The following is a 56,840-nucleotide window of genomic DNA, read 5'->3' as shown; positions in this document are numbered from 1 at the left end:
GCGCCTGGTTCAACGCCGGAATCAGGTTAGGCGCGGCCGTGCACCAGCCCTTGGCCCCGGCCACGAACGCTTCCAGCGCCAGCGGGTTGCAACCGTTGTAGAACGGCACCTGGCCCTCGCCAAGCAGTTGCAGCTTGTGCATGCGCTGGATGTCGCCGGTGCTCTCCTTGACCATGGTCACGTTGGCCACTTCGCGGACGATGCGCAGGATCAGCTCTACCGACATGTCGGTGCCACTGGTGGCCGGGTTGTTGTAGAGCATGATCGGGATATCGATGGCGTTACCGATGGCGCGGTAGTGCTGGAGGATCTCGGCTTCGCTGAGTTTCCAGTAGGCGGCCGGCAGTACCATCACCGCGTCGGCGCCATGGGCCTGGGCAAAGCGGGCGCGGCGCACGGCGCCGGCGGTGGTCAGGTCGGAGACACTGACGATGCTGGGCACGCGTTTGCCGATCTGGGCAAGGCTGTACTCGGCCACCTGTTGCCATTCGCTGTCGCTGAGATAGGCACCTTCGCCGGTGCTGCCCAATGGGGCGATGGCCTGCACGCCGCCGCCGATCAGGCGTTCGATGGACTGACCCAGCGCGGGCAGGTCGAGCTGTTCGCCGCCAGCGCTGAAGGGGGTGATGGTGTAGCCGATGATGCCGTGGAATTGTGTGGTCATGGTGATAGGCTCCGCAAGCAAGGCATTCAGGGGTCAGTTCAGGCAATCGGCGTGGGCACGCAGGCTCTGCCGGGCAAAATAGTTGAAGGCAGCGGCATGGCGCTTGGGCCGGTCGATCCAGTCGTGGGCTTCGCGGCCCAGTGCCGGTGCGATGGGTTTGATGGTGCCGGCCGACATCGCCAGCAGTTGCAGGCGTGCGGCGCGCTCGATCAGTTGGGCATACACGCAGGCCTGCTCGATGCTGGAGCCGGTGGACAGCTGGCCATGGTGCGAGAGCAGGATGGCGCGCTTGTCACCCAGCGCGGCACTGATGATCTCGCCTTCCTCGTTGCCCACTGGCACGCCTGGCCAGGCTTCGAGGAATGCACAATCGTCGTACAGCGGGCACAGGTCCATGTGCGAAACCTGCAATGGGACTTCCAGCATCGACAGGGCAGCGACGTGGGTCGGGTGGGTGTGGATGATGCAGTTCACGTCCGCACGGGCGCGGTACACCCAGCTGTGGAAGCGATTGGCCGGGTTGGGCATGCCCTGGCCTTCGAGCACCTCGAGGTCCTCGTTGACCAGCAGCAGATTGCTGGCACTGATTTCGTCGAAACCCAGCCCCAGTTGCTGGGTGTAGAAGGTGCCGGGTTGCGGGCCGCGGGCGCTGATTTGCCCGGCCAGACCGGAGTCATGGCCGTGATCGAAAAGAATTCGGCAGGTCAGGGCCAGCTTTTCCCGCACAGTCCACGTATTATCGGCAAGCGAGCCTTGCATCTGCGTCAGCGCCTGCTGGACCAGTTGGTCCTTGCTGTGTGTCAGGGTCTTGGCCATGGGGGGTTCCTCTGTGGCGTGATGAGCGATGTCAGCGCTGGCCCGTTCCGAAGCTTTGGTCGGTTGAGGAACGGGTCAGCTCGTGACACAAATAATCCTATATGACACAAAGTGTCATAAGCAAGCCTGTGGATCGGGGAAAGTCGCGTCGCATGTCTAACCGATTGAAAGTGTTGAGAAAAAAACTGGGTGTCACGCTGGAGGTGCTGGCCGATAAGTCCGGCATGACCAAGAGCTACCTGTCCAAGGTGGAGCGTGGCCTGAACACACCGTCGATCGCAGCTGCCCTCAAGCTGGCGCGGGCGCTGAACGTCAATGTCGAGGAGTTGTTCGCCGAGGAGCAGGCTGGGCAAGGTCGTTACAGCCTGGTGCGCCAGGGCGAGCGCCAGGCGCTGGTGGGCGATGGTCACGGGCCGGGCTATGCGGCGCTGACCAGCCAGATCGGGCAGCGCAGCCTTTTGCCGTTTCTGATCCAGCCGCCGACCGAATTCAGCGACCCGACGTTCAAGGAGCATGAGGGTGAGGAGTTTCTGTTCGTCCACGCCGGCAAGGTGGAGGTCGACTTCATGAACGAGCGGGTATTGCTGGAGCAGGGCGATGCGCTGCACTTCAACGCCCAGACGCCGCACCGCCTGCGCTCTGTCGGCGAACAGCCGGCGCAGTTGCTGGTGGTGGTGCACCACAGCGGCGAATGAGGGCAGGGCGATGATCGAGGTGTCGCGGTTCTGGCGGGATCCGGCATTGCCCTTTGTCGAAGCCCGATGCGTGGGAGATGGGCGCAAGGTCTGCTATGCCGCCCATTCCCATGAGAGCTTTTCCATCGGCGTGATCACCGGCGGGCGCAGCACCTACCTGAGCGGTGCCAGCCAGGTCGAGGTGATGGCCGGTACCACGGTGCTGATGAACCCAGGAGTGGTACACACCTGCAACCCGATTGCCGGCCAGCCGTGGTCGTACCTGATGCTGTTCGTCGACATGCCGTGGCTGCAAGACCGTCGCTTCGTCCTGCCAACGCAGACCTTTAGCGCCTCTGCGGGGTTGTACCGCCGGCTGCTGCAACTGTTCGCCGACTTGTTCGACGCGTGTCTGAGTGATCGAGAAGCTCGGTTGGCCACTTTTTTCACGGATCTGCCCGGCTACCTCCACGCCAGTGTGTACCAGGTGCATAGTGAGCATCCACAATTGGACGCGGCGGCGGCGTTCATACGTGCGCACCGATGCGACCCGTTGAGCCTGGCTGATATCTGTGCGGCTTGTGGCCTGTCCCGTTCCTACCTGATTCGCGCTTTCCGCCAGCGCTTCGGCCTGACGCCCCATGGCTACCTGCTCGACCAGCGGGTGCAGCTGGCGCGGTCGCAACTGCGACGTGGCCGGGCGATTGCCGAGGTGGCACTGGAGGCAGGGTTTGCCGACCAGGCGCATCTGCAGCGCGCCTTCAAGCAGCACCTGGCAGCAACGCCTGGGCATTACCGCGCAGCCGACATCAAGTGAGCAGATACACCGCGCTTCCCACCAGCAATACTGCCAGCCCTCGGTTCAGCCACTTGAGGTAACGCGGCTCCCGAAGAAATGGCCGAATCACACTTCCGGCCCAGGCCCAGCAGGCGACCGAAACAAAGCAGATAGGCCCGTAGATCCAGGTGAACAACCACAGCAATTGTTGTTCGCCACCGGTATAGGCGCCAACGCCTGCCACTGCCGCCAGCCAGGCCTTGGGGTTCAGCCATTGCATCGCCGCACCCTGCCAGGCCGAAGGTGCGCGCTGCTGTTGTGACCCGCTCAGTTGGCCATCATCGCGGGCCAGCTTCCACGCCATGTACAGCAGAAACGCCACGCCGCCCCAGTGCAGCGCCACGCTCAGCAGCGGCCAGCGCGACAGCAGCTCGTGTACTCCAAGCCCAACCAGTACCAGCAACAGGCAGAAGCCCAGCGTTGCGCCCGTCACATGCCACAGGCTAGCCCGCAGACCATGCCGGGCACCGCTGCCGAGGGCGACGACATTGACCGGCCCGGGAGAAATCGAGGCGGCGAGGGCGAAAGCGGCCATGGAAAGGGACAGGCTCATTTACCGAAACTCCGTAGGTTGGGCGATGCCGCCATCCTGCGGCGTCACGCGGGGCGGGTATTGAAGAAAAGTCCCCCAAAATGGTGTTACAGGTTTTGTAATATTTTCGCGCTATCAGAAAAAGCTGCTGTGCTTGTAGCATCCACTTCCCTATTTTGTATCAAGGTCTATATGAGCACCTTCGCGGAGCCCCCCAGTCCCCGGCCTTCACGGCCATCCTCCCATCGTCCTCGTGACGCTTCCTTCGTGAGTACCTGCTAATGGAATGGCTAGCCGACCCCACGGCCTGGCTGGGCCTGCTGACGCTTATCGTCCTCGAGCTGGTGCTTGGTATCGACAACCTGGTGTTCATCGCCATCCTCGCCGACAAGCTGCCACCGCATCAGCGCGACCGCGCACGGGTCATCGGCCTGAGCCTGGCGCTGATCATGCGCCTGGGCCTGTTGGCCAGTATCTCGTGGATGGTTACGCTGACTGCGCCGCTGTTCGAGGTGTTCGGCAAGAGCTTCTCCGGCCGTGACCTGATCATGTTGTTCGGTGGTGTGTTCCTGCTGTTCAAGGCCACCATGGAACTGCACGAACGCCTGGAAGGGCACGTCACCCAAGCCAGTGGTGCGGTGCGCCATGCCGCGTTCTGGCCGATCGTGGCGCAGATCGTCGTGCTTGACGCGGTGTTCTCGCTGGACGCGGTGATCACGGCCGTAGGCATGGTCGAAGAGTTGTCGGTGATGATGATCGCGGTGGTCTTCTCGATCGGCATCATGATCGTCGCCAGCAAGCCGCTGACTCGCTTCGTCAACGCCCACCCGACGGTGATCATGTTGTGCCTGGGCTTCTTGATGATGATCGGTTTCAGCCTGACCGCCGAAGGCCTGGGCTTCCATATCCCGAAAGGCTACCTGTACGCGGCCATCGGCTTCTCGATCCTCATCGAGCTGTTCAACCAGCTGGCCCGTGCCCGCCGCAAGCGCAGCCTGCAGCAGCATCGGCCGCTGCGTGAGCGCACTGCGCATGCCGTGCTGCGCCTGCTGGGTGGCCGTCGGGTCGAGGCTGACGAGGTGGGCGAAGAAATTGCCGACCTGGTCGAAGGGGGCGAGGAGCAGGTGCTGTTCGACCGTCGCGAGCGGGTGATGATCAGTGGCGTGCTGAACCTGGCCGAGCGGCCGATCCGCACGGTGATGACCGCGCGGGCCGAGGTAGACGTGATCGACCTGGCGCAACCGGCGCAAGCCATTACCGAGGCGCTGGCCAACTCACCGTATTCGCGCCTGCCGCTGATTCGCGATGGCCATATCGAGGAACCCCTGGGCTTCGTGCACAAGAAAGAGCTGCTCAAGGAGTTGCTGTCCGGCAGCCAGCCAGACCTTGAGCGCATGGCCCGGGCGCCGTTGAACCTGCTGGAGAGCTTCAGCATCCTCAACGCGCTTGAGCAGATGCGTGGGCAATCGACGCACATTGCTTTCGTGATCAACGAGTTCGGTGATTTCACTGGTCTGTTGACCATGACCGACATCCTTGAGTCGATTGCCGGCGAATTACCGGATGCCAGCGAGGTAGAGGGCCCGGCGATCGTCGAGGAGGGTGGCGGTTTTGTCGTCAGTGGCGCCCTGAACCTGAGCCAGGTCCAGGCCCGTACAGGCTTCAGCGCCCGTGCCACCGAGGACTACCAGACCCTGGCGGGCCTGGTGATGAGCTTGCTGGACCGCCTGCCGGTAGTCGGTGACCAGCTGGCCTGGAACGGCTGGCGCATGACCGTGGTGGCGGTGGAGGAGCGCCGGGTGCGCCAGGTGCGCCTTACACCGAACGCCGACGCTGACGCAGCAGGTGCTTGAAGCCTTCGAGCACCAGCACCAGCACCGCGGCCCATATCGGCAGGTAGGTCAGCCATTGATCCGGGCCGATGGTTTCGCCCAGCAGCAGGGCGACGCCCACCAGCAAGACTGGCTCGACGTAGCTGAGCAGGCCGAACAGGCTGAACGGCAACAGGCGGCTGGCCAGCACGTAGGCGATCAGTGCACAAGCGCTGATTGCCCCCAGCAGCGGGATCAACCCGTAGAGCCCTGGGTGCTGGTGCAGATCGGCCGTCGACAACGGCCCTTGGGTAACGAAATACACAGCCCAGGGCAGCAAGAGGCACATGTCGCACCACAGGCCACCGAGGTGGTCGGTGCGGCAGCGTCGCCGTAAAACGAAGTAGATCGGGTAGCCGATCGTTACCAGCAAGGTTTCCCAGGCGAAGCTGCCATGTTGGTACAGCTCGTGCCCTACGCCCAGTGCGGCGCAGCTGACTGCCACTTTCTGCAGGCGCGACAGGCGCTCGCCGTAGACCAGCCGCCCGGTCAGTACCATCGCCAGCGGAAGCAGGAAGTAGCCCATCGACACTTCCAGGCTGCGCCCGTGCAGCGGCGCCCAGAGGAACAGCCACAGCTGCACGCCCATCAACCACGAAGTACCGACCATGCCCAGCAACAGGATCGGCGTCTGGCGCACGCGTGCCAGCAATTCGCCGACGCGCTTCCAGTCTTTGCTGACCAGCATGAACAGGGTGAGGCAAGGCAGCGTCAGCAACGTGCGCCAGCCAAAGATCTCTTCGCCATCGAGCGGCGAAAGCAGGGAGGTATAGAAATACATCACGGCGAACAGACAGGACGCCATGACCGACGAAATAATGCCTTTTGACACGAATGCCTCGGATAGGGGAGTGAGCGGGTGGATCAGCCGCGCATGATCTCAGGGGGCGCGGCCTGCGGCAACTGCGCAGCACTCGGGCGGGCAGCGAGTGCGCTGAGGAACGCGTCCGCCGGCATTGGCCGGGCAAACAGGTAGCCCTGCTGGAAGTCCACCCCGAAACGCGCCAGGTAGTCACGCTGGACATCGGTTTCCACGCCTTCGGCAACAATGCCCAGGCCCAGCTTGCCGGACAGCTCGATGATGCTGTCGAGAATGTGCTGTGACAACGCGTCGCCACCGATCATGGCCACGAAGCTCTGGTCGATCTTCAGGTAATCGACCTTGAACTGGCGCAGGTAGTTGAGGCTCGACTGGCCGGTGCCGAAGTCATCCAGAGCGATCATCACTCCCATCTCGTGCAGTTTGGCGAACAGGTCGAGGGCTACGGGTGTGGCTTCGATGAGCTTGCGTTCGGTCAGCTCCAGAGTCAGCCGCACCCGTCCAGGGGGGAAGTGCTGAAGGAACGTGCGGCAGTCGTCGAGCAGGCTCAGGTCGCGGCAGTGGTCGGCGGTAATGTTGATGCCGACATGGAAGCCGTCTTCCAGCAGCGCAGCGTAAGGCGCCAGGCTTTGCGCAGTGTGCAGCATCAGAGCCCGGGTCATTGCGACGATCTGGCCGCTGTGTTCGGCGTAGGGGATGAACAAGTCCGGGGGTACCAGGCCTTCTCGGGGATGGTTCCAGCGCATCAGCACTTCAGCCCCGGCCCAGCGGTAGTCCCCTTTGCGCACCACGGGTTGGAAATACGGCAGAAACTCGTCTGCCTCCAGGGCCCGCCGCAGCTCGGCCCGGGGCGAACTGGCCCGACGAATCTGCCAGCGACAGACACTGCCGGCCACTACGCCGATCACCAACAGCAGGCTGAGCAAGGCAGGATAATGGCTGCGCAGCAGCTCACCTTGCTTGCTGGCCTCGAAGCCACCCTGCACGCTGAACGGATAGCGCGTCGAGCCCAGGGTCACATCGGCGGCAGCAGCAACCGGTGGCGCACCGCCATGCACCACGCCGTCCTTGCTCATCCAGGCATTGCCGACACGAATCTGCAATGCTTGCTCCGGGCCTATCAGGCGCAAGGCGGTGAGCAAGTGGTCGCCATCCACGGTACTGATCACACCGCGGTCGCCATCACTGGCCCGGTACACCAGCAAGGGATGGCCGGGCGTGACCGAGTTGCCGCTCATCAGCCATAGCCGGCCATCGGTGTAGTCATTGGCCTCGACGGGCTCGTCGAAGTCGCCGAACAGCGAACTGCAATAAAGGTTATGCCGCTGGAACAGGTTGGTCGAACGCACGAAGGCATTGCGCGTGACCTGGCTGCGCATGGCCAGTTGGGCGTCTGCGCAGGGGGTTCCTGCCAGCGGCAGCAGCGCCTGCGAGGCGGTGGCGAGGTTGTCTAGAATATGATCGACATGCTCGACCACCTGGCGCGTGGTCGCCTGGCTGGTGGCGCGCAGTTCGCGCTCGATCTGCCAGTTCATCACCGCCAGGCCACAGGCAAGCGGCATCACGCCGACGATCCAGGGCAGGAGCGTGCGCCAGCTCCAGCGAGCGGGCCGTTTGACCGTGAGGGGCATGTTGGGGAGATTTTCCTGATGACTGACGTGCAGAGGATAGCCGTTTGTCGGCGGCGATGGCGAACTAATGCGCGACAAAGCTATTTACGCAATGTAGAATCCGGTTACGAATACAACAATAAGGTCCTTCGCCATTGGAGGATCAAGCCCGCCGAGAATGGGTCCATATGACATACCATGGGTTCAAGCTGATCATTGGTGACTTCCTCGCCCGCAGCGTGCGCGGTATCCCGTGCTCTCCACCATTGCCGTTCCACATCCTACGCATTCATTAATTTTCGCTGCAGATGAGGGTACGAACATGGCTGATATCTTTGACAATCCAATGGGCCTGATGGGCTTCGAATTCATCGAGCTGGCTTCGCCAACGCCTGGCGTCCTCGAGCCGGTGTTCCAGATCCTCGGCTTCACCAAGGTGGCCACTCACCGCTCCAAGGACGTGCACCTGTATCGCCAGGGCGGCATCAACCTGATTCTCAACAACGAACCCAAAAGCATCGCCTCCTACTTTGCTGCCGAGCATGGCCCGTCGGTGTGCGGCATGGCGTTCCGCGTGCGCAATGCCCATGAAGCCTATGCCCGGGCCCTGGAGCTGGGTGCTCAACCGGTCGAGATCGAAACCGGCCCGATGGAATTGCGCCTGCCGGCCATCAAAGGTATCGGTGGGGCACCGCTCTACCTGATCGACCGGTTTGAAGAAGGCAGCTCGATCTACGATATCGACTTCAATTTCATCGAAGGCGTCGACCGCAACCCGCAGGGGGCAGGGCTGAAGATCATCGATCACCTGACCCACAACGTCTATCGCGGGCGCATGGCTTACTGGGCCGGTTTCTACGAGAAACTGTTCAACTTCCGCGAGATTCGCTACTTCGATATCAAAGGCGAATACACCGGCCTGACTTCCAAGGCCATGACTGCGCCTGACGGCATGATCCGCATTCCGCTCAATGAGGAGTCATCCAAGGGTGCCGGGCAGATCGAAGAGTTCCTGATGCAGTTCAATGGCGAGGGCATCCAGCATGTGGCCTTCCTCACCGATGACCTGCTCAAGACTTGGGATGCACTCAAAGGTTTCGGCATGCGCTTCATGACTGCGCCGCCGCAAACGTATTACGAAATGCTCGAAGAACGCCTGCCTGGGCACGGCGAGCCGGTCGACCAGCTGCAGGCGCGCGGCATCCTGCTGGACGGCGCTTCCGAGGCCGGCGACAAACGCCTGCTGCTGCAGATATTCTCGGAAACGTTGCTCGGCCCGGTATTTTTCGAGTTCATCCAGCGCAAAGGGGATGACGGTTTCGGTGAAGGCAACTTCAAGGCGCTGTTCGAGTCCATCGAGCGTGACCAGGTCCGTCGTGGCGTGCTCAATGCCGAGTAAGTGAGCGCAGAGTGGCGCCGTCAGGCTGTGCTGGCGGCGCTACGAACACGTTTACGCTGCCTGTAGAAGCCCAAGTAAGTGATCGAGCCTGTAATGATGCCGACCAGCGCCAGGGAAGGAAGGATTGGTATCAGCGTTTTACGCGCCTCACGTGCCGAATATCCCTGTGCATAGCCTGCCTTGACGGTATAACCATACTTGTTTGATACACCCTCGTTGAAAAATTCGACTTGTGATGGGCGCGTCTTGTCGCGACTGTCGCCGTCGGTCCAGATGTATGAGTCACCGAATTCGAGCAATAAAGTCAGCCCAGTTTGAAACGCGCGCAGCTCATTGCGCAGCAAGATGCCATAGGACGTGGCGATGACCCCCAGCGTATTCTCACTGAGCTGATAGGTAAGCAGCACTGCATCGGGAGTTGCGGGTGGGTCCAGCAGCAAATGAAACGGCGATTGCGCATCTGGGATCATGAGATCCGGTGAGTAGGGTGTTCCCAAGGTGCTGCAATAGGTGCGGCCCTCGACGGTCAATGCCAGTGAGCGCAGGTGCGGTACTTTTGAGACCTGATCGAGCAAGTGCGGTTTGGCGTTCTCACAGCCAGTCCCGGCCAATGCCAACGCAGCAGATGCCGAATCGTGTATTCGGTCCAATGCCAGGTCCACTGAATAGATGGCCTCGTTGACGGAGATCCGCGAGGTTTCTTCAAATTTCTTGTCCTGTTGGTAAAACAGGATTATCAGTCCGGTGCAGACCGGCAGCAAGCTGATGACCAATGTCAGCAAAAGTTCGACCAAGCTCTGCCCTGCAGTTTTGAATCTTGACATGAGTGTCCAGCCCCCATTTTCGAGCTGCCCGAGATGGACAGCCCAGTGGAGAGCCTATGAATCAATTACTGCGCCTGCTGTCAGCCAAAGCCATGGATGTTTTGCGAACTACGCCGCTAAGGTGTAGGACTCATTGCGCCTTGAGCGCAGCAATGACCTTTTCTGCCAATAGGCTTGTGGAGGCGGGATTCTGCCCGGTAATCAGTCGACCGTCCGGGATCACGAAGGGTTTCCATGGGTCGTCGTCTTTGCTGTAGTTGCCGCCTCGCGCAACCAGTTCGTTTTCGGTGAGAAACGGCACCACCTTGTCCAGTTCTGCGAGCTTTTCTTCGGTATTGGAGAAGCCAGTTACCTGCCGGCCCTTGAGCAACAGGGTGTTGTCGCTGAGCTTGATGTTCAACAGGCCCACTACACCATGACAGACGGCAGCAACGATGCCGTCGCTTTCGTAGACTTTGCGCGCCAGTTCCTGCAACGGCTGGTTGTCTGGGAAGTCGAACATCACCCCGTGGCCACCTGTGTAGTAGATGGCGCAGTAATCACTTGCCTTGACCTTGCCAGGGCTGAACGATGTGCCCAGACGGTTCATGAACGATTTGTCGTCGTACCATTGCCAGTCCAGATCCGGGGCCAATTGCAGGCTATGCGGGTCGATGGGCACATAACCGCCCAAAGGGCTCACATAATCGACTTCATATCCGGCTTTCTGCACCACGTCGGCAAAATGCACCGCTTCACCCAGCCACAAACCGGTGGCCCGCTTCAGGGTCGGGTATTTGGCCGTATTGGTCAGCACTACCAGAATCTTCTTGCTCATCGCCACGCTCCCTGGTCTGTGGTTGAAGGGTAATGCGTTCCTTGGCGCGGGAAAACGTATTGAGCATAGCTGCCGTTTGACAAGGCGCCATTTAGATAGTGGCTCTATGCTATTGCTCTATGCTTGCGTTGCGTCCAGTGAGAGCTGCTAACAGTGCAGCTATTGCGGTGGCAAATCCTCGGGCAGATGATGCGCAAACGGATTTCTACTCTCGAGCAATGGTGGAATCACGACAGTGATCGTAAACGACGTACCGCGTAAGCCTTCGGCCCAAGTCGGCATGGCTGAGCAGATCGCGCAGTTCGATTGGCGATACAGTTCGCTTGGGCCGCTGCCCCACTGGCAGGCACCCTTGCGCATCGCCGTCGACATGATGTTGCTGTCGCCATTCCCCTGCGCGGTGGTCTGGGGTGCCCAGATGACCGTGATACACAACGATCCTTACGCGGCATTGCTCGATAGCGACGGCCATACGTTGGGGCAGGGGTTCGACAAGCTCTGGGCAAAAGCCTGGGAGAGCATCGGGCCTTGGGTGTTCAAAGCACTCGAAGGTAGCTCGAACCTTGTCGAAAATCAGCCGCTTTGGCTACCGTGCAGGCGAACGGGCAGCCAAGCCTGCTACGCCTTCAGCTATACACCGCTACGCGATGAGCAGCATGAAGTAGTGGGGTTTCTGCACACGGTGATCAATACCAGCGCCACTATCGCTTCCCATGACAGATGGCGCGAGCAGGCGTTGGCGTTCGAGCGCGAGATCGAGCGCGTCATGCTCGACCGCGATCAGATCTGGCAGCTTTCTCGTGATGCCATGATCTTGGTTACCCGCGACATGCGGCTGCAAGCGGTCAATCCCTGCTGGCAGCGCGCGCTGGGCTGGGCTGAAGATCAGGTGCTAGGTAAGTCCATCCTGGAGCTGGTCCACCCTGCCGACAGAGCCGAGGTGGTGGTTGCGGTGATGGAATTCTTGCTCGACCGCGGAGGCGGTCAGCTCGAGACACGCTTGCGCCATATGGACGGGCACTACCGCTGCTTCCGCTGGACGGCGAGTTTCGACGGTACGTTGCTGACAGCCGTAGGGCGCGACATTTCTCAGGACGATGAAGATGCCTTGCGCCTATCCGATACCCTGTTACGGGCATCGCAGCGCCTGGACGCGGCCAGCCACCTGGCAGGTGGCATGGCCCACGAAATGAACAACCTGCTGTCGGGCATCGGCGGCAGCCTGGAGCTCTTGCAGCGACGCCTGGACCAAGGTCGCCTCGAGCACATCGATCGTTATGTGGCGCTGGCCAGCGATTCGGTGCAACGCGCCATGACGCTCACTCATCGTCTGTTGGCATTCTCCCGCCTTCAGCCGCTGTCACCCAAACCACTGGACATCAATCGCCAGCTGACCGCCATGGAGCTGCTGTTGCGCCAGGTGCTGGGGGCTGAAATGCGATTGAGCTGGGAACTGGATGTAACGCCCTGGGCAATCTGCGTGGATATCGCGCAGCTGGAAAATGCCCTGGTGAACCTGTTCGTCAACGCACGTGAGGCATGCCTTGGGCGTGGCGTGGTGACATTGCGCACGATCAACACGCGCTTGGAGGCGCAGGTCCCCGATGAGCGCGGCATATCCCCGGGTGATTATGTCGCCGTGTATGTCACGGACGATGGGCCTGGCATACCCGAGGTGGATCTGGCCCGGGCGTTCGAGCCGTTCTTCACCACCAAACCCATGGGCCATGGCGCCGGGTTGGGGCTGGCGATGGTCTATGGCTTTGTCGGCCAGTCGGGTGGCCACGTCTGGCTCGAGTCAGCGCCTGATCATGGCCTGAAGGTTTGTATGTTGTTCCCGCGTTGCTTTGAACACATACCGCAAGAACTCCCGCAGCCAATACCCGCTGTAGCGCGCGCCAGTGGCCAACGCGTGCTGTTGGTCGATGACGAGGACAACCTGCGTTTGGTGATGAAGGAGTACCTTGAGGAGCGTGGCTTCGATGTGTGCGATGTGCGGGATGCGAATTCGGCGCTCGATCGCTTCCGCCACTACGGGCCGTTCGACCTGGTGATCACTGATATCGGCTTGCCGGGCGGTTTCAGCGGGCGGCAGGTCGCCAGGGCGATGCGCATGGTCGAGCCGGATCAGAAGATTCTGCTCATTACCGGGTTCAACGATCAGCCTCTGGACCCCCAGCTATCCGAGACGCCAGGCACGGCGCTGATGCTCAAGCCTTTCGCGTTGGCCAGCTTGATGAACCAGGCCCTGCTGATGCTGAGCGAATGATCGGGCTCAGCGATTCACCAGCATCTGGGCTACCTGCGCCTGTAACTGCTTGAGTTCGAATGGCTTGCAGATCAGCTGCATGCCCGGGGCGAGAAAACCCTCGCGTGCCATTGCTGTCTCGGCGTAGCCGGTAATGAACAGCACCGGAAGGTAAGGACGCAGCGTCCGGGCGATCTCGGCCAGTTGGCGACCATTCATGCCTGGTAGCCCGATGTCGCTGAGCAGCAGGTCGATCACCTGTTCTGAACGCAGCAACTGCAAGGCTTCGCTGGCATTGCTGACGCTGCGGCAGGGATAACCCTCATCCTGCAACGACTGGCAAAGCAGTTCGCGGACATGGGGATCATCCTCGACCACCAGCACATTACGGCTTTTACCGGCAGGCGATGAGCGCGGTTCGGGTGCCAGAGGTGGTTGCGGGCCAAGGTGGCGTGGCAGGTAAAGGTCCACTTGTGTGCCGTGGCCGATCTCGCTGAACAGCGCCACATGGCCGTGGGACTGCTTGCTGAAGCCGTAAACCATCGACAGCCCAAGGCCAATACCTTGGCCCACGGGTTTGGTGCTGAAAAAGGGCTCGAACGCATGCTCCAGAGTGCTCTGTGACATGCCTTGCCCATTATCGATGATGCTCAGGCGGGCATATTCACCCTTGTCTGGCCCATCGCCGGCGACCTGTAGCGCGTCAACCTGCTGATTGCTCGCTTCTATACGCAACGTGCCGCCATTGGGCATGGCCTCGCAGGCATTGACCAGCAGGTTGTTCACCGCCTCTTGCAATTGCTTGTCGTCCGCCTGCACTGCCCAGAGGTCTTCAGGCAGGGCAAGGTGCAGGCTCACGCCTTGGCCAATAATGGCTTCGAGGCGCTCCGGTTCCAGCAGCGCGAGCAAGTCTATGCGCTGGCTGTGCAGCGACTGTCTGGACGAAAACGCCAGCAAGCGATGGGTCAGTACAGCTGCACGTGACACGGCTTCCTGGCCCATGCGCAGAATCCCTTCAACGCCCTCACTGCGCCCCTGTTTCAGGCGCCGATCAACCAGCTCGAAACTGCCCCCTATGCTGGTCAGCAAGTTGTTGAAGTCATGCGCGACACCGCCGGCCAATTGGCCGATTGCCTCCATCTTGCGGGTCTGCTGCACGGCATGGTCGGTGGCACGTTGTTGCTCGCTATGTGCATCCAGGCGCTGTTGCAAGTCGTGTATGTGGTCGCGCGCCAGGTATTGACGGCGGCGGTTGCGTAACGCTTTCTGGGCCAGATCCAGCAAGCCCCCATCTTCGAAAGGTACGGCAAGCAGGGTCAGGTTGCCCAGCGCGCGGTTGGCCGCAGAGGGGGTAGCCGCTGGCGTGCATGTCAATAACACGATTGGCAGGTCCGACCAGACCGGCTGTTGATCGATGTAACCCTGCAAGAGGGTGGCTGCTTCGACGTTAAGCGCCTGTTCGGCGATGATCGCCAGCCCAGCGCCTTCTAGCAGGCACGCTTGCAGCCCGGCGATATCCGGCGCGCACAAGCAGTCGACACCAGCAGCCGCCAACAACGTTGAAGTATTGCTGGCTAGCAGATCCGGTGCCAGGATCAGTGCACGTTCGTCCATCGTTAACGGACTGGTCAATGCGATTCTCCTGAAACGGTGGGCAAGGTCGGTTTGTGTCCTTGCTACCTTCAATGGTCCCGATACCCACTGGACCACGGGCATTCGCCCAGGGTTCAACGCAATCTACAGCCCCTGTTGCAGGAAGGGATCATCCGGGTTCTGCCGCTCCAGCTCGGCCAGCAAGACCTGGACATTCTGCAGTTGGCCGGTTTCCTTCCAGTACTGGATCAGCAGCACCCGCGCCCGGCGATTGGCCGGTTGGCGGCTGAGCAGGGTTTCCAGCTGTTTCTGCGCGGCATCGGCCTGATCCAGATCGTGCAAGGTCACCGCCAGGGTATAGCGGTAATCGGTATTTTCCGGCTCCAGTTCAACCGCGCGCGACAAGGCGAGCAGGGCGTATTCACGCTGGTCGTGGCGGATCAACCACAGCCCCAGTTCGTATTGCAGGAACGCCGAGTCCGGGCGCAGCGCCAAGGCATTGGCAAGCACCTGACGGGATTGGTCATGGTGGCCCTGGCGTTCCAGCAAGCGCACCTGGGTGGCCAGGGCGTCGAGGCCATTCGGGGCCAAGGCGAGGCTGCGCTGCAGGGCTGCAGCCGCCGGGTCGTAATCATTTTCGTGCAAGTACAGGCGGGCCAGATGCACTTGGGCCTCGGCGTCATCGGGTTGTTTTTCCAGAGCCTGCTGATACTGCTCCAGCGCGGCCTGCAACGGGCCGAAATACAGGCCAATGGCATCGGGGTCGAGGCCGAGCAAGGCATCCACTGCCGCGAAGCGCACGCTCTGTTCGTCATCGTCCAGCAATGGCCCCAGCACCAGGCTGCGCTGGGAGGGCGGCAACAGCTTGCGGATACTGGCAATGGCTGCCCGGCGTACCAGCGGGTCATCGTTTTCCAGGTCCAGGCGGGCCAGTTTCAGTGCCTGTGGTGAGGGGTAGTTGGGCAACTCGGCATAAAGTGCGGCGCGGCGGATGGGTGTCAGGTCATCACGCTGCAGTTGCTGATACAGCACCCGGGCGGCACCTGGCAGGCCATCATGGGCCTGGCGAAGCGCCTTGCCATAGCTGTGCGGCGGCAGTACCGGCGCAGCGGGCTTGTCGTCGCGGCGCAGGAAAACGATGGCGATGGACACCAGAATCAGCAGCAGTACGGCGATCAAGTAGCTGTGGCGTCTGGGCATCGGGCGCAGCGATCCATGGCTGTGGGAAGGCAGAGCTTGGGGCAGAAAGCCCCGAGCTGCAAGCCGCATGGGCACCCAGGGGTAATAAAAAAGCCCCGCAGGCCAGGGCCAGCGGGGCAAACGGTTGGGGGAGGAACCAACCAAAGGAGTCGTTGAAACGGGGCGGGTCAACGTGCGCTGGCGACGGTCTCCGGCTGCCAGCCGCCACCGAGGGCCTTGTAGATCGAGACGATGCCGCGATACAGCTCGACCTCGCCCTGGGCCTGGGCGTCTTCGGCGCTCAGGCGTTCGCGTTCGGCATCGAGCAGCACCAGGTAATCCACAGTACCCTCGCGGTAACGCACCGACGCCAGGTCGGCGGCCTTGCGGCTAGCGTCACTCTGGCGCATCAGCGACAACAGCCGCTGCTGGGTCTTGTCGTAGTCGCTGAAGGCGTTGGCCGATTCTTCCAAGGCCAGCAGCACCTGCTGTTCATAGTTGGCCAAGGCGCCTTCGGCTTCAGCCTTGGCGCCGCGCAGGCGGGCCCGCACGCTGCCCAGGTCGAAGGCGGCCCAGGTGATGCTTGGGCCCAGTGCCCAGGCATTGGCTGCAGAAGATCCGATCTGCGAGCCACGGGCGGCGGTAAAGCCGAGGAAGCCGCTGAGGCTCACCCGAGGGAACAGGTCGGCGGTGGCCACACCGATATTGGCGGTGGCAGCGGCCAGCTGGCGCTCGGCGCTGCGGATATCCGGGCGACGGCGCAGCAGCTCGCCGGGGTCGCCCACCGGCAAGGCCTTGGCGATGGCCGGCAAGGCCTTGGGCGACAGGTCCACGCTCAGTGCATCCGGGCGCTGGCCAAGCAACGTGGCGATGCGGTGCCGCGCCCTGGCCTGTTCGGCCTGCAGTTGCGGTACGGTGGCTTCGACACCCGCCAGGCGGGCATCGGCGCGCACCACGTCGAGTTCGTTGCCGACCCCGGCATCGCGCAGGGTCACGGTGATGTTGCGTGATTCCTGCTGGGTCTTGAGGTTGGCCACGGCGATGTTCTCGCGCAGTTGCGCACCACGCAGCTGGCCGTAAGCGTCAACCAGTTCGGCGATCAGGCTGACCTGCAGCTGTTGCAGGTCGGCCTGGGCCGCCGCTTCCTGGGCTTCGCTGGCCTCGATCTGGCGCTGGATGCGGCCGAACAGGTCAAGTTCCCAGGCCATGTCCAGGCCCAGGTCGTACCGTTCCTGGTTGACCCGCTGGGTGGTCTGGCCGGGCACCTGGCCCTTGCCGATCTCGCTGCTGGCGCGGCTGGTGACCACCGGGAACTGGTCGTTGGCGGCGTCATCGCGGATCGCCCGAGCCGACTTGAGCCGGGCGAACGCCACGCGCAGGTCGCGGTTGCCGTCTAGCGATGCCTGCACCAGCTGGTTCAGCACCGGGTCGTCGAACTGCTTCCACCACACGCTTTCGAAGCGGCTGCGGTCAAAGGCCTTGGCCTGCACATCAGTGCTGTCGAAATGCGCAGGTTCGGTGTCCGGGGTCTTGTAGTCCGGGCCTACCGCGCAGGCCGCCAGGGCCAGCGCCAGCAGGCTCGGTGTCAGTGGTTTGAGCAGGTTCATGCGTGGTTCTCCAGCACGTGCGCGGGCTCGGCCTTGCGGGCCTGGCGACGCTCGACGAAGCGGCGGATCAGGAAGAAGAACACCGGGGTCAGGAACAGGCCGAACACAGTCACGCCGATCATCCCCGAGAACACCGCCACACCCATGGCATGGCGCATTTCCGAGCCGGCTCCGGAGCTGAACACCAGCGGTACCACACCCATGATGAATGCGATCGAGGTCATCAGGATCGGCCGCAGACGCAGGCGGCAGGCTTCCAGCACCGCAGCCAGCGGGTCGAGGCCCTTGGCCTGTTCATCCTTGGCGAACTCGACGATCAGGATCGCGTTCTTGCACGCCAGGCCCACCAGCACGATCAGGCCGATCTGGGTGAAGATGTTGTTGTCGCCACCGGACACGATCACCCCGGTGATGGCCGACAGCAGGGTCATCGGCACGATCAGGATCACCGCCAGCGGCAGGCTCCAGCTTTCGTACTGCGCGGCCAGCACCAGGAACGCCAGCAGCACGCACAGCGGGAACACGAACAGCGCGGTATTGCCGGAGAGGATCTGCTGGTAGGTGAGGTCGGTCCACTCGAAGGTCATGCCGTTGGGCAGCTCTTCCTTGAGCAGTTTCTCGATTGCCGCCTCGGCCTGGCCGGAGCTGTACCCTGGGGCAGCAGCGCCGTTGATCTCGGCGGTGATGAAGCCGTTGTAATGCATTACCCGGTCAGGGCCAGAGGTGTCGCTGACCTTGAGGAAGGTCGCCAGCGGGATCATCTCGCCGAGGTTGTTGCGCACCTTCAGCTGGCCGATCTGCTCGGCATCGAGGCGGAACTGCTGCTCGGCCTGGACGTTGACCTGGTAGGTGCGGCCAAAGCGGTTGAAGTCGTTGGTGTACAGCGAGCCCAGGTAGACCTGCAGGGTGTCGAAGATGTCGGTGATCGCCACGCCGTGGGTCTTGGCCTTTTCCCGGTCGATGGCGGCATCGACTTGCGGCACGTTGACCTGGTAGCTGGTGAACAAGCCCGCCAGCTCCGGCACGTTGTGGCTCTTGGCGATGATGTTCTGGGTCTCTTTGTACAGCGCTTCGTAGCCCAGGTTGCCGCGGTCTTCGATCTGCAGGCGGAAGCCGCCGATGGTGCCAAGGCCTTGCACGGGCGGTGGCGGGAAGATCGCGATGTAAGCGTCCTGGATGTCAGCGAACTTGGCGTTCAGCGCGGCAGCGATGGCCGCGGCCGACTGGCTCGGGTCCTTGCGCTCGTCGAACGGTTTGAGCGGGGTGAACACGATGCCGCTGTTCGGGCTGTTGGTGAACCCGTTGATCGACAGGCCCGGGAAGGCCACCGAATCGGCCACGCCCGGTTGCTCCAGGGCGATTTCACTCATGCGCTTGATCACCGCCTCGGTGCGGTCGAGGCTGGCGGCGTCAGGCAGTTGGGCGAAGGCCACCAGGTACTGCTTGTCCTGCGCCGGGACGAAACCGGTCGGGGTGCTGGAGAAGCCTAGGTAGGTCAGGCCCATCAGCCCGGCATAGATGAACAGGGCGATGCCGCTGGAGCGGATAACCCGGCGCACGCCGCCCACGTAGCGGTGGCTGGCCCGGTCGAAGAAGCGGTTGAACGGGGCGAACAGCCAGCTGCCCAGCAGCCGCTCCAGGAACCGCGAGAAACGGTCTTTGGGCGCATGGTGGTCTTTGAGCAGCACGGCAGCCAGTGCTGGCGACAGGGTCAGCGAGTTGAATGCCGAGATCACGGTGGAAATGGCGATGGTCAGCGCAAACTGCTTGTAGAACTGCCCGGTAAGGCCGGAAATGAACGCGGCAGGCACGAACACCGCGCACAGCACCAGCGCCGTGGCGATGATCGGCCCGGTCACTTCACTCATGGCCTTCTGCGTGGCTTCAAGCGGTTTCAGGCCCAGACCGATGTTGCGTTCGACGTTCTCCACCACGACGATGGCGTCGTCCACCACGATACCGATGGCCAACACCAGGCCGAACAGTGACAAGGCGTTGAGCGAAAAGCCGAACAGGTGCATCACCGCAAAGGTGCCGATCAGCGAAACGGGTACGGCCAGCAGCGGGATGATCGAGGCGCGCCAGGTCTGCAGGAACAGAATGACCACCAGCACGACCAGCACCAGCGCTTCGAACAGCGTGTGCACCACGGCTTCGATGGAGCCACGGACGAACACGGTCGGGTCATAGACGATGCTGTAGTCCATGCCTTCCGGGAAGTCCTTCTTCAGCTCGGCCATCTTTGCCCGCACTTCGTCGGAGATCTCGATGGCGTTGGAGCCCGGGCGCTGGAAGATCGGGATGGCCACCGCCGGCTGGTTGTTCAGCAGCGAGCGCAGGGCGTACTGGCTGGAACCGAGCTCGACCCGGGCGATGTCCTTCAGGCGGGTGATTTCACCATCGGCACCGGCGCGGATGATGATGTTCTCGAACTCTTCCTCGTTGACCAGGCGGCCCTGGGTGTTGATCGACAGCTGGAAGCTGGTCGAACCGGGGGCGGGCGGGGCGCCCAGCTGGCCGGCGGCGACCTGGCGGTTCTGCTCGCGGATGGCGGCCACCACGTCGCTGGCAGTCAGGTTGCGCGAAGCGGTCTTGTTCGGGTCGAGCCACACGCGCAGCGAATAGTCGCCCATGCCGAACAGCTGCACGTCGCCGACGCCGCCCAGGCGTGCCAGCTCATCCTTGATGTTGAGGATGGCGTAGTTGGACAGGTAGAGCATGTCGTAGCGTTTGTCCGGCGAGGTCAGGTGCACGACCATGGTCAGGTCGGGCGACGCCTTGTCGACGGTGATACCGATCCGCGTCACTTCCTCCGGCAGCTTGGGCTGGGTACGGGTGACGCGGTTCTGCACCTGCACCTGGGCATTGTCAAGGTCCGTGCCCAGGGCGAAGGTGATGGTCAGGGTCAGCTTGCCGTCGGCAGTGGACTGCGAGGACATGTACAGCATGTTCTCGACACCGGTGATGGCCTGTTCCAGTGGCGCGGCAACGGTCTCACCGATCACCTTGGGGTTGGCACCGGGGAAGTTGGCGCGCACCACCACGGTCGGTGGTACCACTTCGGGGTATTCGCTGATGGGCAGCTGGAACAGCGAGATCGAGCCCGCAATCAGCAGCACCAGCGACAGCACTGCGGCGAAGATGGGCCGGGTAATGAAGAATTTCGAAAAGTTCATCGGTGTGGTCCCTTAACCGCGTGGCGCCTGGGCGCTGGCGACTTTTTCGGTGGAGCCCGCTACCTTGTGCGCCTGGTTGCTGGCCTCGAGGGCCTGGCGCTGCTGGGCGAGGGCGGCAAGCGTCTGCTCGCTGGCCATGGGTGTTTCTTCCGGGGTCACTGGCGAGCCAGGGCGCACGCGCTGCAGGCCCTTGACCACGATGCGATCGTCCTTGGCCAGGCCGCTACGGACGATGCGCAGGCCTTCGAGCTTCGGCCCCAGTTCCACGGCGCGGTAGGCGGCCTTGTTGTCCTTGTCCATGACCAGCACGAACTTCTTGCCAAGGTCGGTACCGACCGCTTCGTCGTTGATCAGCACGGCGTCGTACTGGGCGCTGCCGACCAGCTTCAGGCGGGCATACAGGCCTGGGGTGAACTGGCCGTCACGGTTGTCGAACACGGCGCGGCCACGGATGGTGCCGGTGCGCGGGTTGACCTGGTTGTCGACAAAGTTCATCTGGCCCAGGTGCGGGTTACCGGTTTCGCTGGTCAGGCCCAGGTACACCGGGGTGCTCTGACCACGCTGGCCGTCGCGCGCCAGCTGGTTGTACTTGAGGTACACGCGCTCGTCGGCGTCGAAGTAGGCGTACACCTTGTCGGTGGAAACCACGCTGGTCAGCGGCGTGACATCGGCAGTGACGATGTTGCCGGCGGTGAATTCGGCGCGGCTGACGCGGCCGCTGATCGGCGCGGTGACGCGGGTGAAGCTGAGGTTCAGGCGGGCCAGGTCGAGCTGGGCCTGGATCGCATCGACCCCGGCGCGGGCTTCGGCGGCGGCGCTGCTGCGCGATTCGGCAAGCTCGGCGGAGATGGCATTGCTGTCGCGCAGGCGCTCGCCACGGCGGGCTTCGTTGGCACTGCGGATGGCGGTGGCCTTGGCCTGTTGCAGCTGTGCTTCGAGGCGGCGGACTTCAGCCTGGAACGGGCGCGGGTCGATCTGGAACAGCAGGTCGCCTTTCTTGACTTGGGCACCTTCGGTGAAGCCGACCAGGTCGATCTGGCCCGAGACCCGTGGGCGCACTTCGACGGTTTCTGGCGCTTCAAGCCGGCCGGTGAACTCGTCCCATTCGTTGATCGGTTGCTCGATGACCTTGGCGACGCTGACCTTGGGCGCGGCGGGAGCCTGCACGGCGTCGGGGGTGCGGCCACAAGCGCCGAGCACCACCACTGCCAGAGCAGCGAGTGGGAAGCGCAAGGGTTTGAGTGAGTGATCCATGGAGAACTCCGCCAATGTATTAGTAGTGGGCGGAGTGTGAGTGTCTTGCGCGTGACGCACGAATCGAACGGAGCGAAGGTTATTATCACGCGCAATGATATGTCGGGATCCATCATCGATGGCGGGCATGTGACGAGGCTTGCGGGTAAGCGCTCTAACTGCAGTGCCGGCCCCTTCGCGGGCAAGCCCGCTTCCACAGGATCCATGCACTTCTCAAGGCCTGTGCAATACCTGTGGGAGGGGGCTTGCCCGCGAAGGGGTCAGTGCAGACACCTTCGCACAGCAACTGAAATAGGCCCCGCCTTGCACACCTACCACCGCCTCCCTGGCCCCCTCGGTATCGTCCTCCTCGGCGTGCTGCAAATCCTGGTCTGGGGCGGCTCATTCTTCCTCATGGCGGTAATGGCCGACCCGATCAGCCGCGATACCGGCTGGCCCAGCCAGTGGGTCTACGGTGCGCTGTCCCTGAGTTTGATGGTCTCGGCGCTGTTCGCCCCCTGGTCCAGCCGCCTGGTCGCCCGCCATGGTGGCCGCCCGCAAATGGCCGCCAGCGGCGCGGTGGTGGCGGTAGGGCTGCTGATCATGGCCGCCAGCCACGACCTCGGCCTGTTCCTGCTTGCCTGGGCGGTGATCGGCATCGGCATGGCCATGGGCTTGTATGAAGCGCTGTTCGCCACCCTCGGCGGGTTGTATGGCGAAGGTGCGGGCAAGGCCATCACCGGCATCACCCTGATTGCCGGCTTCGCCTCGACCCTGTCCTGGCCAACCGTGGCCCTGGCCATCGAACACATTGGCTGGCGGGCGACGTGCGTGTGCTATGCGCTGGTGCTGATCGTGGTGGTCGCGCCGCTGTACTGGCGGGTGCTGCCTGCGGGCGGCCGGGTCGAAGTGCCGGCCAAGGCACAGGCAGCAGGCGAAGCGCCCGGCGTGGACCGCGCGCTGTACCTGCTGCTGACCTGCATGTTCGCCATCGGTGCGATCATCATGACCGCCATCGCCGTGCAGCTGGTGGCCGTGCTGCAGGGCCTGGGGCATTCGCTGCCGGTGGCCATCGGCCTGGCGGCGATGCTCGGCCCCAGCCAGGTGGCATCGCGGGTGCTGCAGATCCTGGCGGGCAAGCGCCACCCGATCTGGACCGCGCTGGCCTGGGTGAGCCTGGTACTGGCGGGGCTGCTGATGGTGACCTTTATGCCGGCAGCCACGGCGGTGGGGTTGCTGGTGTTCGGCTGCGGCAATGGCCTGCGGGCGATCGTACGGGGGCTGCTGCCGCTGGCGATGATGCCGCCAGCGCAGTATGTGTTGTTGATGGGCCGCATGTCGCGGCCGTCGCTGATCGGACAGGCACTCACGCCAGTGGTGGGGGGCTTTCTGTTCGAGCACTTTGGCTCGATGGGGGTGTTGCTGACCCTGTGCCTGCTGGCGCTGACCAATGTGCTGTTGGTCGGGGTGCTGATGCACCGGATGCGAGCCAGCAGCTGAACCTGCTGGCACCACCGCTTGGCAATCGGGACTCAGCAGGTACTGGCCGCTACCGGCTTGGCTCGGCGATACAGCACGGTCGTTGCGGTAAATCCGCATACCGCTGCGAACATCAGCCAGTAAGCCGGCGATGCCTTGTCTCCGGTGGCCTGCACCAAGAGCGTCGAAACGGCCGGCGTGAAACCGCCAAACAGCGCGGTGGCCAGGCTGAAGGCCAGAGAGAACCCGACCACACGCACATTCGCCGGCATCACCTCGGTCAGCGCCGCGACCATGGCGCCGTTGTACATACCGAAGAAGAAAGAGAAGTACAGCAATACTGCCAGCAGGCGCTCGAAGCTGGCGGCCTCGGCCAGCCAGTGCATGGCCGGGTAGGCGCTGACCACGCACAGCAGGGAAATCGCCAACAGCTGCGGGCGCCGGCCGATGCGGTCGGAAAGGGCGCCGCCGATGGGCAGCCAGATGAAGTTGCTGACCCCGACCAGCAAGGTCACCATCAGGCTCTCGGTGGTGCTCAGTTGCAGCACGGTCTTGCCGAAGGTCGGGGTGTAGACCGTGATCAGGTAGAACGTGGTGGTCGTCATTGCCGCCAGCAAGCCGCCGGCCAGCACCGTGCGCCAGTTGTCGCACATCGAGCGGAACACCTCGGCAGCGCCCGGGTGGTGCCCGCGCGCCTTGAATGCTTCGGTCTCCTGCAACGAGCGGCGGATGATGAAGATGAACGGGATGATCACGCAGCCGATGAAGAACGGGATACGCCAGCCCCAGCTGGCCACTTCGTGGGTTGCCATGCAGGCATTGAGGGCGAAGCCCAGTGCCGCGGCGACGACGATCGCCACTTGCTGGCTCGCCGATTGCCAGCTGGTGTAGAAGCCGGTGCGCCCCGGCGTGGCGATTTCAGAGAGGTAGACCGAAACGCCTCCCAGTTCGGCGCCGGCGGAAAAGCCCTGTAACAGCCGCCCCAGCAGCACCAGCAGCGGGGCGAGGATGCCGATGCTGGCGTAACCCGGCACCAGTGCGATCAGCACGGTGCCAGTGGCCATGATCGACAGCGTCACGATCAGCCCTTTGCGCCGGCCGACCTTGTCGATGTAGGCGCCCAGCACGATGGCCCCCAACGGGCGCATCAGAAAGCCTGAGCCGAACACCGCGAAGGTCATCATCAATGAAGCGAACTCGCTGGTGGCCGGGAAGAACGTCTGGGATATGTAGGTGGCATAGAAACCGAACAGAAAGAAATCGAACTGCTCGAGGAAATTGCCGCTGGTGACCCGCAGGATGGCGCCCAGCTTGGCACCCCTGGTCTGTGTTGTTGTTTTCATCATGGCTACCGTTTTGCTCGCTTTTGTTGTTTTTTGAGGCGGGGCGCGATGTTCAGTCGCTGCCGGCATTGATCGGGTTGGGCTGGCGTTTCTCGATGGCGTGCTTGAGTAGCGCGGCGCTGCGGAAGATGCCGTGGGCGAACTTGCCGTAGGGCATGGTCAGGAAGAACGCCATCACCAGCCCCAGGTGCAGGGCCAGCAGCAGGCCAAGGGCGCTGGTTTCTCGAAACGCCAGCAGGGCCAGGCCGCTGGCGCTGACCAGCAACAGCAGGGCGATGAAACCGATGTCCATGGGCTTCTGCTCGCTGTCGCCGTGGGCGGGGTTGCGCTGCAGGTTGAGGTACAGCAGCCCGGCAGGGCCTACCAGCAGGCCGATGCCGCCGGCGATGCCGAGCATCACCGGCAGGCTCAGCACCGGGTAGGGCGCCGCCAGGCCCAGCAGGTAGTGGTAGAGCGTTGCGCTGGCGGTGGCGGCCAGGCACAGCAGGAAGCCGTAGAAGGTCAGGTGGTGGAAGCGCCGCCGCCACAAGGTGAAGCGGTCATCGGCGTCGTTGCACCCCTCGCCATGGCCACCGTCCAGATACTTGAGCTTGGCCACGCTGGCCGTCGCTTCCAGTGCAGCGGCAGATTTCAGCCTGGCGTCTGCCGCAGGTGGCGAGATGTCGCGCCAGAACCGCCGTACGCCCAGGCCCAAGGCGATGACTGCAAAGCCGAACACCGCGCCAAACATCAGCGCCAGGGTGTTGTGCGCAAAAATGCCATAGAAGTTGCCCCCAGGCATGGGCGTGAACAGGTTGCCCATGGCCAACAGGCTCAGGCACAGGAAAAGCACCAGGCCGAAGCCGCTGGCCAGCGCCAGGGTCAGGCCGTTGCGCTGGTACAGGCGGCCCAGGGCGCGGGGCCAGGCGTATTCGACGTAGGTGTTCAGGCGTACCTTGGCCATGGCCTTGGGCACGTTGACCTCGAAGGCGTGGGGCGCCGCGTACTGGCAGGCGTGCAGGCAGGCGCCACAGTTGTGGCAGAGGTTGGCCAGGTAGTGGATGTCGGCCTGGGCGAACTCCAGGCGTCGAGTCATCGCCGGAAACACCGCACAGAAACCTTCACAGTAGCGGCAGGCATTGCAGATGGTCATCTGCCGCTGCACTTCGCTTTCGTGCACATTCAGCACCGGGATCAGTTCGCTTTGTGCCTGTGGTTCAAACAGCTGCATGGCGCACCTCGCGGTTATCGACGAAGCCCGCGCTGGCCGCCGCCTGGACGCCGGCGATACGGCCGAATGCCGTGCCAATGGCCATGCCGATGCCGGCGGTGTAGCCCTTGCCCAGTACGTTACCGGCCATCATTTCTCCTGCGACGAAAAGGTTTGGGCTGGGCTTGCCGGCGAAATGCACGGCGGCCGTTTCGTCGGTGGCCAGGCCCAGATAGGTGAAGGTGACGCCTGGCTTGAGCGGGTAGGCGTAGAACGGCGGCTTGACCAGCGGGCGGGCCCAGTGGGTCTTGGCTGGGGTCAGGCCGGCGGTGTGGCAGTCGTCGAGCGCGGTGTGGTCGAAGGTGCCGACCTGGCAGGCGTTGTTGAAGGCCTCGATGGTCTGGCAAAACTGCGCTTCTGGCAGGCCCAGCTTGCGCGCCAGCTCCGCCAGGGTATTGGCCGTGGTGCCAGGGAACACCGGTGGCATGAAGCGGCCGATGGCCTGCTGGTCGATGATCGAGTAAGCCTGCTGACCCGGCTGGCCGGCCACCAGGCGGCCCCAGATGGCATAGCGTTTGGGCCAGAAGTCTTCGCCTTCGTCGTAGAAACGCTCGCCGTCGCGGTTGACCACCACGCCCAGCGACACGCAGTCGATGCGGGTGCAGATACCGCCGTCATACAACGGTGCGCGAGCGTCGATGGCGACCATGTGCGCCTGGGTCGGATCGCCGATGATGTCGGCGCCGAGTTCGCCCATGCGCTTGAGCAGGATGCCGGTGTTGAAGCGCGTGCCGCGGATCAGGAAGTTGTCCGACGGCCATTCGCCACGGGCGTTCTGGCCCCAGGCTTCACGCAACCACTCACGGTTGGATTCGAAGCCGCCCGCCGCCAGCACGCAGGCCCTGGCCTGGATACGTTCGGCAGGCAGCTGCCGACCCTCTGCTTCGCGCGCGGCCAGGTGGGCGGCGACAAATTTGCCGCCCTGCAGTTCGATATCGCTGACCGGGGCGTTGTAGCGCACCTGCACGCCAAGCCGTTCGGCACTGCGGAAGTAGGCGTTCACCAGTGCCTTGCCGCCGCCCATGAAAAACGCGTTGGTCCGTGCCACATGCAGGGCGCCAGACAGCGGCGGCTGGAAATGCACGCCATGGCGGCGCATCCAGTCGCGGCAGCTGGAAGAAGCGCGGATGGCAATGCGTGCCAGCTTTTCGTTGGTCAGGCCGCCGGTGACTTTGAGCAGGTCCTGCCAATACTCCTCTTCGGGGTAGGCATCGACCAGCACATCCTGGGGCGCGTCGTGCATGCACCGCAGGTTGCGGGTGTGCTGCGAGTTGCCGCCGCGCCACGCCCTGGGCGCGGCTTCCAGCAGCATGACGCTGGCACCGGCCTCGCGGGCCATCAGCGCGGCGCAGAGGGCGGCGTTGCCACCGCCGATTACAAGAACATCGATCATTTTCGCTCCTCGGTCGCAAGGAGGCGTGAACGAAGGGCCCCTTGCGAGTGAGGAGAAAGTAGGGGAGCCGGCCGGGCGCCGAAAGGCGGGCTACGGCATGGGGTGTTCAGTTTTACTAAAGGCTGGCGTCTTCGATCCAGGTTGCGCCTGGCCATTGCTGCTGGCTGACGAGCTGGCGCGCGACGTCGATGATCACCCGCCGGGTGGCCAGTGCGGCAGGTGACAGTTCATCGTCCGCCAAGGTTGCCAGCAGGTTGCGCCGGCCGACGTGGGCGTCGCTGATCTGCGCGACACACAGCCCGCTTTCACCCTTGAGCGCCGCTGCGGCGCCCGGCTGAATGGTGGCGGCATGGCCGGCACGCACGGCGTTCATCAGGACCGCCAGGCCATCGACTTCCATGATGATGTTCGGCACCAGGCCGAAGCGTTCGAAAGCGGCCATCAACGTCGAGCGCAGGCCATGCTGGGCGCTGGGCATGACCAGCGGCAGCTGGCCCAGATCGGCCAGCTGCACACTGCTGCCCGAGGGGGCGTGGGGGAGCTGTGGAGGGCTGATGACGAAGAGCTTTTCGTCGAGCAGCGGCGTCACGCTCCAGCGTTTACCCCCCTCGAGCTGGAAAAGGATGGCGAGGTCGATCTGCCGGGCATTGAGCTGCGCGGCGAGGTGCCCTGAAAGCATTTCCACCAGGTGCAGCTGGATATCGGGGTAACGCTCACGCATGGCGTTGATCAGCGGTAGTGCGAGCACGGTGGCGGTAGTGGGCGGCAGGCCGACGGTGACGTAACCGCTCATACGTCCACGGTGGGCGGCCAGAATGGCATTCTCGGCCTGGCGCAGGCTGAGCTGGGCATGGTGCAAGAAGGCCATGCCGGCGCTGGTTGGCGTGACCCCCGTGCTGCTGCGATTGAGCAGGCGGGTGCACAATTCGCTTTCGAGCTTGGCGATCTGCTGGCTCAGGGCGGAGACGCCGACCTCCAGTTCGAGCGCGGCGCGGCCAAGGCTGCCGTGTTCGATGATCTTGACGAAGTAGCGCAGTTGCCTGAGTTCCAAGGGTGGACTCCAGAGGGTTTGCCAAAGTGGTTGCGACATGCGGGTAAACGCGGATCAGGTGAAGCGTCAGTCGATCAACCCTGGGCAAACTGCAACAGCTTGTCGCCATCGAGCCGATAGCGCACCCACTCATCCTGTGGCTCGGCCCCCAGGGACTTGTAGAAACCGATCGCAGGTTCGTTCCAGTCCAGTACGCTCCACTCGAACCGCCCGCAACCTTTGGCCACTGCTTCGCGCGCAATGTGCCGCAACACATCACGACCTGCACCACCGCCGCGCTGCTCGGGGGTGATGTACAGGTCCTCCAGATAGATACCGTTGCGGCCCTGCCAGGTGGAATAGCTGTAGAAATACACGGCGAAGCCGATGGCCTTGCCGTCGCGTTCGCAGATCAGGCTGTGCACGGTGCTGCCGTCATCGAACAGGCTATGCTCGATGTCGGTAACGGTGGCAACTACCTCGTGACGGGCGCGCTCGTACTCGGCCAGCTCGGTGATAAAGGCGAGAATCTGCGCAGCATCACTGCGAACGGCGGGGCGGATGGTCAGGCTCATGCAGGGGCTTCCATGTTCTTGGGTGGATGGTTCAGTGGTGAGCGGTACAGTAATGTGTATCTGCATAATTTAAGGTAACTGTATCGGTCGCAGAGCAGGGCGACTCCGTTAGTGTGACAGCACCTGCAACGATTCTGGAATGCCTGCCATGCTTGCCTCTGCCGACCTGCTGACCGCCTTCGTGCTGTTTGCCTTCGTTTCCTCGATCACCCCGGGGCCTAACAACACCATGCTGCTGGCCTCGGGCGTGAATTTCGGGGTGCGCCGTTCGATCCCGCATGCCATGGGTATCAGCGTCGGTTTCATGGTCATGGTGCTCGCGGTGGGCCTGGGCCTTGGCGAGGTGTTCAAAGCCTGGCCGGTGCTGTACAGCGTGCTGCGCTACACCGGTGCGGCCTACTTGCTGTACCTGGCCTGGAAGATCGCCACCTCAGGGCCGCTTGGCGCTGACTCGCCAGGCGCGCGCAAGCCACTGGGGTTCTGGGGGGCTGCGGCATTTCAGTGGGTCAACCCCAAGGCCTGGGTGATGGCGGTGGGGGCGATTACCACCTACACGCCGGCCCAAGGCTACGTGACCAACGTGGTGGTAATTGCCGCACTGTTCGCTTTGGTCAACTTGCCCAGCGTCGGGGTATGGGTGATGTTCGGCAGCGCCCTGCGCAACCTGCTGCAGAACCCACGCTGGTTGATGCTGTTCAATGTCCTGATGGCCGTGTTGCTGGTGATTTCACTTTACCCATTGCTGTTTGTAGAATCGGCGTTTTCATGAACCGTCGAGTGCAGTAAACCAATGCAGCTGATCCCCTGGTCCTTCGAGACCTTCGAAGGCTTTACCTTGCGTGGCTGGCGCTCGCCAGCCAGCGGCAAGCCGCTGCTGCACTTCCTGCATGGCAACGGCTTCTGCTGCCTGGTCTACCAGCCGCTGCTGATGAGCCTCAGTGAACATTTCGATGTGTGGCTCAGCGATGTTCAGGGCCATGGCGACAGCGATCATGGCGGTGATTTCCGCGGCTGGAACCGTACCGCTGCGCTTGCGGCGCAAGCCTTCGATGCCGGCCGTGGGGAATATGGCGAGGTTCCCCGGTACGCAGTGGGGCATAGTTTCGGTGGTGTGCTCACCGGTTTGATGCTGGCCAGCCAGCCTGGCTTGTTTGCCCGGGCCGTATTGCTCGACCCTGTGCTGTTCAGCCAGCGCAGGATCGGCGTGATGGGCGCCGCTGCGCTGGTCGGCTTGCACCGCCGGCATACCTTGGCGCGCAAGGCTGCCAGCCGGTGCAGCCATTGGCCCGACCGTGAGTCGGCGCGGGCATCGCTGCATGGGCGTGGCATCTTCAAAGGCTGGAGCGACGCGGCGCTGCAGGCGTATGTCGAGCACGCGATTGGCGATTGCGATGAGGGTGTGGTGCTCAAGTGCCGGCCCAGCCGCGAAGTTGAGATTTTCAGCTCGTTCCCGTCGCGCATGTGGGCGCAGTTGGCTTCCATCCAGGTGCCCACGTTGGTGCTTTATGGCGAACAGACCTACCCCTTCGTGCCGCACTCGGCGCAGCGCCTGGCCAGTCTGAACCCTGAGGTGAGCGCCCTTCAGGTTCCGGGCGGGCACTGCTTCATGCAGGAAGACCCAGCGATGGCTGCGCAAAAGGTGCTCGATTTTCTGCAGGCGTGAGCGACTGTTCCATTATTGGGACGATCAGTGCCATTTAAGCTGGCTACCGGCTTATTGAGCTCATTGGTAAGGTTAGCCCAGCTTAGAGAGGAGACTTCTCATGAAAAAGATCCTGGGTATCCACCGTAGCCCTCACGCCCATTGGGTTGGCGATGGTTTCCCTGTGCGCAGCCTGTTCACCTACGACAATCTGGCGAGCAAGATCAGCCCGTTCCTGTTGCTCGACTATGCCGGCCCCTACGACTTCACTTCGACCAGTGACCGTCGCGGTGTCGGCCAGCACCCGCACCGCGGGTTCGAGACCGTGACCATCGTTTACCAAGGCGAGCTGGAGCACCGCGACTCGACGGGGGCCGGCGGCCTGATCGGCCCAGGTGACGTGCAGTGGATGACGGCCGCCAACGGCATCATCCACGAAGAGTTCCATTCTTCGGCGTTCGCCCGCAGCGGCGGCACGCTGGAGATGGTGCAGCTGTGGGTCAACCTGCCAGCACGTGACAAGCGTGCGGCGGCGGGTTACCAGACGCTGTTGTCGGCGGACATCCCCGTGGTGCAACTGGAAGGCGGCGCCGGCAGCCTGCGGGTGATCGCCGGTGGCTATCAGGGCCATTCGGGCCCGGCGCGGACCTTCACGCCGATGGACGTGTGGGACATGCACCTGAAGGCCGGTGCCAACCTGCAATTGCCAGTCGCAGCAGGTCGTAATGCCGCGCTGGTGGTGCTGCGCGGCAGCGTACGAGTCAACGGTGAGCGTGACGCGGGCCCGGCCAGCCTGGTGCTTCTGGAACGTGGTGGCGAAGATGTGGCCATCGAGGCGCTCGAAGGCGCCAGCCTGCTGCTGCTCAGCGGTGAACCGATCGATGAGCCGATCGTTGGCTATGGCCCGTTCGTGATGAATAGCCAGGCAGAGATTGCCGAGTCGTTCGATGACTTCCACGCCGGGCGCTTTGGACAGATGGCGGGCGAGGGGGCTGGCCTCGATCATTGATTGCCTGTACCGGCCTGTTCGCGGGTAAACCCGCTCCCACCGGATGACCACAGGGTCGAGCAATGTGGGTTCCCTGTGGGAGCGGGTTTACCCGCGAATACGTCGGTACAAGCGACACAAAACTTGGCATGATGCAGCGATGCCTCTGTCCCACTTGCACGCCGTGCACCGTTCACTCAGCGCTTCTGGCCAGCACACCGTGTGGCTGCGCTATCCCACACCCTACCACTGGCCTTCCACGCTGGCCTTCCTGGCCGCCCGCTGCATCCCTGGTATCGAAACCTTCCGCGATGGCACCTATCGCCGCAGTTTCACCGTGGCCGGCAAGCACGCTGTGCTCGAAGCCAGGCCGGCTAATGGCGACCGCCTGTTCATCCGCTTCAGCGGCGTGCCTGCCCGGTTCGTCCCCGCCCTGATTTCCCGCATCCGCCGCTTCTTCGACCTTGACGCCGACCCCGCACGCATTGCTGCCGAGCTGTCCCGCGACCCGTTGATGGCCAGGCTGCTCGCCGCCCACCCAGGCCTGCGCGTGCCGCAAGGCTGGGACGCCTGCGAACAAGCCATGCGCACGGTGCTGGGTCAGCAGATCAGCGTGGCCGGTGCCATGACCCTGGCCGGACGCCTGGTGGCGCGCCACGGCCAGCCGTTGCGTCTGCCGGCCGTTGGCCTGACACATGTCTTCCCGACGTCGAATGCGCTCGCCAACGCCGACCTGGAAAACCTGGGCATGCCCCGCGCACGCGCTGCCACCCTTGGTACTTTGGCGCGAGCGTTACTGGCGCAGCCAACATTGCTACGAACGGGCCAGGCGCTGGAACCGCTGCTGGCCAACCTCTGCCGCCTGAAAGGGATCGGTCCCTGGAGTGCCCACTACCTGGCACTGCGCCAAGCAGGTGCCCATGATGCATTGCCGCTGGGCGATGTGGCATTGGTCAAGGCGTTACGCCTGCTGGAAGGGCCTGACGCTCAACTGGCCGAGCGCGCCTTGGCCTGGCGCCCTTGGCGCGCATATGCCGCGCAGCATCTATGGGCGTCATTGGCTGATAAAAAAGGGTGACCGCCTGTCGCGAAGTGCTCGCATTCGATCGAACAGGCAAGGCCTCTAGTCGTTCTTCCACTAAGGTGCTAAAGGATTCTTTGCACGATCATTGCCCCGGCGCATGGACGGCCGCTTGGGCATGAGCAATATCAATTGGCACCCTGCCTGCCAAAGGCGTACTCACACATAACAGGCCATCCAGTACAGAGAGGGTCGTAACATGGCGTTGATTGGAGTTTCGATGCTGGAAATGCGGCAGATCATCGAGCAGGCCTGTCTGCCAGATCGCTGCGAAGTCAGCTGCCCGGACGGCACCACCCTGACCATTCGCCTGGGTCAGGGGCAAAACCTGGAGAAGGGCGTCACCCTCTCCGGGGTTTCGCTGCAGAGCTTGAACAGTTGCCGTGACCTGGTGCACCTGGTCGGCCAACTGCACACCCTGCGAGACAGCCACCCGGCGGCACTCAGGGCCATCGCCTGAGCACCGAAGTGCCCCGGTCAGCCGAGGCTGGCCGGGCGCACGTATTCCGGCGTCAGACCGGACCAGAACAGGATCATTGCCACCAGGATGGTCACCAGCAACAACAGCCCCACGCCCCAGACGCAGCTGGAAAACAGCATGGCCTGCTCCTTGCGCAGGCGCAGGAAGGTTTGCAAGCCGCCGTACAACAGGAGTGTGGCGTAGGCTGAAGCGGCAACCAGCACCAGCAGTGCCAACCAGCGAATCGGCAGCAGGCCGACGATGCCGGCGAAGAACCACGGCGTGGCGCAATAGGCGGCGAAGCCTATGCATTGATTGAGCGTCGGTTGCGTGTCGAAACCACGTGACATCCAGCGGATCATCACCCCCATCAACATTACCCCGACCACGGTGGTGGCATACAGCAGCCCGGCCAGTTGAGCGGCGCTGGCCATGCTCAATTGCACCCGCTCTTGTGCGGCCAGGCTCCAACCGAAGGTAGTGGTGCCGACGAACAGGCACAGGGCAGGGATCAGGGCCAGCGCCAACAAGCGCGGCAGGTACTGTTGCGGGTGGTCCTCCTCGGCGCGGCGGATCTCGATCCAGGCGTCGGAGGGGTGGGTGAAGAGCTTGAGCAACGGGCTGTTCATGGCGTTCTCCAGAAGGCTAGGCCTTTGTAGTTATGGAGATCCACCGTTTGCGTCAGGTTCAGCCCGCTGCGCCGCCGTTGATCGGCTTATTGCAGCTCCAGCAGCAGGTTCAGGCCGCCATCGCCGCATTTGCCATGGTCACGGACCACGCCACGATAACTTTGACCGTCCCATACGAATGCCACGCTGTGCGCGCGCTCGACCTTGTCCGGCAGCGGCGGGCAGATGTGCAGGCGCAGGGCAGGGCGGCCCTGCAGGCTGAGGGCCGCCATTTGGCATTGGCATTCAACGCTCAAAGCCACGGGGCCGAACAGGGTGTCGCGGACGTAATCGAGCTGCAAACTGGAATTGGGCGCGCGGCCAGGCATCTTCATGTTCATGGCTGCTGGATTCCTGGGCGTTGGCACAGCAGGTTAGGCTGGATGGGCATAGGTGTCAGGCTCCTGGCAAAAGGATGGCACGTATCAACGTTTTGAAGCTTGCCGGAGCTGGATGTTCAACTTGTTTCAGTGATTTTCATGGATTTTTTTACGTGTGCCGACGAAGGGTTACTGGCGGCCCTGTGAACCGTGAATCGGCTTGTTTTAGCCATCAGTTGCGTGGGTCATTTGGGTTTGCGCCTGGTTCATTGAACAGGCACCTCTTCAAACGCCTCAGGCGGTGCAGGTGCTGCCCGCACGTTGAAAAGTAGGCAGATGATGTACCAGCAGCTGCTCGGCGGGCATCAGGTCACCCATCTGGTGCGGGTAGGCTGACACCGACAGGCTCAGGTCCAGGGCCATGCCTTCGGCATCGATGAGCAGCACCACGGCAGGGATCTTCGGTTGGGTGTAGCGGCAGTGGCGCGCCAGGGCATGAAGGCTTGGCGCATGTGCCGCTTGCGCCACTTGCGCATGGCCAGCGAACCGGTGATGCGTGCTGTCAAGGTAGGGGGCCACAGGGGCGGGCTGTAGGCGATCCAGAGTGCCTTGGCATGGGTTTCACAGGTGTCGGCCCAGACCCAGCCCATCGCGTTGGGTGCCTTTCATGAACACCTAGGCATAACCAGGGCGCAAGGCGCGCAGGGTGTAGGCGGAGTGCTGCAGCGTGGGGGCGCGGCTGACAGGGGCGTCACTCATCGGCTGATTGCTCGTAGTGGTCGGATGCATGGCGATCAGGCGCAATCACGCAGACCCCGAACACTATCGAGGAATCAATTCTCGGAGCAGTTGGACGCTTCTCAACGCTTTGTAGCATTCTTCGACGTGGAAACGACAATGCCTATCATCCCCCGATTCGGGGAATTGCCATGGGGAATCCTCCCCAATCTGTTGCGCTACGCACCTAAGTCACTGAAATAAAAAGCCATTCGCAAATGGCACACACCTTGCTGAAACCCTCCACAGTGTCCCTGTGTCCCGGAGGTGCAGCATGTCGATCCCGAACAAAGGCCCCGTCCTGACATCACTTGTCTTGGCCTTGTTTGGCTGGGAAGCGACCAGCGAGGCTGCCGTGCAGTGCCAGCGCACCCTGGTGGCCAATGTGGTGGCCCTGGACCAGCCACTGATGTTCAACCGCCTTGGTGCGCAGAACGCCAACGGCATGATCTACGCCCTGCGCGAGGATGTGGTGGATGAGCGCCAGGTACCGCTGAGCAAGGGCGGGGCCGCCGTGCCGGGCAAGGTCACCCTGCGCCCCGACAAGCGCCCACGGCCGATCGTGCTGCGCGTAGCCGCCGGGGACTGCCTCACGGTCAACCTCACCAACCTGCTCGACTACAGGGCCAACCCCAACAAGCATGGCATTGAAGCCGAAGTGCCTGAGGGCGAAGGGGGGCCGCAGACCGAGGTCGAGAACGAAGCCGGTGAAGGCTTTGTCGCCGATGAGCAGGTGGCCGAGCGCATGGTCGGCTTCCAGGTCAACGGCCTGCAGGCGGTCAACAGCATTGCCGACATCTCCGCCAACACCGGCCGCAACGGCAACTTCCTGGTAAGCCCGGGCAGCACTCGCAGCTACACCCTGTATGCCGAACGCGAAGGGGCGTTTGCTGCCACCAGCAAGGCCGCCACCTTCGGCGGCGAGGGGACTGCCGGTAACGTCGCCAACGGCCTGTTCGGCCAGGTGGTGGTGGTGCCCAAAGGTGGGCGCACCTACCGCAACACCCTGACTGAAGAGGAAATGCGCCTGGCCACCACCGGGCGTACCGCCACCGGCCAGCCAGTGATCGACTACGAGGCCCGCTACCCGCAGCGCGAGCCGTGGGTGACCGAGGGCAAGGCCGGCAAGCCGATCATTGCAATGATCGACGGCAACGAGATCCTCAACAGCGAAACCGATGCCATCGTCATGGGCCCCAACCCTGATGGTAGCTTCCCCAAGTCCACCTATCCGCTGGAAAACATCGGCAAGCGCAACCCGGCACTGCCCAACCGGCTCGAGGCGTTCCGCGACTTCGCCTCGCAGTTCGCCGACGAAGTGGCCGGCACCCAGGCCTTCCCCGGCTACTGGGCCGACCCGGTCATGGGGCATGTGCTGGAACCGGCACGCGACTCGTTCATGATCAACTACGGCTCCGGCGGCATGGGCGCCGAGGTGGTCGCCAACCGCCTGGGCGTGGGGCCGATGCATGACTGCCTGTCGTGCGCCTACGAAGAGTTCTTCCTCAGTGCGCACACCGTGGGCGATGTCGGCACCTTGGTCGATGTGCCGGCCAACGTCGGCCTCGAACATATCCGCCCCGGCGAAGTGCCGCCGGCCAGCGCCACCGGCGTCAAGGCCAGCATGGCCCTGTACCCGGCGGAACCTGCCAACGTGCATCACAGCTACATCGGTGATTTCACCAAGTTCCGCAACACCCACAACGGCCACGAGCAGCACATCTTCCACCTGCACGGGCACCAGTGGTTGTTCAACCCCAATGACGACAACTCCGACTACATCGATGCCCAGGGCATCGGTGCGGGTGTCGGCTACACCTACGAAATTGCCAATGGCGGCTCGGGCAACCGCAACCGCGTGGCCGGCGACGCCATCTACCACTGCCACTTCTACCCGCACTTCGCCCAGGGCATGTGGGCCATGTGGCGGGTGCATGACGTGTTCGAGGAGGGCACCCGGCTGGACGTCAGCGGGCAAGGCGCGAACGGCTTCCACAGCACCCCGTTCGCACTGCGCAGCGGTAAACCCGCTGTCGGGGCACGGGCACTGCCCGACGGCGAGATCGTTGCCGGCACACCGATCCCGGCTATCGTGCCATTGCCTGGCAAGGCCATGGCGCCGATGCCTGGCAAGGTCGTGGTTGTGCCCAAGCTCGCTGCCGAGCAGGTCGCCACCAACGACGACAACCCACCTGAAATGGACGGTGATGACGACCACGCCCCCCCACCTGGCGCAGCCAAGGCAATTGGTTCACTGGCCCTGGTCGACCGCAGCGAAGCCAACCGCAATCCTGACGGCACCCTGAAGAACCCAGGCTACCCGTTCTGGATCGGTGGCATGGAAAGCAGCGTCGGCAACCGCCCGCCAACCCCGCCACTGGACATGCTCGACCCGGCTCTGGCCCGGCAGCTCAAGGACAGCGGCAAGGCCCTGTGGGCCAACCTCGACCCCAACCAGGTCGATGGCTGGGACGGTGGCCTTGGGCGCCACGCGCTGGACGGTCTATCCGCTGGCGGTGAGGCCGTGACCACCACCACCAAGCTGGATTTCTCCAAGGTGGTGCACCGGGCCAAGCCGATCTACCTGCCGGAAGAGGGCACCGACGTCGAGCAGGCCGCCATGCAGTTCCACGCCATGGCCGAGCACCCCAGCTACGCGCTGATCCCCGGCAGCCAGCCGGTGCCCAAGGCCTTCCGCACCAACGGCGCGCTGCCGACTGCAGGCGCACCGTTCTACGAGCCGTGCATGGATGACCGTGGCAAACGCCTGACCCAGTCTTCGGGCGTTGGCGAATTCTTCAGCGGCGAAAGCCTGACCGGCATCAACTTCCGCGGCGCGTCCAGCTTCACCGCCGACCGCCCGCGCATCTACAAGGGTGCCAACATCCAGTTCGACGCGGTGTACAACAAGGTCGGCTACCACTTCCCGCAGGCGCGCATCATCGCCTTGTGGGAGGACGCCTGGCCGGTGATCACCAAGCAGCGCCCGCCAGAGCCGCTGGTGATGCGCATGAACACCTTCGACTGCACCATGTACCAGCACACCAACCTGATCCCGTCGTTCTATGAAATGGACGACTACCAGGTGCGCACCCCGACCGACGTGATCGGCCAGCACATCCACCTGCCCAAGTGGGACCTGACCGCCGCCGATGGCTCGGCCAACGGCTGGAACTACGAAGACGGCATCCTCTCGCCCGGCAGTGTGGTCGAGCGCGTGCATGCCATCCGTGCCTTCAACAACTGCAGCGAGGGTGACACTCGCGACGGCACCGCCGCCTGCCCGAAAGCCAAGCAGCACCCGTACTTCGGCCGCTTCGGCCGGGCAGACTGGCTCGGTGCCCGCACGGCCATGCAGCGCTGGTTCGCCGACCCGCTGGTCAACGTGTTCAACGTCGACCGCGGCCTGGGCACCATCTTCACCCACGACCACCTCGGCCCATCGACCCACCAGCAGCTCGGGCTCTACGCCACCGTGCTGGCTGAACCGGCCGGTTCCACCTGGTACCACGCCGAAACCGGCGAGAAGCTGTACGACCCGGCCACTCGCCAGGACGGCGGCCCGACCTCGTGGCAGGCAGTGATCCAGACGGGCGACCACGATGGCGATGGCAAGAACGACAGCTACCGTGAGTTCTTCCTCGAGTACAGCGACTTCCAGCATGCTTATGAAGCGGGCGTGTATGTCGGTGCCGGCCCGGATGGCATCCCCAATGCCCAGTCGTTCCCGGCCACCGCCGACAGCTTCCGCTACGCCATCAACCCGCCGGTGCGCGGCAAGGCGTCGAACCTGCTCGAAGCCATCGTCGAGGAGCGTGGCGGCATCAACCCAGGTTGCCCGAGCCGGCCTTGCCCGCAGGCCATCTCGGTCGATGACCCCGGCATGTTCGTCGTCAACTACCGTAACGAACCGCTGGCCCTGCGCGTGTTCGACCCGAACAAGGTCGGCCCGGACGGCAAGCGCGGCATGCAGGCCGACGGCCTCGGTGGCGACCTCAGCTACGCCCTGCAGACCCGCACCGACCGCGCTATCCCGGCGATGAACATGGCGCCATCGGCGATCACCTCGGCGGTCGGCCCCACCGGTGGTACCACGCGCTTCCCGCCGCACATCAATAAGGCTGGCAGCGAACCGGGCGACCCGTTCACGCCCATGCTGCGTACCTACAGCGGCGACAACGTGCGCCTGCGCATGCACGCCGGTGGCCATGAAGAGGAGCACAACGTCACCCTGCATGGCGTGAAATGGCTGCAGAACGGCTCGGGCTTCGGCAACAGCTCCAACTCGGGCTGGAAGTCGTCGCAGATGATCGGCATCTCCGAGCAACTGGGCTTCATGGCACCGGTGTCGATGATCTCCAGTTCTGCCGCCACCAATGGTGACTACCTGTACTCGCTGGACGCAGCGCTGGAAGGCTACTGGAACGGCATCTGGGGGATTATGCGCAACTACACCGCGCAGCGTGCCGACCTGTTCCCGCTGCCCAACAACCCGCAGCCGGTAGCCATGCGCAACACCGTGAACTTCGACGGCATCTGCCCGAAAACCACGGCCAACCCCAACGGCATCGGCACCCGTGCCACGGTCAAGCGCAGCTATGAGATCGTCGCCGCGCTGGCCAACGACATCCTGGAAAACCGCAACGGCGTCGCCATCAATGACCCCGCCGGGATTGGCCAGCATGTCGGCGGCCCGCTCAGGGCCAATGGCGGTACCCTGGTATTCAACAACCGCAAGACCAGTATCCCGCTGGTGAGCGGGGTCGACCCGGAGGACGGCGAGCCGTTCAGCATCGGTGGCCACAGTGCGCCGCTGCATGACCCGACCGCGATCCTGTACGTGCGCAAGGCCGACCTCGACGCCACCACCGGCAAGCTGAAGGCGGGTGTACCTGTAGAGCCGCTGATCCTGCGTGCCAACGCGGGTGACTGCATCAGCATCACCCTGGAGAACCGCCTGCCCGAGGTGATGCCGGACCTGCCCAGCACCGCGGTGATGCACAACGTGGTCAAGCGTGACCGCTTCGACAGCGAAGGCGCCACCGCCTTTGCCAACAACCTGATGCGCCCGTCCAGCCACGTCGGCCTGCACGCCCAACTGCTGGCCTACGACATCACCAAGTCCGATGGTGCCAACGTCGGCCTCAACCCGTTGCAGACCGTGCCGCCCCGGGCCGGCAACAGTGGCGCCTACCCGAGCAAGGTGTACCAGTACTACGCCGGCCACCTGGAGCGTGAAGGCAAGCCGGTGCTGCAACTGGGCCGCACGGTGGACAACATCAACTCCACGGCGATCGAGTTCGGTGGCCTGAACCTGACCCCGTCGGACTTCATCAAGCAACCGCAGAAGGGCCTGGTCGGTGCCATGAGCGTCCTGCCGCAGACCGCTACCTGGACCGAGGACAGCGCCAGCCGTGCCCAGGCCACGGTGAAGGTTACCGGTCAGGCGGACTACCGCGACTTCGTCACGGTCTGGCAGCGCGCGCTGAACATGCGCTGGGCCGATGGCCGCCCGGTGGAAGGCATCAACACGGAAGGCAACGGCGCGGCGGGCGACCCGCAGGACAATGGCAACATGGCCGTCAACTACCGCACCGAACCGCTGTGGCTGCGCTTCGGCATGGCCCCGGACTCGCCATTCGGCCGTGCCAACGGCCTGGGCTTCGGCGATGTGCCCAACGCCCACATGGCCTACGCCAATGCCCTGGTCGGCGGCGACCCGCTGACCCCGGTGCTGTACGCCAAACCGGGCCAGCCCGTGCGCAACCACATCGTCATGCCCAGTGGTGGCAGCCGCGGCATGGTCTACCAGTTGGACGGGCATGTCTGGCCGCTGCACAGCTACCAGGCCGAGAAGAACGACCTCAACGGCTACCCGATGAACCTGCCAGGTATCGGCTCGGTACGCTTCGGCCTCAACCCGATGGCCATGTACATCGGTGCCCAGGAGAGCGTGCTGCCAGCCGCGCACTTCAGCTTCATGCTGCCCAGTGCCGGTGGCGCCAACGCAGTGTCGGGGGACTACCTGTTCCGCGACTATGCCGCCTACGGCAACCTCTCGGGACTGTGGGGCATCCTGCGGGTGACCAATGACCTGCCGCCGGCATCCGCCGCGGGCCAGTAAGGGAAGGGGAGCGCGAGCATGTACAACTACAAGAAGACTCGGCCCGCGGTACTGGGCGTGGTGGTGGGCGCAGCGCTAATCGGCCTGGGTGTGGTGTACGAGAACCTCTGGTGCGATGCGCGTGAACTGCTGCAGGAACCTGCCGACCCGCAAGCCCTGCACCGGCTCAGCCGCGACGGCGTGACCGTGGCGTTCGAAGCTCGGCCACTGGCCGGCGCAGAGCTGCGCGAAGGCGCTTTCGCCAACGTGCGCTTCAAGGTCACCGACCAGGCCAGCGGCCAGCCGTTGTCGGGCCTGGCGCCCGGGGCCTGGATCGATCCGGCGCAGTCGGCACCGCTCGAAGGCGGCAACCGCGATCAGAGCTGCAAGGCCCGCGTTGCACTGTTCCTCAAGAGCAGCATCGGTGCACGCCCGTTGCTGGACCTGAACAGTTACTTCCTGCTGGTGCTGAACAAGGACGCCAGCCTGACCGTGATCGACCCGACCGTTTCGGTGGGCGGCATCACCAGTACCCTGGCGCGCATCGACCTGCCGGGCCGGCCCATGGACTGGGCGGCAACCGGGGATGACAAGCAGGTATTCGTGTCGATCCCGGAGCGTGGCCAGGTGGCGGTGATCGATACCGAGACCTTCACCCGTGTGGCCAACCTGGACGCTGGCCAATCGCCGGTTCGCGTGGCTTTGCAGCCGGACCAGCATCGGCTGTGGGTTGGCAACAACAGCAGCGACCCGTCCAAAGGCGGGGTGACGGTGATCGACGTCCCCTCACGCAGCACCCTGAAGTCGTTCGCCACTGGCTCCGGGCACCACGAAATCGCCTTCAGCGCCGACTCGCGCTACGCCTTTGTCAGCAACCGCGACGGCGGCACCTTGAGCATCATCGACATCTCCGAGATGCGCCTGCTGAAAACCTTGGAGGTCGGCCCGCACCCGCTGTCGGTGGCCTACTCGGCACTGTCCCAGGCGGTTTACGTGGCCGACGGCGAAGAAGGCACGGTGCGGGTGATCGATGCCCGCAGCCACCAGCTGCGCCACATCGTCAAGGCCGAGCGGGGCCTGGGGCCGATGCGCTTCAGTAGCGATGGCCGCTACGGCATCGTGCTCAACACCTTGGAAAACCAGGCCCTGGTGATCGACGCCAGTACCGACAAGCTGATCCACCGCGTTCCGGTGGCGGCCGAGCCCTACCAGCTGACCTTCACCAAAGGCTACGCCTATATACGTGGCCTGGCCTCACCCAAGGTCAGCATGATCAACCTGAGCAGCCTGGGCGAAGGGCGCCAGCCGATCGTGCAGGGCTTCGAAGCCGGCCCTGCGGCCCCGCGCCAGGCCGGTGACCTGCCATTGGCCCAGGGTTTCTCGGTGTCGCGTGACGACAACTCGGTGTTCGTGGTCAACCCGGTGGACAATACCACCTACTTCTACGCCGAAGGCATGAATGCTCCGATGTCCGGCTACAACAACCGTGGCCACCAGGCCCGGGCGACCCTGGTCATCGACCGCAGCCTGCGCGAGCTGGCACCGGGTGTGTATGGCTCGACGGTAAAAATGCCGGCGGCGGGCACGTTCGATGTGGCCTTCCTGCTCAACCAGCCGCAGATCATCCACTGCTTCAGCACCGATGTGGCCGCGGCGCCAGATGCCAGCAAGCGCCGGGGGGCGCATGCCGAGTTCATCGGCCTCGATCAGCCAATGCCCCAGCAGACGGTGTTCACCGCCAAGGTACGCATCGTTGGCGACGACGGCCGGCCGCAGGTCGGCCTCGCCGACCTGACCCTGCGCTATTTCCTGGCGCCCTCGTCGCTGCCGCGCAACCTGCCGCTCGAAGAGGTGGGCGAGGGCGTGTACCAGGCGGCGCTGACCTTGCCCGAAGCGGGCGCCTGGTACCTGCATGTGCAGTCGCCGTCGCTCGGGCGCAAGTTCACCGAAGAAAACTACACCAGCCTGCGCGTGCTGCCAGCCGCCGAAGCTGCCGCTTCCCAGACCCAAGTGAGGAATGTGCGATGAACGCCAAGCATTCTTTTCAGTTGCTTGCCCTGAGCCTGGCCCTGGCCAGCAACCTGGCGCTGGCCCATGCCGGTCATGACCACGACGGCCACGCCGGGCAGCCGCCGGCGGCCCACCAGGAGAAGACCAGCGTGCGTTTTGCCGATGTCCCCTTGCTCAACCAGAACGGCATGCCGGTGCGCCTGGAGAAAGACCTGGTGGGCGAGCGGCTGGTGGTCATGGGGTTCATCTACACCAGTTGCACCACGGTGTGCCCGGTGGTGTCGTCGATCATGGGCAAGGTCCAGCAACAGCTGGGTGGGCGTGTGGGGGAGGAGATCCAGCTGGTGTCGATCAGCGTCGACCCGCAGCGTGACGATGCCAAACGCCTGCAGGCCTACGCCAAGTCCTTCCAGCACGGCCCGGGCTGGAGCTGGCTGACCGGCTCGCAGTACGCCATTACCGAAACCCTCAAGGGCCTGGGCAGCTTCAGTGCCGACCTTAGCCAGCACCCACCGCTGATCCTGGTGGGCGACGGCCGCACTGGCCACTGGACCCGCTACTACGGCTTCACCGACCCGGCCGTGCTGGTCGAGGAAATCAACCGCCTTAGCGCCCGCCGCGTGCACGCCAAGAGCACCGCAATCGCCGAAAACCATGAGGTGCAGCCATGAGCAGCGCAGCCCGCCACACCACGATGCGCAGCACCGACTGGCTGGCCCTGGTGGCCGTGCTGTGGATCCTCAGCTCGGTCGCTTTCGCCCACGACGGCCATGCGCCGCAAGGGCCCAGCCCGCAACCGGCGCCGCCGGCCATGACCAGCGGTGGCGGTACCCGCGATGCGCAGACCTGGTTCACCGACACCGTGCTCAAGGACCAGAACGGCCGCGCACTGCGCTTCTACAGCGATGTGCTCAAGGACAAGGTGGTGATGCTCAACGTGATCTTCACCCACTGCACCGACGCCTGCCCGCTGATCACCCGCAAGCTGCGAGACGTGCGCGATGCCATGGGGCCGGAACTGGCCAGCCAGGTGACCTTCGTGTCGATCAGCAGCGACCCGCTCAACGACACCCCGGCAGCGCTCAAGGCGTTTGCCGAGAAGCAAGGCGTGGACAGCGCCAACTGGCTGTTCCTGACCGGTGACAAGGCCAATGTCGACCTGGTGCTGGGGCGCATTGGCCAGTTCCTGCCCAGCCCCGAGCAGCACTCGACCCAACTGATTGCCGGTGACGTGGCCGGCAAGCGCTGGAGCAAGATCCGCCCGGATGCACCGCCCGCCGCCATCGCCCAGCGCATGCAGCTGCTGGCTCAGCCATTGGCCGGGCGCTAGCAGCCATGGCCCGGCCCCTGTTGGAGCCGTTGCGCGATGCCTGTAGGAGCGGCCTTGCGTCGCGAAAGGGTTGCGCAGCAGCCCCGGCGATCTTTGCGGCGAAGTTGAAATCCTGGGGCCGCTACGCGCCCCTTTCGCGACGCAAGGCCGCTCCGACAGGGTTTTGCGTTCTCCTGGTGGTTTATCTGCTGGAGATGTTCAGCAATTCGGCATGGGCCTTGGAACTCACCGCCAACGAGCAAGCTGGCAAGCGCCTGTATCGAAACGGGGTATCGGCCAGCGACGCACAGCTGATGGCCCGCGTCGGCGCCAGCGGCATGAGCGTGCCCGCCAGCGTGCTGCCCTGTGCCAGTTGCCACGGCACTGACGGGCGCGGGCGCACCGAAGGTGGGGTTCGCCCACCCAGCCTCGACTGGCAGCGCCTGGCGCTGGGGCAGGGTGAGCGGCAAAGCAACGGTCGCCGCTACCCGGCCTACAGCGACGGCACGTTGGCCCGCGCCATCCAGCACGGCGTCGACCCGGCCGGTAATGGCCTGGACGTGGCCATGCCACGCTTCGAGCTGACCTTGGCCGACCAGCGCAATCTCACGGCGTATCTCAAGCGCCTGGGTGAAGAGCGCGACCCTGGCGTGGAGGAGGGTGTGCTGCGCCTGGGGACCCTGCTGCCAGCCAGTGGTCCGCTGGCTGGCGCCGGGCATGTCGTGCGCGCGGTGCTGGAAGATGGTGTGGAGCAGATCAACCAGCAGGGCGGTATTCATGGTCGGCGCCTGGAACTGGTGGTGGCCGATACCGGCAGCGACCAGGCCAGTGCCGAGCATGCCTTGCAGCGCATGCTGGACCAGGACCAGGTGTTCACCTTGATCGCGCCGCTGGCGCCCATGCTCGATCAGCAGCTGCCAACGCTGCTCGAACAACGGCGCGTGCCGTTGATCGGCAGCACACCGCGCAGCGGTGGCAGCTCACAGATTTTCGACCCCTTGCCCGGTATTGCCAGCCAATTGCTGAGCCTGGCTGCCCATGCCAAGGGCGCCCTGGGCCTGGCGCCCGATGGCTTGCGCGTGGTGTACGCCGGCAACGAACAAGCGGCATTGGCCGAGCAGGTGCGCGAACGTTTGCTCCAGCAAGGCTGGGCAGCCCCAGCGATCCAGGCCTTTGACGGTCAGGCCGTCGCAGGGCGGGGCATCGTCTTCATCGGCCGCGCCCAGGCCTTTGCGGCGCTGGCCCAGGCGCTACAGGCCGAGGGGCGTGAACCGTACCTGTTCGCTGCCTCAAGCCAGGTAGCGGCAGCGGTGGCCAGCTTGCCGACGCAGTGGTCGCAACGGGTTTTCCTGGCCTATCCCTTCGTGCCGGACGACTGGACCGAGCAGGGCATGGCGGCACTGGCCGGCCTGCAACAGCGCCAAGGCCTCGACCCACGCCAGGCATCGCTGCAGGTCAACACCTTGTGCGCCTTGAAGCTGCTGACCGAAGCCCTGAAGCAGATTGGCCGCGATGCCAGCCGCGAACAGCTGGTAGCCGCCCTGGAGAGCCTGCACGATGTCGAAACAGGCCTGACCCCGGCGCTGGGCTTCGGCCCCGGCAAGCGCCAGGGCATGGCCGGGGCCCATGTCGTCGCAGTGGCGCTGCCCGGGCCCCGGTTTACCGCCGTTGCCCCGTACCGACCCGTAGTGGACAGCCCTTGAGCGGAGGTAAGCATGCGTATCCTGTTGCTGTGCCTGTTGCTGGTGATCGCCAACGCGAGCTGGGCCGACGTGCCCGTTGCACGGGTCAACGGCGTGAACATCGACCTGATGCGCCTGGAGCGCTATTTCAGCGAGTACCTGCAGGCCCAAGGCAGGGCGGTGGCCAGCATCCGCAACCCGACGCTGTACAAGCGCCTGCGCGGGCAGGCGCTGGACGAACTGATCGACAAGGAATTGCTCTGGCAAGAGGCGCAGCGCCAGGGTATTCACATTAGTGATGAACAGGTATCTGCGCAGGTAGGCCAGATCGAGGCCGCCATCGGTAGCCCGGCCCTGTTCGAAAGGCGCCTGGCAGATGCAGGTTTCAACCGGGCGGAGTACGCTGATTACCTGCGCCACGAATTGGCCGCGCAGCAGGTGTACGCCCAGCTCAGCGCGGTAGACGAGCCCAGCCGAGGCGAAATCGAGGCGTTCTACCAGGCCAATCGGCAGACACTGCAAGGTGCGCAGAACCAAAGTGCTAATACCTCGGTCATACCCGAACCGGGCCTGGAGCTGGCCAAGGCTGCGCTCATCGGCCAGTTGCAGGCGCAGGCGCGCCAATCCGTACGCCAACGTTTGCGCGAATCCGCTACAGTGGAGGTCGCTGACTGAGGCCCACGAATGGATTTCCCCAAAACTGGGGAATAACGGTTTGGCAAAGTGCCATCACCTTCCCCGGTTGTGGGGAACAGCGCCTGTGCCTGTGTTGCAGGGTTTGGCACAACCGAGCAAGATCAATGACTTACAGTGGTGCGAAATGTCTATTCACGCCTGGCACGAAGCCTGCTCAAGCCTTATCGAGGCCGCACTTCGCAAACCGGGTAACCGGGCAGTATTTGGGAGTCGACCTTGGTGAACAGAGTATTGGTAGTCGATGACGAACAGACCCTTGCGCAGAACCTGCAAGCGTACCTGCAGGCACAAGGCCTGGAAGCTCACGTCGCCCACGACGGTGCCAGTGGTATCGAGCAGGCTCAAAGCCTGGCACCGAAAGTGATTGTGCTGGATTACCGCTTGCCCGACATGGAGGGGTTTCAGGTTCTGGAGACCGTGCGCAAGAACAGGCAGTGCCATTTCGTGCTGATCACCGCCCACCCGACTGTCGAAGTCCGTGAGCGGGCCGCCGATCTTGGTGTGAGTCATGTCCTGTTCAAGCCGTTCCCGATGGCGGAACTGGCCCGCGCGATCTTCGACCTGATGGGCATCGAGCGCCGGCGCAGGGCAACTGACGATCCAGCCGAAGGGTTTATCGAACGACGCCAGAACAGGAACGAATCGTTCCCCTTGCAGTTGTACGATGGCAGCTGGGTGTTGGCCGATCGCCGCCGTAGTGGCGCCAAGCCCCCAGGACCTGACGACGACCAACTGCTCACCGGGGAATAGCGGCGCCCGCTACCCTGGCCAAGCCAGCCTGCGACGCGCCCCTGAGCGGAGTCGCAGGCCATGTCAGACGCACTCGATACACTTGCCGGCAAGCACAGCGCCTATCCTCGCGACCTTTTGGCCCAGGCCCGCCTGCAAGCTGGCGACGAACGCCTGCTCAACTGCCTGGAGCGGCTGGCCAACGAAACTCCCGACTGCTTCATCCAGCGCCTGGGCCTTACCCTGCATTACCCGGTGCTGCAAACCCAGGCCCTGCTGGCCAGCACCCCACGCTTCGACAAGGTCAGCCTGGCCCAGTGCCTGAAGCGCGAGTTCGTGCTGATCGAGCAGGGCGGCGAGCTGATCGGCGTGTTCGCCGACCCCTTCGACCACGCCCGCCTGGCCTGGATCGATGACAACCTTCAGGGCGCGCCTCTTTACCTGGCCCACCCCGCCGACCTGGCCACCTTCCTGGCCCGCCACGAAGAAAGCTTCCACGCCGTCGACGCCCTTGACCATGACGGCGAAGCCAGTGGTGATAACGACCCGCTGCAACGCTTGTCGCTGACCAGCATCAGTGAAGATCAGAGCAAGGTGGTCAAGCTGGTCAACTCGACCCTGTACGACGCCCTCAAACAGCATGCCAGCGACATCCACCTGGGCATGACCGGCCAGGGCCTGACCATCAAGTACCGTATCGACGGTGTGCTAAATGGCGCCGGCAAGGCCAGCGGCAGTGCCTTCGCCGACCAGGTGATCTCACGCATCAAGGTCATGGCCGAACTGGACATCGGCGAAAAACGCGTGCCCCAGGACGGCCGCTTCAAGGTCGCCATCGGCGAGCGGCAGATCGACTTCCGTGTGTCGATCATGCCAAGCATCTTCGGCGAGGACGCGGTGCTGCGGGTGCTCGACAAGCAGGACCTGTCCGACCGCGTCAGCGGTGTGCAGTTGCAGGCCCTGGGGTTTGCCGACGAAACCCTGCGTGCCCTGCGCCGGCTGGCGTGCGAGCCCTATGGCATGATCCTGGTCACTGGGCCTACCGGCAGCGGCAAGACCACCACCTTGTACGCCATGATCAGCGAGATCAACCACGGCGTGGACAAGATCATCACCATCGAAGACCCGGTCGAATACCAGCTGCCCGGCGTGCTACAGATTCCGGTCAACGAGAAGAAAGGCCTGACCTTCGCCCGCGGCCTGCGCTCTATCCTGCGCCACGACCCGGACAAGATCCTGGTCGGTGAGATCCGCGATCCGGACACCGCACAGATCGCCGTGCAGTCGGCGCTCACCGGCCACCTGGTGTTCACCACCATCCACGCCAACAACGTCTTCGATGTGATCGGCCGCTTCAGCCAGATGCAGGTCGACCCCTACAGCTTCGTCTCTGCCCTCAACGCCGTGCTGGCCCAGCGCCTGATCCGCCTGGCCTGCCCGCACTGCTGCGCGCCCTGCGAGGCCGATGACGAAATCCTCACCGCTTCGGGCCTGACCCGCGCAGCAGTAACCGGTTGGAAGTTCGTCCGCGCCCAGGGTTGCGGCCAGTGCCGTGGCAGCGGCTACCGCGGGCGCAGCGCGATTGCCGAACTGCTGCACCTAGACGACGACCTGCGGCAGATGATCGTCGAACGCCGCCCCCTGGCGCAGATCAAGCAGCTGGCCTGCCAGCGCGGCCTGCGCCTGCTGCGTGCCTCGGCCCTGGACCTGGTCCGCGATGGCCGCACCACACTCGAGGAGATCAACCGTGTCACATTCATCTGATCGTGGCGCTTACAAGTACAGCGCCGTACTGGGTGCTGAAGGTGTCGGCCTGGGTTGCTGGCACGCCAATCAACATCAGTGGCTGGGCAGCCGCGCGTTTACCTGCGATGCCGCGCAGCAACCGGCCTGGGAAGCCGCCTTGCAAACCCTGAGTGCGCTGCTGGCCGAGCACGCTGTCAAGGGAGCACAGTTGCGGGTGCTGCTGTCGGCCCGCTACAGCCGCTTCTGCCTGGTGCCGTGGAGCGATGCCATCGGCCACCCACGCGAGCTGGATGCCTACGCCCGGGCCTGCTTCGAGAACCTCTACGGTCAGTCGCTGGACGACTGGCGCATCGTCCTCTCGCCCGAGCCTGCCGGGGCCGCGCGTATCGCCACCGCGCTGCCCGAGGCACTGCTGCAAGGCCTGCAGACCTTGGGCCGGGAAAGCCGCCTGAGCCTGCGCTCGGTGCAGCCGTACCTGATGGCCGCCTACAACCGCTGCTCGGCGCAACTGGAGCAGGGCGACTTCCTGTTCGTGCTCGCCGAACCGCGCCGCAGCGTGTTGCTGCTGGCGGCCGGTGGCGCCTGGCAACAGGTGCTGGCCCAAGGCTGCGCCGACAGCGACCAGGCTCTGCAGGCGTTGATCGAACGCACCTGCGAGCTATACGGCGAGCACCTGCCACGAGTCTACCTGCATGCCCCGGGGCGGGGCGATGTGCCGCAACTGACGGCGGTGCAGCTGTGCCAACCGGCCGCCGACAGCGACCCACTATGCGCCATGTGGCGGGCGGTGGCCTGACATGCGCCGCCTCGACCTGGAATTCCAGCCCCGTCGCAGTGGCCCGTTGGCCTGGTCGCTGCTGGCCCTGAGTGCAGCCACCGTCGCCTTGCTGGTGCTGGTGCAGCAGCAGCTGCAGGTCGAGCAGGTAGACCTGGACGCCCGCGTGCACAGCCTGGAACTGCAACTGGGCCGTCGCCCGGCACCGGCTGCCCCACAGAACAGCGCCGCCAGCCGCGAGCAGGCCGAACGCCTGGCGCAGATGCGCAGCGTCTCGCAGCAGCTGCAACGGCCCTGGCAGCAGCTGTTCGCCATGCTCGAAGCGCAGCCGCAGGAAGACGTTGCACTGCTGACCTTGACCCCGGATGCGCGCAAGGGCCAGGTCCGTATCACCGCCGAGGCTCGCAACCTGGAAGCGATGCTGCAGTACCACCAGCGCCTGGAGCAAAGCGACGCGCTCAGCGATGTCTCGCTGCTCAACCACGAAGTGGTGGCCGGGCAAGCCGAGCACCCGGTGCGTTTCAACCTTACCGCCACCTGGGAGACCGGCCATGCGCGTCCCTGATGCTGTAAACAGCTTGGTCCTTCAGGAGCACCTGCGCCGCATCGGCCCGGTCGGCCTGGGCGCCGCCGCAGTCGCCGTGCTCGCCGTTGGTATCGCGCTGGTTGGCGTAGTCCCGCAGTGGCAGGCGGTGCGCGAATTGCGCGCCAGCGAAGCCGATGCCAGGGTGCAAGTCGAACGGGTCAAGCGCGGCGAGCTGAAGGTCGCCGTCAAGCCTGAGCAGCAGGCGCTGGACAGCCTGCGCCAGCAGCTGCCCGGGCAGCCAGAAGCCAGCGAGCTGATCGAACGCCTGTACCACCTGGCCAGCGCCGAGCACATCAGCCTGGCGCGCGGTGAGTACGCCTTGGGGGTCGATCCCAAGACCCAGCTGTCGCGCTACCAGATCATCCTGCCAGTGCGCGGCAGCTACCCGCAGATCCGCGGCTTTCTGCGCGGCCTGATCGGCCAGCTGCCGACCCTGGTACTTGAAGACCTGGAGCTGCAGCGTAAAACCATCGGCGACACCGAACTCAACGGCCGGGTACGCCTGACCCTCTACCTGTCGAGGTCGTGATGAACACTCAACGCGCAGTGATGTGGCTGGGCTTTTTGGGGGTATCGGCAGCGTTGGCTTGGGCGCCAGGGCACTGGTTTAACCAGGAAGATAGCGTCGCTCCCTTCGCGGGTAAACCCGCTCCCACAGGTTCCGCAGGCGACGCCGCCCCTGTGGGAGCGGGTTCATCGGCGCGCCGAACCGCCGCGAAGGCGCCGGAACAGGCTTCCAGGGATCTGTTCCCAGCTCAGCAATGGACCAAGCCACAAGCCTTGGCCACCGTCACCGAACAACCCGTAGCCGCCGCGCCCGTGGTAGCTGCGGCCCCCACCGCTCCGGCGCTGCCGTTCCAGTTCGTCGGCCGCATGGGCGACCGCGACGACCTGCAGATCTTCCTGCAGAGCGGAGAAAAGCTGTACGTCGTGCGCAAGGGGGACGTGATCGACAGCACCTACCGCCTCGACAACGTTTCGGCCAATGAGCTGGACCTGGTTTATCTGCCTTTGCATCAGTCACAGACCTTGTCTGTAGGGAGCGCACCATGAAGTCGTCGAAGATGTGCAAGCCTGCTCCGTTCATGCTGCTGGCGCTGTGCGTGGCCATCGCCGGCTGCGGCTCCAGCGGGGTGCGCAAGGACAGCGCCGAGCTGATGAAGGAAGGCCAGTACGAGGCCGGGATCGCCCGCCTGGAAGAAGCCCTGAGCGAAAACCCGCGCGACACCGAGCTGAACATCGCCCTGGCCCACGGTCGCCAGGCTGCGGTGGAAGCGCTGATCAGCCAGGCCGATGCCGACCGTATCCGCCACGACTTCACCAGTGCCCGCATGGGCTACAGCCGGGTGCTGACCATCGAGCCGAACAACCGCCGCGCCCAGGAAGGTATCCGTCAGCTGGAGCTCATCCGCACCCTCGACGAGCGCGTGGCGCTTGGCCAGGCCGCATTGCGCCAAGGTGACCTGTTCGGCGCCGAGCGCTACATGCGCGAAGTGCTGCGCCTGGACCCACAGAACCAGAAAGGCATTGCGCTGCGCACCGACATCGAGAACGTGCAGGCCCGCACCGCGCAGCCGTTTCCGCAACTGCGCAGCAAGCTGGAGCGCCCGGTGACCCTGGAGTTCCGCGACGCGGGCCTGAAGACCATCTTCGAAGTGCTGTCGCAGGTCGCCGGCATCAACTTCATCTTCGACAAGGACCTGCGCCCAGACATGAAAGCCACGATCTTCGTGCGTGACGTGCGTATCGAAGATGCCATCGCGCTGCTGTTGGAGCAGAACCAGCTGCGCCAGAAGATCGTCAACGACAACACCTTGCTGGTCTACCCCGATTCGCCGCAGAAGACCAAGGACTACCAGGAACTGGTCATGCGCACTTTCTACCTGACCAGCATCGACGCCAACACCGCGCTGAACATGGTCAAGACCATGCTCAAGACCCGTGACGTGTTCGTCGACGAACGCCTCAACACCCTGACCATGCGCGATACCCCCGATGCCGTGCGCATGGCCGAAAAACTGCTGCAGTCGCAGGACCAGTCCAACCCGGAAGTGGTGCTGGAAGTGGAGGTGATGGAAGTCGCCACCTCGCGCATCCTCGACCTCGGCCTGCAATGGCCGAACACCTTCGGCGTGCTGACCAACGATGGCAACCCGGTCAGCGTGCTCGACCAACTGCGCGGCATCAACTCCAGCCGCATCAGCATTTCGCCGGCCCCGCAGGCCAAGATCAATGCCCAGGACAAGGACATCAACACTCTGGCCAGCCCGGTGATCCGCGTCAGCAACCGTGAGCAGGCGCGCATCCACATCGGCCAGCGGGTGCCGATCATCAGTGCCACCTCGGTGCCGTCCACCCAAGGCCCGGTGATCACCGAAAGCGTCACCTACCTGGATGTCGGTCTGAAGCTTGAAGTACAGCCCACCGTGCACCTGAACAACGAAGTTGCGATCAAGATTGCCCTGGAAGTGAGTAACGCCACGCCGCTGGAGGCCACCCGCCAGGGCACCATCCCGGTTCAGGTCGATACCCGCAACGCGCAGACCAGCCTGCGCTTGCACGATGGCGAAACCCAGGTGCTGGCCGGCCTGGTGCGCAACGACCACAACGCCAGCGGCAACAAGATCCCTGGCCTTGGCGACATCCCTGGCCTGGGGCGCTTGTTCGGCAGCAACAAGGACGACATGAGCAAGTCCGAGCTGGTGCTGGCGATCACCCCGCGCATCGTTCGCAACCTGCCGTACCAGAGCCCTTCGGATATGGAGTTCGGCACCGGAACCGAGTCGAGCATGCAGGTGCGCCAGGCGGCGCCGCTGCCAGTGCGTGATGTGCCAGGCGACATACCGAGCGACAGCCAGGACAGCGCGCCGGTGGTGCAAAGCCAGGTAGCCACTGCCCCAGCCCCGATCACCGTGAGCCCACGGCCATGAAACGCCGCCAGCAGGGTTTCAGCCTGATCGAAGTGGTGCTGACCCTGGCCCTGCTCGGGATGCTCGCGACCATGGCCGCGCCACTGACCGAAACGGTGGTGCGCCGTGGCAAGGAGCAGCAGCTGCGCGAGGCGCTGTACCAGATCCGCGACGCGATCGATGCCTACAAGCGTGCCTTTGACGCCGGGTTCATCGAAAAGCGCCTGGATGCCAGCGGCTACCCGCCGAACCTGCAGGTGCTGGTCGATGGCGTGCGCGATGTGCGCAGCGCCAAGGGCGCCAAGTTCTACTTCCTGCGGCGCATCCCGCACGACCCGCTGGTGGCGGCCAAAAGCGAGGACGAAGGCGGTTGGGGCCTGCGTGCGTACGCCAGCAGCCCCGATAACCCGCGTGAAGGCGAAGACGTCTTCGACGTGTATTCCAAGGCCCGCGGCAAGGGCCTTAACAACATCCCCTACGGGCAATGGTGACGGCCATGAAACGCAGCCGAGGCTTCACCCTGATCGAACTGCTGGTGGTGATGGCGATCATCGCCACGCTGATGACTATCGCCATGCCGCGCTACTTCAACAGCCTGGACAGCTCCCGCGAGGCCACCTTGCGCCAGAGCCTGTCGGTGCTGCGAGAAGCCCTGGACCATTACTACGGCGACACTGGCCACTACCCGGAATCACTGGAACAACTGGTGGAGCAGCGCTATCTGCGCAATACCCCGGTTGACCCGATCACCGAGCGCAGCGACGCCTGGCAGTTGGTGCCACCGCCCGAAGGCGTGGCCGGCGGCGTCGCCGATATCAAGAGCGGTGCCACAGGGAGGGCGCGTGATGGCAGCCTGTTCGCGGAATGGTAAGGCCAGCGCCGGCTTCACCTACCTGGGCGTGCTTCTGCTGATCGCAATCAGCAGCGTAGCCCTGGCAGCGACCGGCACGGTGTGGTCCAGCGTCGCCCAGCGCGAGCATGAGCGCGAGCTGCTGTGGGTCGGTGGCCAGTATGCCCAGGCCCTGCGCAGCTACTATCGCGCCTCGCCAGGCCTGGCCCAGTACCCCAAAGAGCTTGCCGACCTGCTCGAGGACAACCGCTTCCCGCAGGCCAAGCGGCACATCCGCCGCTTGTACCCGGACCCGATCACCAACAGCGACGACTGGGGCCTGCTGCGCGCCATCGATGGCCGTATCACCGGGGTGCACAGCCGCTCCGATGCCACTCCGTTCAAACGCAGCGGCTTCCAGACGCAGTTCTCCGGTTTCGAAGGCCTGGAGCACTACAGCGACTGGCAGTTCGTCGCCGAGCAGGCCTTCAACGAAAGCGCCGGTGGCGCCCGTACCCATGCAGGCCCGGGAGACACGCCATGAAACGCCTGCACGCGCTGTACCTGTGCCTGCTGCTGGCAGCCGGGTTGCCGGGCGCGGCCATGGCCGACGCCGAGGACGAGATGAAGGGCTTCATCGTCGACAACACCATCTCGCACATCGGCCACGACTTTTACTACTACTTTGCCGACCGCCTGCGTGCCACCAGCCGCCTGGACTTCAACCTGGTGGTGCGCGAGCGCCCCGATGCCCGCTGGGGCAGCCTGGTGACCGTGGAGTTCGACCGCGACGTGCTGTACCGCCGCTTTCTGCCCCCGAACGTCACTCAATTAAAAGAAGAGGCGGTGATGGCCGCCGACCTGGTCAAGCAGGAGGTCATTCAGCGCAAGCTGCAACGTCTGCTGCAGGACACCACTGATCTGGAGAGGGATGAGCTATGAACACGTGCATACCCCGTTGCCTGGCGGCTGGCCTGCTGCTCGGTGCCTGCACCGTCCAGGCCACCGAGCTGGTGTACACCCCGGTCAACCCGGCGTTCGGTGGCAACCCGTTGAACGGCACTTGGCTGTTGAACAACGCCCAGGCGCAGAACGACTACGACGACCCGGACCTCAAGGACCGCGCCTCCGCCATTGGCGGGACCTCGGCCCTGGAGCGCTTCAGCAACCAGCTGGAGTCACGGATGTTGTCGCAGCTGATGGACAACATCAGCAACGGCAAGACCGGCAGCATGGCCACCGATGCGTTCCTGATCGATGTCATCGATGACTCCGGTGCCCTGAGCATCAAGGTCACCGACCGCGCTACCGGAGAAACTTCGCTCATTGAGGTCAGTGGCCTGAACCCCTGAGAGGGACTGGCCGTTTAGCTGGGGAGAGAGCACCATGAAACGTCTGCTGAGCACTCTACTGATCGTCGCCACCCTTGCAGGCCTGCAAGGCTGCGGCCTGCGCGAGCCAATGCCGGCCGAACAGGACACGGAAACCCCGACCTTGACGCCACGCGCTTCGACCTACTATGACCTGATCAACATGCCGCGCCCCAAAGGCCGCTTGATGGCCGTGGTGTATGGCTTTCGCGACCAGACCGGGCAGTACAAGCCGACCCCGGCCAGCTCGTTCTCCACCAGTGTCACCCAGGGGGCAGCGAGCATGCTGATGGATGCCCTGAATGCCAGCGGCTGGTTCGTGGTGCTGGAGCGCGAGGGCCTGCAGAACCTGCTGACCGAACGCAAGATCATCCGTGCTTCGCAGAAAAAGCCCGATGTGCCCGAAAACATCATGAGCGAACTGCCACCGCTGCAGGCTGCCAACCTGATGCTTGAAGGCGGCATCATCGCCTACGACACCAACGTGCGCAGCGGCGGCGAGGGAGCCCGTTATCTCGGCGTCGACATATCCCGCGAGTACCGTGTCGACCAGGTCACGGTCAACCTGCGTGCGGTGGACGTGCGCACCGGGCAGGTGCTGGCCAACGTGATGACCAGCAAGACCATCTACTCGATTGGCCGCAATGCCGGGGTGTTCAAGTTCATCGAGTTCAAGAAGTTGCTGGAAGCCGAGGTGGGCTACACCACCAACGAACCGGCGCAGCTGTGTGTGCTGTCGGCGATCGAGGCGGCGGTGGGGCATTTGCTGGCCCAGGGGATCGAACGGCACCTGTGGCAGGTGGCGGGGGATCCGGGGGAGGGCAAGGCAGAGGTGGACAAATTCCTCAGCCAGAATCAGCCGCAGTGATGGGCTTTGGGGGTTGGCTTGAGGTTTTGGGTGCCAGTGAGATCGAGCGCCGCCCGCGCGGCGCATCGCGGATAAATCCGCTCCTACATTTGTTGCAACGTACCAAACCTGTTGCGCCATGGTTGCCTGCCTTGGCGCATGGCTGGAGCCGTACCAACAAGGCGGACAGCGGTGACCTCACAGAATGGATTGGCCCGAAACAGATGTAGGAGCGGATTTATCCGCGATGCGCCGCGCGGGCGGCGCTCGATCTCACGGACCCTGCAAATCCATCGTCGAACCCTTGAATCACCCGGCCTTGCGCAAGGTCAGGTTGATCCGC

General features: G+C 63.9%; 49 protein-coding genes and 1 pseudogene (1 of these 50 running past the window's edge). 30 read left to right on the top strand and 20 right to left on the bottom strand.

The window, feature by feature from the left end; translation table 11 throughout:
- A protein-coding gene (locus H040_RS16260; protein WP_027916749.1) for a dihydrodipicolinate synthase family protein crosses the window boundary here: on the bottom strand, positions 1-664 show its 5' portion. 224 nt of this gene lie to the left of the window's left edge; 664 of the gene's 888 nt are visible here — the first part of the coding sequence; the start codon lies at positions 662-664; the stop codon falls past the left edge of the window.
- Positions 665-697: 33 nt separating this feature from the next.
- A complete protein-coding gene (locus H040_RS16255) occupies positions 698-1,480 on the bottom strand; it encodes an aldolase (protein ID WP_027916748.1) in 783 nt (260 codons plus the stop codon).
- Positions 1,481-1,632: 152 nt separating this feature from the next.
- Here H040_RS16255 and H040_RS16250 point away from each other — a divergent pair, with 152 nt between their 5' ends.
- Together H040_RS16250 and H040_RS16245 are read left to right on the top strand one after the other, a co-directional pair.
- Positions 1,633-2,175 carry a helix-turn-helix domain-containing protein gene (locus H040_RS16250; RefSeq protein WP_027916747.1) on the top strand — a complete coding sequence of 181 codons (543 nt, stop codon included), beginning with the start codon at positions 1,633-1,635 and terminating at the stop codon, positions 2,173-2,175.
- Between the two features lie 10 nt (positions 2,176-2,185).
- Positions 2,186-2,971, top strand: a complete 786-nt coding sequence (locus H040_RS16245) for an AraC family transcriptional regulator (RefSeq protein WP_027916746.1) — start codon at positions 2,186-2,188, stop codon at positions 2,969-2,971.
- Here H040_RS16245 and H040_RS16240 read toward each other — a convergent pair.
- On the bottom strand, positions 2,964-3,545 hold the full coding sequence (locus H040_RS16240) for a LysE family translocator (protein WP_027916745.1): 582 nt from the start codon (positions 3,543-3,545) through the stop codon (positions 2,964-2,966). The genes H040_RS16245 and H040_RS16240 overlap by 8 nt on opposite strands.
- A 260-nt stretch (positions 3,546-3,805) precedes the next feature.
- On the opposite strand from H040_RS16240, the gene H040_RS16235 reads away from it, so the two are divergent.
- Positions 3,806-5,377, top strand: a complete 1,572-nt coding sequence (locus tag H040_RS16235) for a TerC family protein (RefSeq protein ID WP_027916744.1) — start codon at positions 3,806-3,808, stop codon at positions 5,375-5,377.
- Here the strand turns inward: H040_RS16235 and rarD are convergent.
- Positions 5,340-6,227, bottom strand: coding sequence for an EamA family transporter RarD (gene rarD, locus H040_RS16230; RefSeq protein WP_027916743.1), 888 nt, complete (start codon positions 6,225-6,227; stop codon positions 5,340-5,342). The two genes, H040_RS16235 and rarD, sit on opposite strands and share 38 nt — an antisense overlap.
- 32 nt (positions 6,228-6,259) lie before the next feature.
- A complete protein-coding gene (locus tag H040_RS16225) occupies positions 6,260-7,846 on the bottom strand; it encodes an EAL domain-containing protein (protein WP_027916742.1) in 1,587 nt (528 codons plus the stop codon).
- Between the two features lie 301 nt (positions 7,847-8,147).
- Between H040_RS16225 and hppD the strand changes: the two genes are divergently transcribed.
- Positions 8,148-9,224, top strand: a complete 1,077-nt coding sequence (hppD, locus tag H040_RS16220) for a 4-hydroxyphenylpyruvate dioxygenase (RefSeq protein WP_027916741.1) — start codon at positions 8,148-8,150, stop codon at positions 9,222-9,224.
- 20 nt (positions 9,225-9,244) lie between these two features.
- On the opposite strand, the gene H040_RS16215 is transcribed toward hppD, so the two are convergent.
- Both H040_RS16215 and H040_RS16210 read right to left on the bottom strand, forming a co-directional pair.
- Positions 9,245-10,048 (bottom strand): CSS-motif domain-containing protein, encoded by an 804-nt coding sequence (locus H040_RS16215; protein WP_027916740.1) that lies wholly within the window; start codon positions 10,046-10,048, stop codon positions 9,245-9,247.
- Between the two features lie 130 nt (positions 10,049-10,178).
- On the bottom strand, positions 10,179-10,865 hold the full coding sequence (locus H040_RS16210; protein ID WP_027916739.1) for a type 1 glutamine amidotransferase domain-containing protein: 687 nt from the start codon (positions 10,863-10,865) through the stop codon (positions 10,179-10,181).
- Between the two features lie 280 nt (positions 10,866-11,145).
- On the opposite strand from H040_RS16210, the gene H040_RS16205 reads away from it, so the two are divergent.
- Complete coding sequence (locus H040_RS16205) at positions 11,146-13,134, top strand: hybrid sensor histidine kinase/response regulator (RefSeq protein ID WP_027916738.1); 1,989 nt, start codon at positions 11,146-11,148, stop codon at positions 13,132-13,134.
- Positions 13,135-13,140: 6 nt separating this feature from the next.
- Here H040_RS16205 and H040_RS16200 read toward each other — a convergent pair whose 3' ends face one another.
- The 5 genes from H040_RS16200 to mexE form a co-directional block, all read right to left on the bottom strand.
- Positions 13,141-14,745, bottom strand: a complete 1,605-nt coding sequence (locus H040_RS16200) for a response regulator (RefSeq protein WP_027916737.1) — start codon at positions 14,743-14,745, stop codon at positions 13,141-13,143.
- Between the two features lie 105 nt (positions 14,746-14,850).
- Positions 14,851-15,906 carry a tetratricopeptide repeat protein gene (locus tag H040_RS16195; RefSeq protein WP_027916736.1) on the bottom strand — a complete coding sequence of 352 codons (1,056 nt, stop codon included), beginning with the start codon at positions 15,904-15,906 and terminating at the stop codon, positions 14,851-14,853.
- A 167-nt stretch (positions 15,907-16,073) separates the two neighbouring features.
- Positions 16,074-17,492 (bottom strand): efflux transporter outer membrane subunit, encoded by a 1,419-nt coding sequence (locus tag H040_RS16190; RefSeq protein ID WP_027916735.1) that lies wholly within the window; start codon positions 17,490-17,492, stop codon positions 16,074-16,076.
- Positions 17,489-20,668: an efflux RND transporter permease subunit gene (locus H040_RS16185; protein WP_027916734.1), complete on the bottom strand. Its 3,180-nt coding sequence runs from the start codon at positions 20,666-20,668 to the stop codon at positions 17,489-17,491. Before H040_RS16185 ends, H040_RS16190 begins: the two co-directional genes overlap by 4 nt.
- A gap of 12 nt (positions 20,669-20,680) precedes the next feature.
- The gene (gene mexE, locus H040_RS16180; RefSeq protein ID WP_027916733.1) at positions 20,681-21,922 is read right to left on the bottom strand and encodes a multidrug efflux RND transporter periplasmic adaptor subunit MexE; all 1,242 of its coding nucleotides are present in this window, start codon (positions 21,920-21,922) and stop codon (positions 20,681-20,683) included.
- A 354-nt stretch (positions 21,923-22,276) separates the two neighbouring features.
- Here mexE and H040_RS16175 point away from each other — a divergent pair, with 354 nt between their 5' ends.
- Complete coding sequence (locus tag H040_RS16175; protein WP_027916732.1) at positions 22,277-23,401, top strand: MFS transporter; 1,125 nt, start codon at positions 22,277-22,279, stop codon at positions 23,399-23,401.
- Positions 23,402-23,433: 32 nt separating this feature from the next.
- Here the strand turns inward: H040_RS16175 and H040_RS16170 are convergent, their stop codons facing one another.
- From H040_RS16170 to H040_RS16150, 5 genes are all read right to left on the bottom strand, one after another.
- Positions 23,434-24,726 (bottom strand): MFS transporter, encoded by a 1,293-nt coding sequence (locus H040_RS16170; RefSeq protein WP_027916731.1) that lies wholly within the window; start codon positions 24,724-24,726, stop codon positions 23,434-23,436.
- Positions 24,727-24,775: 49 nt separating this feature from the next.
- Entirely contained in the window at positions 24,776-25,933 is a 1,158-nt protein-coding gene (gene tcuB, locus H040_RS16165) for a tricarballylate utilization 4Fe-4S protein TcuB (RefSeq protein ID WP_027916730.1), read from the bottom strand.
- Complete coding sequence (tcuA, locus tag H040_RS16160; RefSeq protein WP_027916729.1) at positions 25,920-27,365, bottom strand: FAD-dependent tricarballylate dehydrogenase TcuA; 1,446 nt, start codon at positions 27,363-27,365, stop codon at positions 25,920-25,922. The genes tcuB and tcuA overlap by 14 nt, the downstream gene beginning before the upstream one ends.
- Positions 27,366-27,480: 115 nt before the next feature.
- The gene (locus tag H040_RS16155; RefSeq protein WP_027916728.1) at positions 27,481-28,416 is read right to left on the bottom strand and encodes a LysR family transcriptional regulator; all 936 of its coding nucleotides are present in this window, start codon (positions 28,414-28,416) and stop codon (positions 27,481-27,483) included.
- 74 nt (positions 28,417-28,490) lie between these two features.
- On the bottom strand, positions 28,491-28,970 hold the full coding sequence (locus tag H040_RS16150) for a GNAT family N-acetyltransferase (protein WP_027916727.1): 480 nt from the start codon (positions 28,968-28,970) through the stop codon (positions 28,491-28,493).
- A 139-nt stretch (positions 28,971-29,109) separates the two neighbouring features.
- Here H040_RS16150 and H040_RS16145 point away from each other — a divergent pair, with 139 nt between their 5' ends.
- The 5 genes from H040_RS16145 to H040_RS16120 all read left to right on the top strand — a co-directional run bounded on the left by H040_RS16145 (position 29,110) and on the right by H040_RS16120 (position 33,141).
- The gene (locus H040_RS16145) at positions 29,110-29,739 is read left to right on the top strand and encodes a LysE family translocator (protein WP_027916726.1); all 630 of its coding nucleotides are present in this window, start codon (positions 29,110-29,112) and stop codon (positions 29,737-29,739) included.
- Between the two features lie 21 nt (positions 29,740-29,760).
- On the top strand, positions 29,761-30,633 hold the full coding sequence (locus H040_RS16140; protein WP_027916725.1) for an alpha/beta fold hydrolase: 873 nt from the start codon (positions 29,761-29,763) through the stop codon (positions 30,631-30,633).
- A 100-nt stretch (positions 30,634-30,733) separates the two neighbouring features.
- Entirely contained in the window at positions 30,734-31,621 is an 888-nt protein-coding gene (locus H040_RS16135) for a pirin family protein (RefSeq protein WP_027916724.1), read from the top strand.
- A gap of 139 nt (positions 31,622-31,760) precedes the next feature.
- Positions 31,761-32,678, top strand: coding sequence for a DNA-3-methyladenine glycosylase family protein (locus tag H040_RS16125; RefSeq protein WP_050437153.1), 918 nt, complete (start codon positions 31,761-31,763; stop codon positions 32,676-32,678).
- A 202-nt stretch (positions 32,679-32,880) separates the two neighbouring features.
- Positions 32,881-33,141, top strand: coding sequence for a DUF1652 domain-containing protein (locus H040_RS16120; RefSeq protein WP_027916722.1), 261 nt, complete (start codon positions 32,881-32,883; stop codon positions 33,139-33,141).
- 17 nt (positions 33,142-33,158) lie between these two features.
- Here the strand turns inward: H040_RS16120 and H040_RS16115 are convergent, their stop codons facing one another.
- The 3 genes and pseudogenes from H040_RS16115 to H040_RS16105 all read right to left on the bottom strand — a co-directional run.
- A complete protein-coding gene (locus tag H040_RS16115; protein WP_027916721.1) occupies positions 33,159-33,770 on the bottom strand; it encodes a Yip1 family protein in 612 nt (203 codons plus the stop codon).
- Between the two features lie 86 nt (positions 33,771-33,856).
- The gene (locus tag H040_RS16110) at positions 33,857-34,144 is read right to left on the bottom strand and encodes a hypothetical protein (RefSeq protein ID WP_027916720.1); all 288 of its coding nucleotides are present in this window, start codon (positions 34,142-34,144) and stop codon (positions 33,857-33,859) included.
- Between the two features lie 333 nt (positions 34,145-34,477).
- A pseudogene (locus H040_RS16105) lies at positions 34,478-34,855 on the bottom strand (T6SS effector BTH_I2691 family protein); the annotation flags it as partial.
- Positions 34,856-35,180: 325 nt separating this feature from the next.
- Between H040_RS16105 and mnxG the strand changes: the two are divergent.
- The 19 genes from mnxG (at position 35,181) to H040_RS16010 (ending at position 56,518) form a co-directional block, all read left to right on the top strand.
- On the top strand, positions 35,181-41,030 hold the full coding sequence (mnxG, locus tag H040_RS16100; RefSeq protein ID WP_027916718.1) for a manganese-oxidizing multicopper oxidase MnxG: 5,850 nt from the start codon (positions 35,181-35,183) through the stop codon (positions 41,028-41,030).
- A gap of 18 nt (positions 41,031-41,048) precedes the next feature.
- Entirely contained in the window at positions 41,049-43,037 is a 1,989-nt protein-coding gene (locus tag H040_RS16095) for a cytochrome D1 domain-containing protein (RefSeq protein ID WP_033695875.1), read from the top strand.
- On the top strand, positions 43,034-43,690 hold the full coding sequence (locus H040_RS16090; RefSeq protein WP_027916716.1) for an SCO family protein: 657 nt from the start codon (positions 43,034-43,036) through the stop codon (positions 43,688-43,690). Before H040_RS16095 ends, H040_RS16090 begins: the two co-directional genes overlap by 4 nt.
- 23 nt (positions 43,691-43,713) lie before the next feature.
- On the top strand, positions 43,714-44,349 hold the full coding sequence (locus H040_RS16085; protein WP_371260221.1) for an SCO family protein: 636 nt from the start codon (positions 43,714-43,716) through the stop codon (positions 44,347-44,349).
- Positions 44,350-44,543: 194 nt separating this feature from the next.
- A complete protein-coding gene (locus H040_RS16080) occupies positions 44,544-46,031 on the top strand; it encodes a cytochrome c/ABC transporter substrate-binding protein (RefSeq protein ID WP_033695873.1) in 1,488 nt (495 codons plus the stop codon).
- 12 nt (positions 46,032-46,043) lie between these two features.
- A complete protein-coding gene (locus H040_RS16075; protein WP_027916713.1) occupies positions 46,044-46,685 on the top strand; it encodes a SurA N-terminal domain-containing protein in 642 nt (213 codons plus the stop codon).
- A gap of 237 nt (positions 46,686-46,922) precedes the next feature.
- Complete coding sequence (locus H040_RS16070) at positions 46,923-47,456, top strand: response regulator (RefSeq protein ID WP_027916712.1); 534 nt, start codon at positions 46,923-46,925, stop codon at positions 47,454-47,456.
- Between the two features lie 60 nt (positions 47,457-47,516).
- A complete protein-coding gene (locus H040_RS16065) occupies positions 47,517-49,199 on the top strand; it encodes a GspE/PulE family protein (RefSeq protein ID WP_027916711.1) in 1,683 nt (560 codons plus the stop codon).
- The gene (locus H040_RS16060) at positions 49,183-49,977 is read left to right on the top strand and encodes a hypothetical protein (protein ID WP_027916710.1); all 795 of its coding nucleotides are present in this window, start codon (positions 49,183-49,185) and stop codon (positions 49,975-49,977) included. Before H040_RS16065 ends, H040_RS16060 begins: the two co-directional genes overlap by 17 nt.
- A 1-nt stretch (position 49,978) precedes the next feature.
- Entirely contained in the window at positions 49,979-50,521 is a 543-nt protein-coding gene (locus tag H040_RS16055; protein WP_027916709.1) for a PilN domain-containing protein, read from the top strand.
- Positions 50,508-51,071, top strand: a complete 564-nt coding sequence (gene pilO, locus H040_RS16050) for a type 4a pilus biogenesis protein PilO (protein WP_027916708.1) — start codon at positions 50,508-50,510, stop codon at positions 51,069-51,071. Before H040_RS16055 ends, pilO begins: the two co-directional genes overlap by 14 nt.
- Positions 51,071-51,595 carry a hypothetical protein gene (locus tag H040_RS16045; protein ID WP_027916707.1) on the top strand — a complete coding sequence of 175 codons (525 nt, stop codon included), beginning with the start codon at positions 51,071-51,073 and terminating at the stop codon, positions 51,593-51,595. Before pilO ends, H040_RS16045 begins: the two co-directional genes overlap by 1 nt.
- On the top strand, positions 51,592-53,472 hold the full coding sequence (locus H040_RS16040) for a secretin N-terminal domain-containing protein (protein ID WP_027916706.1): 1,881 nt from the start codon (positions 51,592-51,594) through the stop codon (positions 53,470-53,472). Before H040_RS16045 ends, H040_RS16040 begins: the two co-directional genes overlap by 4 nt.
- The gene (locus tag H040_RS16035) at positions 53,469-53,942 is read left to right on the top strand and encodes a type II secretion system protein (protein WP_027916705.1); all 474 of its coding nucleotides are present in this window, start codon (positions 53,469-53,471) and stop codon (positions 53,940-53,942) included. Before H040_RS16040 ends, H040_RS16035 begins: the two co-directional genes overlap by 4 nt.
- A gap of 5 nt (positions 53,943-53,947) precedes the next feature.
- Positions 53,948-54,322 carry a type II secretion system protein gene (locus H040_RS16030; RefSeq protein ID WP_027916704.1) on the top strand — a complete coding sequence of 125 codons (375 nt, stop codon included), beginning with the start codon at positions 53,948-53,950 and terminating at the stop codon, positions 54,320-54,322.
- Positions 54,297-54,824 carry a type II secretion system protein gene (locus tag H040_RS16025; protein WP_027916703.1) on the top strand — a complete coding sequence of 176 codons (528 nt, stop codon included), beginning with the start codon at positions 54,297-54,299 and terminating at the stop codon, positions 54,822-54,824. Before H040_RS16030 ends, H040_RS16025 begins: the two co-directional genes overlap by 26 nt.
- A complete protein-coding gene (csgE, locus tag H040_RS16020; protein WP_027916702.1) occupies positions 54,821-55,222 on the top strand; it encodes a curli production assembly/transport protein CsgE in 402 nt (133 codons plus the stop codon). Before H040_RS16025 ends, csgE begins: the two co-directional genes overlap by 4 nt.
- On the top strand, positions 55,219-55,632 hold the full coding sequence (locus tag H040_RS16015; protein ID WP_027916701.1) for a curli assembly protein CsgF: 414 nt from the start codon (positions 55,219-55,221) through the stop codon (positions 55,630-55,632). Before csgE ends, H040_RS16015 begins: the two co-directional genes overlap by 4 nt.
- Before the next feature lie 34 nt (positions 55,633-55,666).
- Positions 55,667-56,518 carry a CsgG/HfaB family protein gene (locus H040_RS16010; protein WP_027916700.1) on the top strand — a complete coding sequence of 284 codons (852 nt, stop codon included), beginning with the start codon at positions 55,667-55,669 and terminating at the stop codon, positions 56,516-56,518.
- Positions 56,519-56,840 lie beyond the last annotated feature (322 nt).

The organism is Pseudomonas sp. URMO17WK12:I7, assembly GCF_003269045.1.
Lineage (GTDB): Bacteria > Pseudomonadota > Gammaproteobacteria > Pseudomonadales > Pseudomonadaceae > Aquipseudomonas > Aquipseudomonas putida_J.
This window is presented reverse-complemented; position numbering and strand designations above follow the sequence as displayed.

What these genes read in the sequence shown, in the direction of transcription:
- H040_RS16225 (WP_027916742.1), bottom strand. Translation starts at nt 7,846, where the DNA reads ATGCCCCTCACGGTCAAACGGCCCGCTCGCTGGAGCTGGCGCACGCTC.
- tcuA (WP_027916729.1), bottom strand. Translation starts at nt 27,365, where the DNA reads ATGATCGATGTTCTTGTAATCGGCGGTGGCAACGCCGCCCTCTGCGCC.
- H040_RS16075 (WP_027916713.1), top strand. Translation starts at nt 46,044, where the DNA reads ATGCGTATCCTGTTGCTGTGCCTGTTGCTGGTGATCGCCAACGCGAGC.
- H040_RS16235 (WP_027916744.1), top strand. Translation starts at nt 3,806, where the DNA reads ATGGAATGGCTAGCCGACCCCACGGCCTGGCTGGGCCTGCTGACGCTT.
- pilO (WP_027916708.1), top strand. Translation starts at nt 50,508, where the DNA reads ATGCGCGTCCCTGATGCTGTAAACAGCTTGGTCCTTCAGGAGCACCTG.
- H040_RS16010 (WP_027916700.1), top strand. Translation starts at nt 55,667, where the DNA reads ATGAAACGTCTGCTGAGCACTCTACTGATCGTCGCCACCCTTGCAGGC.
- H040_RS16150 (WP_027916727.1), bottom strand. Translation starts at nt 28,970, where the DNA reads ATGAGCCTGACCATCCGCCCCGCCGTTCGCAGTGATGCTGCGCAGATT.
- H040_RS16170 (WP_027916731.1), bottom strand. Translation starts at nt 24,726, where the DNA reads ATGATGAAAACAACAACACAGACCAGGGGTGCCAAGCTGGGCGCCATC.
- H040_RS16035 (WP_027916705.1), top strand. Translation starts at nt 53,469, where the DNA reads ATGAAACGCCGCCAGCAGGGTTTCAGCCTGATCGAAGTGGTGCTGACC.
- H040_RS16125 (WP_050437153.1), top strand. Translation starts at nt 31,761, where the DNA reads ATGCCTCTGTCCCACTTGCACGCCGTGCACCGTTCACTCAGCGCTTCT.
- H040_RS16255 (WP_027916748.1), bottom strand. Translation starts at nt 1,480, where the DNA reads ATGGCCAAGACCCTGACACACAGCAAGGACCAACTGGTCCAGCAGGCG.
- H040_RS16030 (WP_027916704.1), top strand. Translation starts at nt 53,948, where the DNA reads ATGAAACGCAGCCGAGGCTTCACCCTGATCGAACTGCTGGTGGTGATG.
- H040_RS16095 (WP_033695875.1), top strand. Translation starts at nt 41,049, where the DNA reads ATGTACAACTACAAGAAGACTCGGCCCGCGGTACTGGGCGTGGTGGTG.
- tcuB (WP_027916730.1), bottom strand. Translation starts at nt 25,933, where the DNA reads ATGCAGCTGTTTGAACCACAGGCACAAAGCGAACTGATCCCGGTGCTG.
- H040_RS16145 (WP_027916726.1), top strand. Translation starts at nt 29,110, where the DNA reads ATGCCTGCCATGCTTGCCTCTGCCGACCTGCTGACCGCCTTCGTGCTG.
- H040_RS16085 (WP_371260221.1), top strand. Translation starts at nt 43,714, where the DNA reads ATGCGCAGCACCGACTGGCTGGCCCTGGTGGCCGTGCTGTGGATCCTC.
- H040_RS16135 (WP_027916724.1), top strand. Translation starts at nt 30,734, where the DNA reads ATGAAAAAGATCCTGGGTATCCACCGTAGCCCTCACGCCCATTGGGTT.
- H040_RS16205 (WP_027916738.1), top strand. Translation starts at nt 11,146, where the DNA reads ATGGCTGAGCAGATCGCGCAGTTCGATTGGCGATACAGTTCGCTTGGG.
- H040_RS16140 (WP_027916725.1), top strand. Translation starts at nt 29,761, where the DNA reads ATGCAGCTGATCCCCTGGTCCTTCGAGACCTTCGAAGGCTTTACCTTG.
- H040_RS16195 (WP_027916736.1), bottom strand. Translation starts at nt 15,906, where the DNA reads ATGCCCAGACGCCACAGCTACTTGATCGCCGTACTGCTGCTGATTCTG.
- csgE (WP_027916702.1), top strand. Translation starts at nt 54,821, where the DNA reads ATGAAACGCCTGCACGCGCTGTACCTGTGCCTGCTGCTGGCAGCCGGG.
- H040_RS16055 (WP_027916709.1), top strand. Translation starts at nt 49,979, where the DNA reads ATGCGCCGCCTCGACCTGGAATTCCAGCCCCGTCGCAGTGGCCCGTTG.
- H040_RS16110 (WP_027916720.1), bottom strand. Translation starts at nt 34,144, where the DNA reads ATGAAGATGCCTGGCCGCGCGCCCAATTCCAGTTTGCAGCTCGATTAC.
- H040_RS16120 (WP_027916722.1), top strand. Translation starts at nt 32,881, where the DNA reads ATGGCGTTGATTGGAGTTTCGATGCTGGAAATGCGGCAGATCATCGAG.
- H040_RS16210 (WP_027916739.1), bottom strand. Translation starts at nt 10,865, where the DNA reads ATGAGCAAGAAGATTCTGGTAGTGCTGACCAATACGGCCAAATACCCG.
- H040_RS16215 (WP_027916740.1), bottom strand. Translation starts at nt 10,048, where the DNA reads ATGTCAAGATTCAAAACTGCAGGGCAGAGCTTGGTCGAACTTTTGCTG.
- H040_RS16090 (WP_027916716.1), top strand. Translation starts at nt 43,034, where the DNA reads ATGAACGCCAAGCATTCTTTTCAGTTGCTTGCCCTGAGCCTGGCCCTG.
- hppD (WP_027916741.1), top strand. Translation starts at nt 8,148, where the DNA reads ATGGCTGATATCTTTGACAATCCAATGGGCCTGATGGGCTTCGAATTC.
- H040_RS16015 (WP_027916701.1), top strand. Translation starts at nt 55,219, where the DNA reads ATGAACACGTGCATACCCCGTTGCCTGGCGGCTGGCCTGCTGCTCGGT.
- H040_RS16045 (WP_027916707.1), top strand. Translation starts at nt 51,071, where the DNA reads ATGAACACTCAACGCGCAGTGATGTGGCTGGGCTTTTTGGGGGTATCG.
- H040_RS16185 (WP_027916734.1), bottom strand. Translation starts at nt 20,668, where the DNA reads ATGAACTTTTCGAAATTCTTCATTACCCGGCCCATCTTCGCCGCAGTG.
- H040_RS16250 (WP_027916747.1), top strand. Translation starts at nt 1,633, where the DNA reads ATGTCTAACCGATTGAAAGTGTTGAGAAAAAAACTGGGTGTCACGCTG.
- H040_RS16065 (WP_027916711.1), top strand. Translation starts at nt 47,517, where the DNA reads ATGTCAGACGCACTCGATACACTTGCCGGCAAGCACAGCGCCTATCCT.
- H040_RS16080 (WP_033695873.1), top strand. Translation starts at nt 44,544, where the DNA reads ATGTTCAGCAATTCGGCATGGGCCTTGGAACTCACCGCCAACGAGCAA.
- H040_RS16245 (WP_027916746.1), top strand. Translation starts at nt 2,186, where the DNA reads ATGATCGAGGTGTCGCGGTTCTGGCGGGATCCGGCATTGCCCTTTGTC.
- H040_RS16115 (WP_027916721.1), bottom strand. Translation starts at nt 33,770, where the DNA reads ATGAACAGCCCGTTGCTCAAGCTCTTCACCCACCCCTCCGACGCCTGG.
- mnxG (WP_027916718.1), top strand. Translation starts at nt 35,181, where the DNA reads ATGTCGATCCCGAACAAAGGCCCCGTCCTGACATCACTTGTCTTGGCC.
- H040_RS16190 (WP_027916735.1), bottom strand. Translation starts at nt 17,492, where the DNA reads ATGAACCTGCTCAAACCACTGACACCGAGCCTGCTGGCGCTGGCCCTG.
- H040_RS16240 (WP_027916745.1), bottom strand. Translation starts at nt 3,545, where the DNA reads ATGAGCCTGTCCCTTTCCATGGCCGCTTTCGCCCTCGCCGCCTCGATT.
- H040_RS16025 (WP_027916703.1), top strand. Translation starts at nt 54,297, where the DNA reads ATGGCAGCCTGTTCGCGGAATGGTAAGGCCAGCGCCGGCTTCACCTAC.
- H040_RS16040 (WP_027916706.1), top strand. Translation starts at nt 51,592, where the DNA reads ATGAAGTCGTCGAAGATGTGCAAGCCTGCTCCGTTCATGCTGCTGGCG.
- mexE (WP_027916733.1), bottom strand. Translation starts at nt 21,922, where the DNA reads ATGGATCACTCACTCAAACCCTTGCGCTTCCCACTCGCTGCTCTGGCA.